Here is a 56,646-nt window from a genome sequence, read left to right on the forward strand (position 1 = left end):
CGACGTAATTTGCCAAAATTAAATATCGTGTCGTATAGTAGGGATAGATTCAGAGAATTACTGGAAATGCTCCCAATTACATAAGAAAAAATAAAAGCCCACACCTCACACTTTTTGAATGACTAGTTTGCCGACCGGCATTCAAAAAGTGCCCAAGAGTGAGAGCTTCTACTTTTATACGCATTTTATAGGGATATTATACTCTATCTGCGAAAAAAAGTGAAGAACCTACTCTCTCTTTCCTATTGCCTTTTTGAGGCGTGGCGCGAAACGAGGGAGTTTTTTTATGCTGCCTGCAATTGCTGTGCGCCCGGCCGCTGTCGGGACGCAAGAGGCATTTCGGCTGCTATTTGGCAATCAACTCACCGAGACACCCAAACGCTTCCCAACGGAAGCAACCGGCCGAGCGAAAACGCTAGGATGGGTATTTGTCAGCTCCGATTGCCGAAACATGAAAGCATGCCGAACCTATCAAACGCTTTTGGCCATGAGTGGCCAACATACATACTATACGCGCCGAATACTTTTTACCGGAATGATCGACGCGAGGAAAGCGACGCTCCGGTACTTAAATGCACTTGTCATTGATGTGGACGTAAAGGGAGCGGACAATCCCAATGCAGGGCTTTGTCTGTCCGATCTCCTGGAACGCATCTCAAGCGCCGGTTTGCCATGCCCAACGATGATTGTCCGTACTCCGTCGGGGGGGTATCATGTTTACTTTCTGCTTAATGCACCGCGTAAGGCATACACGAATGTGATCCAGACCTACCGGCGCATTCAGACGGCCATTGCAGCAGCCATCGGAGGGGATCGCAGGCGATTGGGGCCGAACGTTGGTTCCGTTTGCCAACTCCGGAAACGCTTGTTTATGCGTCCGAGCAACGCGTATCGTTCGCAGAGCTGTTGGATTGGGAGTGTATCAACCAGGACGCCATACAAGAGGCTAAACGCGGCTCTATTGTCCAGAAGGGGTTATTGGACCATCCGGCGTGAAAACGCTTCTAGCGGGCGTAGAAGTCGGGAAACGGGATAATACGTGCTATACTCTTGCCCTGGCTTTCAAGCGAGAAGGCTATAGTATGGAGGATGCCGAGGCAGAATTGCAGGAGTGGAACACGCGATTGGACGAGCCAATGCCGCAACGTATTGTATCGCGGAAAGTTAAGAGCGCCTACAAGGGGGATGCTCCGGCCGGGCCTACCGGGGAGTGGATCACCTACCTTTCCGGCGTACCATTTTCCTATGAAGTATGGGAGACGGCCAAGCCAAGAGGCGAACGAAAAACGAGTCATTATAGCGAGTGGGCCGAAGATGTGGAGCGTGTTTTGCAGCAGCTTCCGGATCGGTCTATTACGGATGCGCAGCGCAAGCTTGCGTCTTATTTCGGCATGTCGCTATCTACTTATCAGGCAGTTGTCGCCCTGATGGTTGAGTCCGGCAGAATTACCGTGGAGGTACATGGTAAAGGGCGCGGAGCATCAACTACGTTAAGACTGGTTTCAAGTCCCGAACCGGCTCCAGAAGTGCCAGTTATAATACCGGTTAAAAATGTACCCGATTCCAATACACTTACCCTAGTTGGGGTGGTGGGTGGGGTCCTGCCGCGCTCTTCGGGGCATCGTACTTGTGTGGGGCATCCTTTCTTGGTTCCGTCTTCGGGTCCGCCTGGTTGATCGATTCTCTTTCTTTTTGGTCGGGATACTGTATGGTTCTCGGGTTGGGGGACGTAGCCCAAGCGGAGGCGCGGGAGGCCGCTTTTTTCTGGGACTTCCGCTTTCTGTCAGTTCTTTCCTCCTAACCTGACTAGGAGATACTATCCATTTTCCCCCAATTTTATTCCATCCCGTGTACGATAGTGATATACTCCGCGTATATCCTCTCTGTTAACTCTCCTAGACCATGAGTGTATAACTAAGGCGTTAACTAGACTGTACATGGTGTATGGTTTTAGTTGTTATTCTTCTGATGAGACAACCTTGCTGTGGCTGCGTGCAGGCGTTCTGGTTCCCGCTCGACGGCATTTCCCGACCCCACCTCACAACGTCCGAGGCTGGGGTCGGGAAAACGAGCGGTACCAGAACGCAGATACTTTGGGTGAGGGGAGAAACTTTTTAAATGCAGGAGAGGATACAGGATATGTGAGGAAGGAGGGATTCGGGGGAGAAAGGGATTTAAGTTCAAAGTCGAAAGATAAGATCAAGATCAAAAGCAAAATCTTTGTGGGTAATTCAGAGAAGCAAAGTCAAAACCTTGAAAGCTGTTCGAGGAAGAACAACCTTGTGGGCAATTTCATGGATGCCAATCTTTGTGAGCTGTTCAGGGAAGATGGTTGGTATGCTATCGCATACCTTGATCAAAGTTTGAATGTCTAATCAATGATGCCGTGGGGAGCTGATCGGGGAAGTTTGCAGGCTGATTCAGGATGTATGTTGAAGGGAGATCAAATGAAGAATAGCGGCCTTCCGCTGACGATTTTTGTTGCGTAGTTAGTTGCAAGTCTAGTTGTACCTTGAGCAGCCGGTTTCCAGGAGGCGACACGGACGGATGTGAGCGGGCTTTGGAGCTTTGATATTGATAGCGGGGAGCGTGGTGTGACGCTAGAAACGGTAGCATGGAGGGAGTCGTTTCATGTTAACGAAATACTCGGATTTCAAGGAGAAAGACCTTGAGATTTTACGTTTTGTGTTGAAGCAGGGAATTGTTACGTCTCAACAAATTTTGCGGTACACCGGTGAAACTTCGCTACACAACGTATACAGGCGACTTCGGAAATTGGAAGCGGCAGGGCTTGTGTGGAAGAAAAAATTAACGCTGCGTCTGAATGTGTACTTTCCGAAACGTGAGGCGAGGGATTACTTGGACTATCCGGTTACGGTTGCGAACGATACGTCATTGTACACGGCCGAACACGACCTCATCATCAATGATCTTATCCTGCATCTGAAGGCGTCGGTGAAGGCTGAAGGTTTTGATTACAAGACCGAGCGGGAATACCGTTTTGAGCTGCTGGAAGATACCGAGGGCAAGCAGGAAATGCTTCAAAAATGGAACAAAATTCGGGATACGTTGCCGGATGTAGTGCTGCTGCTTCCGGGGTTTACGATTGCAGTCGAGGCCGAATTGCATACCAAATCGAACGGCCGTTTGCAAAAAAAGATGCATCGATATGCAGCCGAGCTGGTTGCAGGAAAGTATACCGATGTGTGGTATTTTGTCCCGAACCAAACGATAGGTAATGCCCTCAAACGAGCGATTGAGCATGTGGCGCAGGAATGGCGAGCTGTCGGACGCCCGGCGCAAACTCAATCCGGAAAAAACGTGTTTCAGCAGATTCAAGTACGGTCGCTGCCTGCGGAGGTTGTGGGAGAGTGAACCAATGGCTCGTCGGAGCGAGGAGGAATTATTGCTTCCCCAACAGCGGGAGAGTGAAGGTGCAACAACGGTTGGCTATATCGTCATAGCGGTACTGGCATTCGTCCTGCTTATTGTGGGGCTTCCAGCCGTGCTTACGGCGGCGGTACTTTATGGCCTGTTTGTGTTCGTAATAAAGAAACCTTGGATATTGTACGCGATCATGCCGGTGAGCTGCATCGGTCTATTTGTGCTACACGGCGCAGGGGAGTGGGCGTCGATCCTGGGCTTTTTGTCGATTCTGAACATACCCATTCTTACGGAAGCGGCTGAACAGTATTTACATGGGAACGAACCTTTCTCGATAACCGGTTTTAGCTATGCGTCCGCCTTCATTTTCGGCAATCTTTTGGCAGGGGCAGCGCACCCGTTTATTGACTATTACCGAAGCAAAATTGTGAAAACGAAATACGATGCGCTGCGGAAAAAACGCTCTTCGGGAAGCTATCGGTATTTCCGGGCCAAGCGGTTTAAATTGGTGCAGAAGGCGCAGCTCAAATTCCGGAAGTCGAACTCGAAAGAAAATTTTATAGGCTACGACGAGTTTCAAGAGCGCGTTGCGCTAGAGCCTCATGAGCCGAATCAGCATGTGTTTGCGGTAGCGACGACCGGAGGCGGGAAGACCGTCATTATCGGGACGATGGTTGAAAATGCTATACGCCAGGACAAGCCGGTTGTATTTATGGACGGCAAGGGCGAACGGGCATCGATGTTGGAGTTTAAGGAACTTTGCGAACGGTACGGCAAGCGCGTCCATATGTTTACGGATGTGGACGAGATTAGTTTTAACTTTCTGCGGCATGGTTCCGCGACGCAGCTCCGGGACAAAATTATGAATTTGTTTGAATGGTCCGAGCCGTACTACAAGCTCAATTGCTCCCGTTTTTTGCAGCTTGTTCTCAAAATGATGAAAGAATTTAATTTGACGATCGATCTAAAAAATTTGTATGACCTCACCTATCCATCTAAGGTTGCGGCTGTGCTGAACCGGCAATTAGAATTGGCCAAAACGGAAGTTTTCGTAACTGACGAAGGCAATGAAAAAGCCGTCCCCCATCACGACGAACCCAATTTCACATACGAAGATGAACACGAAGTAACAACAGCAGAAGCGACGGCGATTGAAGATGTACCGAATGCGAAGCCGATTTTGGAAGAGCATGAACAAGAGCCGAAAACAGCTTTGTCATTAGAGGAAATCGATGCTTTGCTACAAGGGCAGACCGTTGGGGAACCAGCCGTAGCGCCAACAAACGTGCCTGAATCGGCTGCCTCATTATTTGAGGGGTTAGAACCTGCACCTGTATCAGTCGCTCTTGATATGGAGCCGGAAGCGGAATATGTGCGTGAAGGAGATCCATTGGCGGAAGAACCGTTGCAGGAGGAGCCTGTTTCCGAATCGGAGGAAGAAGGGGAGCCGCCGCGCGATACCGTTCATGTGCAACCGGCCAAAGCAAGCGCTTTATTTACCGGTATGGAAGAAGAAACAGAACAGGAAGCACCTGCGGCCGCGCGTCGATTGGTTTGGGACGAGGCGCTGCGGGCCAGAGTGGAATATTACCGTGAGCGCTTTTTTGGGATAGATGATGAAGAGGAAAGCACCGGGATTCCATTCGACACGCTTATCAGTTTGCGCAATCAGCTTGCGGAACTGATGGAAAGCGATCTTGGGCCATTGTTCGAGGAAACCGGCGAAGGAATTGACTTGAAAGAAATTACGGACCGAAACGAGGTTGCTATTTTCTCGTTATCCGGGAACAAGTACCGGGACTATATCAAGACGCTTGGGCGGCTTGTTATATCCGAAGTGAACACGCTTGTCGATTACCGGCAGAAGGAAGGCAAAAAGTCGATCATGTCCGTCTACGACGAATTTTCGGCCTATGTCTCCCATGAGGTTGTAGACGTGATCAACAAGAGCCGGTCGGCTGGGTTTGAATGCCTTATATCGGTGCAGGGCTTATCTGACATCGACGCCGTTGATCCGGTGTTGACGCGGCAGATCATCAACAACTGCAATACGTATTTCGTCGGTCGCGTCAACGAAAGTGAGGATGCGTCCACGCTTGCCGCCACGCTCGGCACCTATGAGGACGGCGACATTACAAAGCAAGTCCAGAAAACAGCCGTCAAGCTTCGGATGGAATCGGAAATGGGGACGATTCGTAGCGTGCAGCGGTTCCGGGCGCATCCGGACGAAATCAAGACGCTGGCGACCGGCGAGGTATTTTTAGCACGGAAGACCATTGAGAAAAACGGGGAGCCGTATGTAGCCCGCGTTTACGTGCGAAATGCGCTGGATACAACCGGCATTCCTGCGAGAAAGGAGCAGCAGTATGCCTAAAAGTTTAGCCAAACTGAAAGCAGCGTCTGATGCGCCGCAGCGGGAAAAAGGAGCGATCCTTCGACAATTCAAAAGTTGGATGCGTAAGGAGAAGCCCGAGAAGCGGCGGGCTTACCGGCCGCGCGGTTATATGACGCGGAAAATTGGAGCTGCCGCATTTTGGCTCGCCTTTGCCTTTATGTTCCTGGTTGTGTTTTTCTCGGCCATTCAACGAACGATCCGGCAGACGCCCAAACGCGAAATGAAGGAGCCGAGTTGACGCTAAACCCGGCTACGACAACGACGGCCGTCCAATATGCCGAAAATTTTGCCAAGGAGTATTTTACGTGGAAGCCTGGCGACGAGGCGACTCAAGACCGGAAAAAGCGTCTGACTCCGTTTCTGGCGAAAGGGCTTGATGCGCAAGCTGGCCTGCAAACCTCCGGCCTGAAAACAACTTCGACCTTCCTGAAGGCCGAAATCAAGCACATTAAAGAAATGGGGCCGAACCGGGCGTATGTGACCTTGGAAGTGTTCTATAAGCTTGGTCTGCCGAAAGAAGTTGAGCAGCCCCCGGCGTCGCCACCGTCCGGAACGGATACTGCAAATGGGGATACGGCCCAAGCCGGACAAACTCCACCACCGGAAAACACGGCGCAGCCTCCAACGAAGACGATTCAATACGAGCCAAAAGAAGTCAGCAAATTTTTCGTTGTGCCGGTTGGTTACGACCAAAATTACGGCATCTACGACTTGCCGAAATTCACGTACATTGATCGGCAAACGACGATGGAGGCAGATGATCAGGCCAAGGGGTTGCGAGCTGCGGATGAACCGTATGAAGTCAAAGAAAATATCCGGAATTTCCTGGATACGTTTTTTAGCTCCTTTGCCGCCGATCCGAAGGACAAGCTAGGCTATTTGTTGTCCGATCCAGAGCATCAGAACGGGTTAAATGGAGCCTTACATTTTGTCAGTGTCACATCGTCCGAGATTTATCAATCGGCGAGAGTCAGACAAAACCGGCCGGTGCTGCTCCGAAGGAAGGGGAAGCGAACGGATCGCAGCAAGCCGGAACAGAGGCGTCCCCAGCGGCCGGGGAAGTGACTGGCGCAACGGCGGCAACGTCAACGCCGGTTACGCGAACGTATATCGTGTTGTGCAGCGTAACCTACGAAGACCCGGTTTCCAAAGATCGTTTTATGAGCAACTACCGGCTGACCGTAACCGAAAAGGAAGGCCGATATATCGTAACCAAAATGGATGAAAAATAGGAGGGATCGGCTATGGATTTCAAAAGCTTGTTGGATTGGGGTTCGGAACAAGGCGGGTATCTCATATTGTTCGCCGGGATTATATTCGTTCTTATCCTGGCGTTCCGTCGACATTTCATCGGGGCGATTGGTACATTTGTCATTTTGATCATCGGGTATGCGGTCGTCAAGAATCCGACGATACTTGGCAACATTTCCGAGTTCTTCACCGAGAAGATCGGCCTGAAAAAGTGAAGGAGGGCCAGCGATGGAACAACAGCGAAAAGAGCTGTGGGCCTTAAACGATTTTTTGAAGTTTGAACGCAGGCTGTATCAGTTCGCAGGATTGAAGTTTGGCCGAGAGATTAAAATTAAGGCCGTTTTATACTGGTTGTCGTTTTCCGCAATTGAGTTCGTGTGGTATTGGATTCCGATTCTGAATTTCCCCCTGCGGCTGCTTCCGGAATCGATCCTGTTTGCTTTACCGTTTGCAGCAACGTATCTGCTTATGGACGTCGGAACAGAAAACCGGCCACCTATCAAATTTCTAAAAAGCGCCGCGGCTTACCACTGGCGTAAAGGGAAACGCGTGACCTACTACAAAGGCAAGGAGCTGGAGCAATCCAAGACATACGGGTTCGGCGGCCAATTGGCCGCCAAGGACTTACCCGTCGCCAAGAAAAAGCCCAATCCGAGCTATCAATTTCGAGGTTACTTTACAGTAGACGATTGAAAGGTGGGTGAATGTGCATGAAGGTATTTACGGACTTTCCGGTGCGTCATATTGAAGGCAATTTGGCGTTTGGCAGGGACGGCAGCGTATGGGCCTATTATCAAGTGGAGGGGTTCGGCTACGATTTTCGAGATACCATGCAGAAGATCCATCCGTACAATCGGCAGCTCTCTTTCTACGTTGAAAATGTGCATGACCTGCATTTCCTGATGATACCGTCACTGACGGACGTTTCCGGGATCATTGACGAGACGATAGAGGAGATCAGCCGCAAGGACTATGCGCTAAAGGAGAACGGGATTCGTTATTTTCAAAGTTTGAAACGAACGCTCGCCGCGCAGCGTTCGTCCCGAGAGACAAATGAATACCATTCCTATATTGGGGTGCAGCTTGATCCGAGAAAAAACGAAATGCGCAAAATCGGCAATTTGGGTTTGGCAGCGGTGACAACGCTAAAAGACTTAGTTGCCGGATTTACTTCTCCCGTTTACCGAGCTGTGGGCCTGGAACCCAACGACATCCTCAAACGGGATATTGAGCAATGGAGGCGGCAGGCCGATGGCTTAAGGGAAACGCTCGGCCAATCGATGTCGTCGCTCGTGCGGGCGCTGACAAAGGAAGAAACGGTTTTTTTAATCGAACAGAACTTTAGCGTCACACATAACGATACCCGGCTGCGAAAGGGATATGAAACCGGCATGGACGTAACCGGGATCGAGGATAGCGGCCGGGTTCATGAGGCACGGCGCGGCAATTCCAAAGCGTTCTACGAGCTGCAAAATGCGGAAATCGAGGAATACGACCAAAAGACGCTCAAGCTCTATAAGATGGTTGGGGAAGAGATCGAAGAAAATTATGTGCAATACCTGGTTGCCGATAAAATCAGCCCGCGCAGCTTGCATCCGGGATCAGAATGGATGCTTCACTTGCAAAACAGGCTGCGCTTCCCGGTATCCGTGTCGATTAAAGCAAGCTTCATGCGCAACGATCAAATTATTAAGCAGCTCTCCGATGTGCGCTTGGCCTATGAAGATCAGCGAATAGAAGCAGCCAAGGGCGGCAGCGAAGTTGACCTGAAGGTATCCAAGTCGGAGAGCGGCGCAATTCAGATGGAGGCGCGGTTCCAAGAAACAGGCTATCCGGCGTATGTCTGCTCGTTCGTTTTCAAGGTGACGGCCAAAGACCCCGACGAGCTGCGCGTCCGGGTAGACGAATTGAAACGCGAGATGAACCAATTCGGCATGCACTTGCTGTCGCCATATGGGGAAATGATTTCGTATTTTATGGAGTTCATTCCAACTTCGCCGCGCTACAATGCTGACTATTTGCAATATGTTGAGCCGACGAAGCTCGCAGGAATGATGTTTGCGGCCACGACGAATATAGGCGACAACCGCGGATTTTATATCGGCCAAACGCTTAAACTCAACCGGCCAGTATTCATCAAGCCGGACTTGGCCGCAAAGGCATTTGAAGGCGTCCAGAACGTTGTCGATTCATTAGCCGTCATGATTGCCGGAATGACCGGCAAAGGCAAATCGTTCTTAATCAACCTGTTTGCATACTTGTCCGTCTTGAGCGGATCGCTTGCGCTGATTGTAGACCCGAAAGGCGACCGGAAACGTTGGGCCGAGGGGTTGCCGTTTATTCCTCCGGAATTTATATCGGTGTGGACACTAGGAGCCGACGAGCGCGATGCGGGTTGCCTTGATCCTTTCCGGACAAGCGTTTCGACTTCCGAGGCCAAAGATATTGCAATGGACATTCTCTCGTTCCTGTGCGACAAGCACCTGGGCGATGTTGGCTTTACGCAGCTCAGTGAGGCTATCGAGCATGAGGGGGAGCAAGACGACCCGTGCTTGGGCGGACTGCGGGATTACTTGAAAGCACGGTTGCCACAGGAGACGACGGATCGCCGCCGCGAATCGTGCATGGAGCTGATCGAGACGCTGGAGACGTTAGGCCGTTTGCAAATTTCGCGGCTGCTGTTTGGCGAGAAGGGGCAGCGCTATCGCGTCCTGGAAGTGAGCAAGCCGCTGCAAGTGTTAATGGTGCAAAACTTGCAGCTCCCGAAAAACGATAAGGACCGGGGCAAAATCCGGCCAATTGAAAAGATTTCCGAAGCGATCTTGATTTCGATTGCGGCCTTTACGAAGCAGTACATGTTCAATCAGGACCGGCACATTCATAAAATAGTGGTGCAGGATGAGGCGAAAACGGTAGAGCGATCCGCAGAGGGTAAATCCCAACTCGACTTTATTACGCGTATGGGACGGCACTATAATACAACGCTGATGAAAGGAACGCAGAACGCCAGTGATTACGACGAGGACGTGGCCAATATGGGGATGAAGTTCTCGTTTGCGCTCAAAAAGTACGATGAATCTTTGGAAATGTTGCGTTACTTCAATCTGCCGGACACTCCGGCCAATGCGGAATACCTGAACAGTTTAGATCGGGGAACGGCGCTGTTCCAGGACATTTACGGCCGGACGGCGGCGATTCGCATTCATCCGGTTTATAAGGAAATCGAGGAAGCGTTCGACAGCTCCACGGCGACCGAAGAGGAAAGGACCTACGAACGCCAAAGGCAGGAACGCATCCGGACGGGAGTGTGAGACAAATGCGAAAAGGACTATTTATAGGAATGCTGATCGGGGCGCTGCTGCTGTTGGCCGCATGCGGATCATCCAGCGGCGGCAAGCCATCGGCCGATGTAAAAGCAGCGGATGACCTAGCTTTACAATATGTTCAAGCGTCAGTCGATGGAGATGACGAGCTTTTCCGGAAAATTCTCTCTCCAGAAGAACCGCACTATCAGATTTTAGAGAAAGATAAGCATACATTTCCTGGAAGGTTTAAAGAGATTGGAGAACGTTACAGTATTTATCGGTTTGAAAAGGAACCAGGCGAAAAAGGAGTGTTACATTATGAAGTGATTTATTATTTACCAAACCATAATGGAAACGCTAAAGACTTCCTGGAAATGAAGAAAGAAAAGGGCGAGTGGAAAATACGTGAATTAAAAGCCGAGGAAGCAGAACAAAAAGTCGAGAACCCGAAGGATGGTGTTTACATTCACAAATATGTAAAAGAAGGTGAGGGCTGATGAAACGGCTGCGGCCCCTCTTGGTATTGATGGTACTGTTCCTCTTATTGCCGGTAACGGCGGCGGGTGCAGCAACCGGAAACACTGGTACGGGCATATCTGATAATTTGTTTGATACCAAACATGAGGTGACTAGCGACGGTTCCAAGGCATATTACCAAATCGATGTAACAAGCAAGCAACCGGGTGAAGACGACGACGGTGGAGGTTTTAAAAACCCATTCAAGACCATCGGAAGTTGGATTTCCGGCGATGCCATTAAGGATACGGTGCTGGCTCAGTTCTATGAGGGCATGAATTTCGTTGTTAACATTTTGTTCAAGGTCAATGTGTACATGACGAACATGATGCTCACGGTCCTGAACTACGCCTACCATTTCGATGTGATCAACCGAATCATCGAACAGATCGAAGGTGTCGTTCAAAAAATTACCGGTATCTCTAATTTTCATTTTGAACAATACGGTCTTTACGGTGATTTTCTTATCGCCATAGGTGTAAGCGTAGGCTTGGTGTTCGTCTATAAATATTTCTTTCGACAGGCGCAGCTTGAGGCAACCGGCAACGTCGCAAAAAGCGTTCTTATTTTAATGGCGGCACTGTTATTTTTTACGAACTATGGCACGGTTCTGAAAGGTGCGAACAATATTACAACCGAACTGACGGGTCATGTAATCGGTGCGTCTTCCGGTTTGTTTGAAGGGAAGGAAGGTGATTCGACCCGTGGCCTTGGCGAAAACATGTGGGATCTGTTCGTCCATCGGCCTTATCTCTATATGCAGTACGGCAATGATGACGAAAGCGCAGTCGGAAAGGATCGGGTCAATGCGCTGCTCAAGCTATCTCCAGGAGAGAATAGGCAAAAATATGTTGAGCGAACAGAGATAAACGAACGTTCTAACATGATGATGACCTATTCAATGGTTCCGGATAGGTTGGTGTTTACCGTCCTGTATACGATTGTCAACGGCATTACGTCGATACCAATTTTCGCTTTAGCATTGCTGCTCATTCTATTCCAATTTTGGTTTTTGACGATTGCGGTTGCTGCGCCGTTCTATATGGTGATTGCCGCGTTTCCGGGCGGGGGAGGCGTATTCCGCCGATATACCGAGGAACTGGCGTTGCCGCTGCTGTTGAAAATCGCGGTATCCGTCATTGCTTTAGTCGTCTTCACCATGTCGGCCATCGTATATGAAGTCAGCAATTCGGACAGCATCGGCTATTTCGCAACGGCGTTTGTAGAATTTATTGTACTGCTGCTTATCTTTGTACTGCGCAAGCGGTTCATGCGGATTTTGATGGAGGGTAACAGTCTAATCCGCAGCGTAGCTCATGAGGTATCGAACTTTGACCATCATGTGAGTAATACCGCCCGCGAAATGAAACGTAAAGCGACCAAGGCGGCTGCGCAAGCGGCGGGCGCAGCGGTGGCCGGTCCGGAAGGGGCGGCGGTGGCCGGTGCTGCCGCAGATGGAGCGATGGGCGACGATAACAAAAGCGAACCGCTTGAAAACGTATCGATGCACGATGATGAAGGTAAAGAAAAGGACGAAACGGTATACGCCGATGCAGAAATTGTTTCACCCGGATCGCAAGTCGTGCCGCATAGCAAGCAAGCGGATCGCGACCCCGATATTATCGATATGCCGCTCACTCGTTTATCTGACGCAGGGTCGTGGCATCCTGGCGGTCAGTCAGCGGCAGCAGAGGCGGCAGCGGCAAGCGAACTGCCGGGTACCGGAGAAGCTTTGCCGATGTTGATGACTTCGGCAGGGGCGGGAGGCAGCAGAAATCCTTCTCGCTATCGTCTATCTAAGGGCGGTACGGGCAGGGCGGCAATGACTGCGCGGCGCGGACAAGCCGTACCCGGTAGGAATTATGCTCACACCCGGACTGCGTCTAACACGCCGATAGCGCCGGATGGGATCACTACACCCGATTTGACAGCAAGTGAGGCGGTTCACCGAGAGCAGGGTCGTGCCGCCCTGCCTAATACAAGTCTTTCTTCAACCATGATGGACAAGCCAAGGGAGCAAGTGGCGACGCCGCCGCAACCCATGAATGCATCGGCGCCAGTTCATGAGACAATACAGCAACCGGCGCAGCAGGAGGGGAGAACCGTACCTTCGGCCGTTCCTGAATATGTCCAAGCTGTTCCACATGGAACGAGAACGGCAGCGCCAGAGGTCGTTTCATTAGACTCCCGACGTCAGGGAGGGGAGCGTAGAAGGCATGCCAAATCCGAGGCCCGTTCCGATTCGTTCCGGACGGCGCGAGGATCAGCCATATTGGAATCATTGGAGATGCCGTTCGTTTCGCATGAAGCAGCTCCGGTGACTTCACAGGATAACCTTATCCCCCGAACCGGGGCGACGGAACTGCCCTCGAAGAATGCCTCCTTAGAGGAGGACGAAGGGGAGCGTGAGAGCTAATGGCGCGTTCCCCACAGCTCCCGGATCGGGCTAAAACATGGTTCAGTATTATCATTGGTCTGCTACTGATCGCGCTTTTTATCGGATCATTTTTTTCCGGAAGACGCGCCGCGCAGCCGAAAGAAACCAAACCGGCTAAGGTCCATGAACAACAAGGAGACGTACACCAGTACGAGGCTCAGCCGGAGCCAGAGGAAACGACAAGCAAAACACCACCTATTACCGAGGAAGCAGTAAGTAGCGCACAGACCGTTCTTCCGGATTTCCTGAAAGCGTATGTGCCGTTCGATAGCAAACAGCCGGACGCTTACGTGGATCGCTCCAAACCGTATATTACCGATTCCTTTTACAAGCAGCTTTCATCGTTTCAGCGGCGGGGAACGCTCTCTCGCGCGAAGACCGATTATGTCACAGCCGAATGGACACCGGCCGAGCTGAAAGCAGACGAGCAATGGTACAACGTGGATGTAACGGTGACCCATACCGACATAAACGGTAAGAGTGAAGATGGCTTGCTGCTTTATGTGGTGTTGCTCAAACGGGTTGATGGGAAATGGAAGGTTGATGATGTCGGCATTCGTCCGGGATCGGGGGCGATTCCGGAATGAAAAAATGGGGATGGCTGATCGCAGCAATTCCGATCCTGCTCGTTGTGGCCTTATGCGGGATGTTTCTTTTTCCGCTGTTGTTCATGGGCGGGGGAAGTATCGGATACGGCTTTTTAGGAGGGTCAATCTCGCCGGTTGGGGAACGTGAAATACCGGCCGAATATATTCCAGTCTATAAAGAGGCGGAAGCCAGGTACGGAGTTCCTTGGAATTTGTTGGCCGCGCATCATCGCGTCGAGACGGTATTTTCTACGCTTCAGCCTATGATTTCGAGCGTCGGAGCAGAGGGACATATGCAGTTTATGCCGTGTACGTGGGTAGGTTGGTCGCATCCATCTTGCTACGGTGCCGGGCGGGGGAGTTTTACCGAAGAAGAAAAAACGAACTTGGCCATGATCGCCCGGTACGCCGGGTATGGTGTGGATGCAGACCGTGACGGCCGGGCGAGTATGTGGAGCCTGCAAGACTCCATCTTTTCCGCCGCGAACTATCTAGCCAAAAACGGCGCGTCGACCGGCAACCTGGAACGTGCCATTTTTGCCTACAATCACAGTCAGGATTATGTAGCGGAAGTGATGATGTATGCAAGACTCTACGTGACCGAAGGATTTATTCCGATTGAAGTGATTGAACCATCCGAAAGCGGCTTTGCACGGCCGGTTTCCGGTGAAGTCACATCCGGTTTCGGTATCCGGATCGATCCAGTGACCGGCAAGCCGGGCGCATCTCATGAGGGCATCGATTTTGCTTGTCAGGCCGGGCAACGTATTCCGGCGTCCAAAGCCGGAAAGGTTGTGTTTGCCGGTTGGCAGGACGCAAATGATCATAGTAAAGGCTACGGCTTATTTGTTTGGGTAGACCACGGCGGCGGCTTTAAGACTACGTATGCGCATATGTCACAGACGACCGTTCAGGTCGGGGATGTCATTCAGGCAGGGGATGTGGTCGGCGTGTGCGGTTCCACGGGCAAAAGCACCGGCTTGCATTTGCACTTTGAAATCTTTGTTAATGGTCGGCGCGTCGATCCGTCTCCATTTATCGGTTTGTAATGTTCGGGATTTTTAGTCGAATGGATCTCCTGCAGCCGACTTGAAGCGCGTGGATCTCGCTGGAAAAACGAACGATCGGAGCTGCTATGCCGGCCAAAAAATCGGTTAAAAACGAACAATCTGTTGGGGTATGAAAAGAGGAGCCGAGAGTAACGAAGGCAAGCGTTTATAAGAAGCAGCAAGGCGATAAATAAAACGAAGGCAGCTCCGGACATTTCTGCCCGGAGCTGCCTTCGACCGATGCTTTCGGATTATGGATTTAGTATACCCAAAATGAGGAGAACTGTCTATGTATTTATGAGAGGGGGCTCTTTCTTGTTTTATGGATATCGGTTTGACTTCCATATTCCTACAAACTGTAACATTATTCGCCCGTATGTTATTTTAGAAACAGAGTAGTTCTAAAAAAGAGGGTGAATGAATTGAGTGATATCGTAAAAAATCAGCATTATATACCACAGAGTGTATTGAAGCACTTTTCTTCTAATGAAAAGGTCTTTGAAGCCTTGGTCGATAAAAATAAAGAGCCGTATCAGACTCATTATCGTAATTCCATGTCGGAGCGTTTTGCGTATGAACATCCATACCTGGCTCGAAATCAATTAGAGAAATTTTTTCAGGAAGTCGAAGCCGATTATGGTCCTGCGATCATCGAGGCTTTGCGCTTAATTACGCTTTATGAAGAAAGCGGAGGCATGATCGATCCTATTAAAAAGCATGTACAAGCATATCTAAGTGCAATCATCATCTATTACTATAGGAGCGGTGCGTTACTGCATGAGTTCGCGCACGAAACCTCGAAAAAAGAAATCCGTGTCTCGCTGCTACTGGATAAATTAGTGAACACGAGTTATATCAATAATTTGGGTAACAGCATTAAGGAATTTTACGAATTTGCAATTATCAAAAGCGAGCAGAGCCACTTTTTGATTAGCGACCAGTATATTTCCACCGTAGCTTTACGGATTAAAAGTAGATTTGGCAATATCAGCAACAGGCACTTGGGTCTGAAGGATGTAATGATCTTAGTTCCGTTATCCAGTCAGTACTATATTGTTTTTTATCACGGGCGCAAACCTGGGTATATTCAGCCCCAAACGATGAACACGCTCACCGCAGAACAAGTGAAGGAGATAAATAGGATTATAATCAACAATTCGTATAAAAAATGCGTGGGAAACGAAAAATCCGCGTTACTAGAAGCGTTACCTCATTTTGAATGGAGTTCTCCTTCGGCCACTTACATAGGATATAATTCTGGCAGAGTAAGCGGATCAACGTTGAAAAAGGAAATATTCTTTTATGAACGGGATAAAAGGGCTTGGGAGTTATTTACCGGACCAACCCATTACAGAGATTATAACGAATTAGGACGAAATGATATTTGCGGCTGCGGCAGCGGGAAAAAATTTAAAGTCTGCTGTTATGACGATTATGAAGAAGTTAAGCGAATATGGCGGACAATCAGCGACAAGCACCTTGCAGAAAGAGTTAGTGTACATCCATCTGCTCAAGTTGAGCAAAGTATTTTTTCATTCTAAGCTTGTATGGTCGATATCAAAAAGCATGCTTTTTGATACATATTTTTTTGCTCTGTTTATATGTATCAAAATGTATTAAAATCACTTTAGAAACGCTCCGTTTCAAACAACTACATTTTGAGACGTAATTAGGGGAGAGTGGGGTACTTGAAGCTGGCTTATGGACGGGTATCGGCAAAAGACCAAAATCCGGAACGGCAGCTCGTCAAGTTCCGGGAGCTGGGCGTTGATGAAAGATACATATTTGTTGACAAGCAGAGCGGCAAGGATTTTGAGCGCCCGCGCTATCAGGCAATGCGTCTGATGATTAGAGAGGGCGACCTGGTTTACCTGGATGCGCTGGATCGGCTAGGCCGAGATTACGATGGCATAATTGCCGAATGGAAAGCGATTACGCGGGAGATCGGCGCGGACATCGTATGTCTGGATAACGAAACGCTGTTCGATTCCCGAAAGTTCAAACAAATGGGTGATTTCGGCAAAGTCATGGAGGACCAGTTTTTAAGCCTGCTGGCATATGTGGCCGAGCAGGAACGGAAAAAGAACCGGCAGCGGCAGGCGGAAGGGATTGAAGTTGCCCGAGCGGATGGCGTTACGTTCGGGAGGCCGAGGCAGGAAATTGACGATAAGTTTATCAGGACATACCGGGAATGGAAAGCAGGGCAAATCACGGCAACCGAGGCAATGCGAAGAATTGGTATGAAAAAACCGACGTTTTACCGGCGAGTCAGGGAGTATGAAGGAGCAAATGGACGGAACAAGCAATCGCCCGTTGCTTTAAAAGACGATGCAGAGAATGGGAAACAGGGGATGGTTTGAAGCCATCCCCTAGCCGTTATTCCGGTTTATTCCCTGCATTCGGGTCTGCAACAAAATTTGTCTTATAGTCCGTATATTTCAGCTCCGTTACCATGCCGGCAGAAGCATGATGCAGATCATGACAGTGGAACATCCAGTTGCCTTCATTATCTGCTTCGAATGCGACAACGTATTCTTCGCCCGGCTTCAAATTCAACGTATCCTTTATGATTGGGGATCCTTCAAGCGGTTTCCCGTTCTTGCTTAGCACTTGAAAGAAGTGACCGTGCAGGTGCATCGGATGGTCGTCAGTTTTCGAGTTATTGACGAGGTGAACCTTGACGGTCTCTCCTTTTTTGACGTTGATCGGTTCGGTTTCCGGAAACGTTTTTCCGTTTATGGTGTAGACCATTTCGCTGTTTTTCATTTCGGTATTCAAATTCATCGTGTATTCCAACGTATACTTCTGATCTAACGTAAAGTTAGTTTTGCCTGCTTGGCCGTAACGGCTCATATCGACAGCCGTCAGCTTCTCTGCTTCATTCGCTTTGTCGGAACCAGCGGGAGCTCCTTCATAAACAATCATGGCTTTCATCCCTTTAACAGCAGCTTTGTCGCCGTGGTCCTCGATCAACCATTGGCCCGGATTACTGGCGACAAATTCAATATCGTAACGCTCTCCTGGAGCGATACTTACGACATTATCTTTCAGGATACCTGGATTATTTATAGGTTGTCCGTCGGTAGCAATAACTTTGAATTCATGTCCGTGCAAATGAATTTGATGAGACAGATAGCCCGCATTGATCAAACGGATTCGAACTTTATCTCCTTCCTTAACAGTGAGCTGATCTACAAGCGAGCCGGATTTTCCATTTATGGTATACAGATCGTACATACTCATATCGTGTCCCATATTCACGGAACTATTGTCGGTCTTGGTCGACGCTTTGTTTTCGTTCCCCATATTCATCGTACTGTGATCCATGCCGGACATATTGCCAGACATGTTCATGCTGGATTTATTGTCATTCGAACTGCCCATATTCATTTTGCTATGATCCATTTCCGACATGTTGCCCCCGGACATATTCATGCCGGACATTTCCCCGGAGCTCATCCATTCATCGAGGACAAGTGTATAATCACGGTCAACGTCGGGACCTTCTTTCGGTTCAACAATGAATGCCCCATACAATCCGCGATCCAACTGATTTACACTATCCTGATGCGAATGGTACCAGTAGGTGCCAGGAACATCTGCTTTAAACTCGTACGTAAACGACTGGCTTGGTTGGACGGCGTTTTGCGTTACGCCTGGAATGCCATCCATTGCGTTCGGTACAGGAACGCCGTGCCAGTGAATGGTGACTGGCTCGGGCAACTGATTTTTAAGATTGACCTTTATCGTATCTCCTTGTTTAACCCGAATTTGCGGTCCAGGAACGGAATTGTTGAACGTCCAAACCGGCAACGTTTTTCCGGGGGCTAATTCCTGATTGCTCGGAGCGGCAATCAAATTAAATTCTTTTCCCGTTAATACAACAGACTTTTCCGTTTGAGCATTTGGCGTTTCCGGAGTTTCTGTCAACGCCGGAATTAATTTGACCCACTAGCGCCGGGATATTTTTGACCCACCTGTGCGCTTGGTGCCGAATAAATTCCGGTTTTTAGTTTTTCTTTAAGCCGGTAGCTGTTCCCACGGATGTTCACAACATGGGAATGGTGGAGGAGGCGATCGAGCACGGCCGTCGCTAGAACGGCGTCCCCCATGAGTTCACCCCATTCGCCAAAGCTTTTGTTGCTGGTAAGAATCATGCTGCTTTTCTCGTATCGAGCACAGACCAATTGGAAAAATAGGTTCGCAGCCAGCGGATCGAGGGGAAGGTAGCCCACTTCATCGACGATGAGGATTCGAGGGCGAAGATACACCCTCATTCGCTTGTCCAGTCGGTTTTCCTCATACGCCTTTCGTAAATCGCCAACCAATTGGGCCAGCGATACGAAATACACCGGTAAACCTTGTCCAATCGCTTCCATCGCAATTGCAACGGCCAAATGAGTTTTCCCGACGCCGGGAGGGCCGAGAAAGAGTACGTTCTCTTGCCTCCCGACAAACGTTAACGCGGCAAGCTCCCGAATCAGGCGCTCATCAATCCCAGGTTGAAACGTGAAATCGAATTCACTTAGCGTTCGTCGGTATGGTAGATGCGAAAGCTTCATCCGCACTTCGACGTTACGGCGCTGTCGTTCCAGAATTTCAGCTTCTAGCAGTTCATTCAGGAATGACAGGTACGTGCTTTGGGTTCGGCCTGCGGACTCTAGCTTTGCGTCGAGAGCCTCGGCAGCTTGGACTAAGCCGAGTTCCTCCAGACGGAGGCGAGCTTGTTCGAGTTCAATCATGCCCCCACCTCCATGAGGCGATCATAGACATCGAGTGAGCGCACCTCTACGTCGTGCTTGGGCACTTGTATTCCTTGGGGCCTTGGGTGGGCGTAGCCTTGTGAAGTGCTCAGGTTAGTGTACTGGTTTTGGCACATAACAAGCGCTCGTGATCGGTAGATCTTCTCGTGCTGTGCGATGAGCTGCTTCTCGTAGTAAATCTCGACATGGCCGTTCACTTCACGCACCTTCACCTCACGACCGCTGTACCTCCAAGGAACACCGTACCGCACGCCGTCATAGCTCACGAATCCGTCCCGGCTGACCTTCCGAGGCTCGAATCGGTACTTTGCCCAGCGCTCTGGAGTTGGTAGCTGCCCCAACGCTTCGTGGGCCAGACGGTCGATCGGTCTTTCGCCGGTTGTGCCGTGAATACGGCGATTTTGTTCGTCACACCATTGCCGGACCTGGCGGTTCAGATCGCCGAGATCCGTGAATTGTCTTCCCGGCATGAAGTTCTGCTCGATGAACTGAACGCTTCGTTCAACCTTGCCTTTGGTTTGCGGCCGTCGCACGCGACACACTTTAGGGATCATACCGATGGCTGCAGCGAAGTCTTCGAACAACGGATGCCAGCGCGGCTTACGATCATCGCCCATACCGAGTATGACGGTTTTCATCTGGTCGGTAAGCATGGTTTTCGGGACACCGCCAAAGTATTCTAGGGCATTCATCAAGCAACGTAGGAAGCTGTGGATGTCGCAGCGTTTCGAAAACTCCATGTACGTCATGCGGGAGTACCCCAAAACCATAGCAAAGACAGGGATTTTCCGCACTTCGCCATTTAGATCAACGTACTCGCAAATCTTCCAGTCCACCTGCGCTTGACGTCCAGGGGGCGTTTCGTAGCGTTGGACTGCCGGCGCCTGTTTTGGAGGCCGATTCGGCTTCACATAGTCCTTAATGATCGTGATTCCGCCGCTGTAACCTTGATCTTTTAAGAGGCGCAAAAGCACTTCGCAATTGAATATGCCTCTGCCCAAGTACTGATCCAACTGGGACTTGTATGGATCAAGTTTGGAAGCTCTTTTCTTGCGGGGATTGGGTTCAGGGATACCATCGGCTCTAAGATATTTACGAATCGTATTTCTTGAATGACCCGTCTCCCGCATGATCTCACGGATACTCTTGCCGCTAGCTTGAAGTTCATGTAATCTAATCACTGTCCCACTCCTTAGCATATTTCCTCCTCTCGAAATATCTTGGCCGATACTACAGAGGAGATATATTCTACAGGGGTGGGTCATTTTCATTCCGACGCTGGTGGGTCAATTATATCCCGGCGGTGACAGTTTCCTTGGTTCCTTCCATATTCATTTTTGAGTGATCCATTTCGCTCATTCCACCAATCGAACCTGAACAACCGGCCAATATAACAGATAAAGCTCCGATTGCTATTATACTTTTAAACCTCCAACCTAGCTTCATAGCTGATTCATTCCTTTCTGTAACTGAACTTCCCATAGATCAATCATAGCCGAAGCCTGTGTAGAACTTTTGAAGAACAGAAGGAGTTCGCAGAGACAGGTTTAGTTCTTTATACTTTTGTACACCGACTTGTGAAAGTAGGCATAAGCTGATAAAAAAATAAGCGAGGAGGATTCCTCATGCGCGACGTTGACGTACTTTGCCAGAAATTTGCCCATATTCTTGGCGGGCTTTCGAACGTAAAACATGGGTATGTATGGTCGAAAGAGATCGACCGCATATTAGCATAAACATATTGGGAAGGCCAAGCCATTCCGGACTTGCTCTTCATTCCATGTGGTCTTTTGAATCAATGGATTTACAAGGAAGGACCTTAAACTTGGGGGAGACGGCACTTCTTCAGGAAGAAGCTTATCCGTTTACTTGGCATTTGCAAAAAAATGGAGTCATGTTAACCGCCTTGCATAATCACTGGTTAATGGACAATCCTCATCTAGTTTATGCTCATTATACTTCTGTTGAAGAGCCGCTTTCTTTTGCAAAGAAGGTAGCGGAAGCCTACAAGGTGCTGAAATAATTCGATTTCTTTAAAGATACAAACCGGGTTCCTTTCCACAAAGGGGAGCCGGTTTTTTATATGCGGCCAACTCCAATTTTTCATTTACACAGGTCCTTCATAAACGTGGGTTATACTTAAAACAAAAGAATTTCACTGGGGTACCTATATGGACCGATTTATGCTGTTCTTAGAGCGCAAGCGCTCCTGGCTGTTTTAACGGCCCGGCTGCTTCCGTTCGTCCCGGCACCGGCCGTCAATGCAGCCGCGGCGATCAGCCAGATGAACTTCAGCAGTTTTCTTCCTCGCTACTGTGATCGGGAAAATCCCGGAGATGGTTATGTTTTCAGTCATGGGGGGCCAGTTGGTATTCACATATTTGTTTGGTGCGGCTTGAATATATGATTTGTGTTTGGAGGTTGATTATGAAAACCGTATTGGTCGTCGATGATGAATCGAAAATTCGGGATGTGGTTGTATCCTACTTGAAAAAAGACGGTTTTCAGACCGTTGAAGCCGAAACGGGCAGCGAGGCCATTCGGCACGTGCAAAACGAATCGATTGATTTCGTCATCCTGGATCTTATGCTTCCGGATATGGAGGGCGAGCAGGTTTGCCAAGCGATTCGTCAAATCCATTCTGTTCCGATTTTGATGCTTACGGCGAAGGTTTCCGAGAACAATCGGATTAAGGGGTTATCCATGGGGGCCGACGATTACTTGGTCAAGCCCTTTGACCCACGCGAAGTAGTGGCTCGGGTTCGGGCAATCCTGCGGCGTACGGACGAGTATCATTTGCTTGCGGATCGCCTGGCCTTTAATCAAGGGGAACTTATCATTGATTCATTAAAGCAGCAAGTATTCCGTGACGGCCAACCGGTGAGCCTGACCCCGAATGAATATAAGCTGCTGCTTGTCCTGGCCAAGCATCCACAGCGTCACTTTTCACGAGACGAGCTTGTGGAACGCGTGCTTGGCTATGATTTTGACGGTGATAGCCGAACGATCGATCAGCATGTAAAAAATATCCGGCAAAAAATAGAGGGTGACCCCAAGTCCCCCAAATATATTGTGACGGTGTATGGAACCGGCTATCGGTTTGCAGGAGGAACAACATGAATAAGCGTCTGCATACCCGTTTGGCTCTGATTATTATCGGGATTGCTGCTGGCATTGTCCTGATTTCAACCATTAGCGTCATTTTGACGACACACTATCATTTCTCCTTGTATCAAGCGCAAGCCGGTATGACGCACGAATTACCCGAACTGAATTATCATTTGGAGCAAGCGATGATGCAAACGATCATCTGGACGTGTTTAGTTGCGATTGTACTTGCCGTATTTCTCGGTTTTTATGTGGCCAAACGGATTTCGGCTCCTCTCGTTCATATGACACGAGTCGCGGAACGCATGACGGACGGGGAATGGAGTACGAGAGTGGACATTAAAGGGAAAGATGAGCTTGCAGACTTGGGCGCATCGCTAAATACGCTGGCGGAGCAGTTGCAGCAGCATGAGCAATTGCGCGTCACGATGACCGAAGACATCGCGCATGAGCTGCGAACCCCTTTGGCTACGCTCAAAAGCCATATGCGCGCACTGGAAGATGGGATTTGGGAGCCTACGCCGGAGCGTATCCATTCCTGCTACGAAGAAATCGAACGATTGACGCAACTTGTGGCCGAATTGGATGATCTGACCCATGTGGAGTCGCCCGGTTTTCAATTGTTGCGAAAAGACGAATCATTGGCGGCCATCATCGAGAGAGGCGAAGAACTGGTTGCTGCTGCCTATCGTGAAAAAAATGTTCATCTACGGTGCTCCGTAAGTCCTGATATTCAAGTGTTTGTCGATCATGATCGCATGATTCAGGTGCTTGTGAATCTGCTTAGCAACGCGCTGAAATTTACTCCTGAACACGGAGAAGTGCGAATTGAGGGGAGTGAAGACAGCGGGCATGTTTGGATCCGAGTTCAAGACACGGGAACGGGAATCCCGCAGGAGGACTTGCCTTATGTGTTCGAGCGATTTTACCGGGCGGACAAGTCCCGCAATCGGAAGACCGGCGGCAGCGGCCTGGGGTTAACCATCGTCAAGGAGTTGGTTGCAGCCCACGGAGGGGAAATTTCGGTCGAGAACCGGGAAGGTGCCACCTTTACAATTCGGCTTCCCAAAAGACAGTAGAGCGCTTTACATCGAATCTTCAAAAGTATCGATTACACTGTATATGACTTGCAATTTAACGAATGGTTTGGACACAACACACATGGGGACACTGGATTCAGGTCTCTTTTTTAAGATATGGGGGTAATTTTTTTGAAAAAGATGACGATGCTTGCACTAGCGGCAGTACTCTTGATTGGGACCACGGCATGCTCGAAAAAGGCAGAGCAAGGGCAGAATTCTATTGCGAATACCAGTTTTATGCACCTACATGGCCTTGGTTACTCCGCAGACGGAAAACGACTTTTCATTCCCGTTCACAACGGACTACAGGTATATGCAGACGGTTCATGGAGTGAAGGTCCAGGGGAGAAGCACGATTATATGGGGTTCACCGCCGTAGATGACGGATTTTATAGCAGCGGTCATCCAGCACCGGGTTCGAAGTATAAAAATCCATTAGGTCTTGTGAAAAGCACGAATGACGGGAAAACCGTCTCGGTTCTTGCTCTTGAGGGAGAGGTCGATCTACACGGAATGACAGCCGGGTATCGTTCACATACGCTATACGTGGTGAACCCGGAACCTAACTCCAAAATGAAGCAGGCAGGGCTCTTTTATAGCAAGGATGAAGGGAAAACCTGGACAAACAGTCCTGCAACCGGCCTTCAAGGGCAGATGACGGCAATCGCAGCTCACCCTTCTGATGCATCGATTGCTACTGTCGGCACGACAACAGGCGTCTATCTATCGAGGGATTACGGTCAGACGTTTACCCCATTGTTTCCGGAACAACCGGTTACAGCCCTGACCTTCACGGATTCCGGTAACGTGCTGGTAGCAACCTCTGGTCCCGATGCTTCACTGCTTGAAATCAATATAGAGAGCAAGCAACCATTGACGATCCAGACGCCAAGCAAAGATACGATCACCTATGTTGTTCAGAATCCGGCAAATCCGAATGAGCTGGCCATTGCAACGGAACCAAAGAATGTCTATCTCTCTACAGATCGAGGTACTACATGGATACAGATTGCAGATATAGGCAAAACTATCAACCGAAAATAGGAGGTCTTTGAAGCATGAAAAAAAGCTTAAAAGTTGGCATCATTTCAGCGGCTATAGTATTAGCCCTAACCGGATGCTTTAACAAATCCAATTCTTCCACTCCACACGATATGAACAACATGGGACAGCCAACCGGTTCGGCACAAAGCCCAGCCAGTACGGTATCGGTGCCGTGGATTGCCTCAAAAAACACGACGCGCATCAACACAAGTGACCCGACGGAAGCTGCGGTGCTTGTTTCGAAAACGCTGTGGATGGCAACCAGTGATGCGAACCGTCCTGGAGGCGTCATTCTAGCGAACCCGAAAGATTGGCAAACGGCCCTTGTCGGTGCAGATTTGATTCATCACCCGAATAACGGTCCAGTACTGTTTGTGAATAAAGACAGTGTACCGGATCTAACGCTTAACGAATTGAAAAGGCTAAAACCAATGGGTACGGACGCGAATAAAGGAACCCAAGTTATATTGGTCGGGGATCTTGATCCCAAGGTAGAGGAACAGGTAAAAGCGCTTGGCTATAAGACGGACAAGATTGCAGGGGGCAACCCGGCGGCCGTAGCCAAAGCCGTGGATGCTTATTATACCGCTGTCGCGAAGGAAAATCCGCCTTCGGTCATCATTGGTTCTATGGACAGCGAAGAATATACGATGCCAGCGGTGAATTGGATTGCTCATATGCCGGAGCCGCTGCTTTATGTTAAAAAGGACGAGGTTCCGCAAGAAACCGTGGATGCTTTAAAGACACGGGGCGGAAAAGCCAATATTTATTTGCTCGGGCCAGAATCGGTTATTTCGGCTAAAGTTCAAGAACAATTAGGTCAGTACGGGAACGTGGTTCGTATTGCGGGCAATGACCCATATGCGAATGCCGTTGCCTTCGCGAAGTATAAAGATTCGGCAACCGGTTTTGGCTGGGGAATCACAACACCGGGCCATAACTTTTCGTTCGTCAACAAAGATTCCGCAGCCTTGGCACTCGCGGCGGCTCCATTCTCGCATTTAGGCAAACATGCAGCGCTCCTCTGGACGGACAAAGGCAAGCTGCCGGATACGGTGATGTCCTATGTCATGTCGGTTCAACCGAAATATAAAAAGGAACCAACGGAAGGGCCATACAACCATGCTTGGTTAACGGGTAGTGAGGATTCGTTGACAGCCGCGGCACAAGAGGAGATCGATTCCATGCTGGAGATCGTATCGGAGACCGGAGAAGGTCACGGCGGACATGGCGGCGGCAATACGAAGACGGAACCATCACCTAAACCAAGTGAAGGTAGGGGTCCATCCAACATTTTGACGAAAATATACTCTAAGGATTTTTCTATATAAAAAAGCCAACGTTTCTTATACTTAAGGAATCACCGACTATTTGAGGTTGATCTTATTTCCGATTCTTTTCTCTTTTATATTCTTGGTAATCCCCCTAGCCCTTGCAAAGTAGGGAGGGTTTGCTTCTTTTGGATGGAATCATTTGGATAGATTGAGGCTAATAAATTTCAAGGTTTCTTAGCGTACGCTTTCCGCGTTTTGTTGGCAATACCCCGGTTGACTGTCCAGGGCAAGGGGAGCGAAAACCCGTCCTCCTGCATATATCAAACATAGGGTAGCTACACCTCCTTTGTCATGGACCTTACCTTGTCTTGCCGAGAGCGAGACAAGGTCTTTTTTTGCCCATTTTCTGTGTATTTGATAGATGGACAAAAATTTATAGGTAGATTCGCCGTTTCCGAGTTAATAGCAGGCAAATATACTAAAGGGTAGTCAACTACCCCCATCAAAGGAGAGGATAGAAGTAATGACAAAGGAATTTAGAAAAAGAAAAACAACCTGCAAAAAAAAATCTTCCCAGCAAACAGCGTGTAGCTGTCATCGTAAAAAACACAAACACCGCAAGCCGCCTGTCAAAGTGACGATTTCCTTAGCCAAGGCGATCGACAAGGCGATTGCCAAAAGCCTTGCTAAAAACCTTGCTAAAAACCTTGCTAAAAACCAAGCTCATGCCATTAGTAATGCCACAAGCACAAATGATAACGACAGCGGATCCACCATTAACGATCAACTTACAAGCGAAAGTGGCGCTAAAAATCATTCGGAAAGCGACAGCGACTCGAAAATTTTCGAAAAAGTCGATAACCAAAGTACGGCAACGAACGCCACTAATACCGATAGTGACTCTACCATTAACGAAACGGTTAATTCCACCAGTGGTGCAACCAACACCAGTGATAACGATAGTTCGGCTACTGTCAATGACACATTAACAAGCACAAGCGGCTCGAACAATACCTCTAATACCGATAGTGACTCTACCATTAACGAAACGGTTAATTCCACCAGTGGTGCAACCAACACCAGTGATAATGATAGTTCGGCTACTGTCAATGACACATTAACAAGCACAAGCGGCTCGAACAATACCTCTAATACCGATAGTGACTCTACCATTAACGAAACGGTTAATTCCACCAGTGGTGCAACCAACAACAGTGATAATGATAGTTCGGCTACTGTCAATGACACATTAACAAGCACAAGCGGCTCGAACAATACCTCTAATACCGATAGTGACTCTACCATTAACGAAACGGTTAATTCCACCAGTGGTGCAACCAACAACAGTGATAATGATAGTTCGGCTACCGTGACCGATACATTAACCTCAACTAGCGGCTCGAACAACGCATCAGACGCCACCAGCACTTCGTCATCGGGTGATAGTACCTCCACCAATGGAGATAATACCTCCACCACAAGTAGTGGTCCTGCGGCCAACTCATCGGATACGGACGCCACCAGCAGCTCAGGTGATAGCACATCAACGAATGGTGATAATACGTCAACCACAACAAGTGGTCCTGCAACAAACTCATCGGATACAGATGCTACATCGAGTGCAGGTGACAGTTCCTCAACCACTGGCGATAATTCATCCACAACCAGTGCCACTGCCACCACAGGTGATAACACCTCTACGCCTACAGCAACAGCGTCGACAGGCGATAATACTACCACCAATACCTCCAATGCTGACAACTCTTCAACGAACGACAACGCAAGCACCGCCAACAGCACGTTAAACTCCACCAGCTGCGCCACCAACGAATCCACGAATACCAGTGAATCCAACAACACCTTTGACTACAACAGCGCCTTAGTGAGCACGGCAAACGGGTTAGCGAGCTCGGCAAACAACTCGGCAAACACCGTCTCCAATGGCAACAACTTCACCGTTGGCAATCAAATTCAAATTAGCGACAATTCCGTGCTTTTAGCCTTATTGCTTTTGTTTTGCAAATGCCGTACCTGCTGTAACTGTCAGCCTTCTAGCGGATCAACAAGCGGCTGTACCTGCGGCACGTCGGGGACGACGAATTTGGAAGGGATTATTTCCAAACTGCTCGATGATGAAAAAAATAAACAACAGCGCATTTTTGATATGTTAAACCAAAATAATTCAATCGCTTAAGGAGGCGTTTACCCATGCTTGAAAACAGTTCAAAAACCACGTTCACGATGTCTCGCAAAAACGGAGAAACCACACTTTCGGTGGCGATCAACAATGGCAGCGACGAAGAAAAAAATATTAACATGGTCGTCAAAGACAGTGCAAACGGCAATGTATTGCCAAGTGTGATCGATGGCACAGCCATCGACAACGGGGTGACGCTGGAACCTAAAGCAATCAAAAACATGGTGATTGATACCACAAACGCCATCGGGCAAATTCTCGTGGAAATGGCAGGTGCAGGGAGGATGACAATGCGTCAAAAAAGTTCGTCATCCGGTGGCAAAACAAGCAACATCATCGAATTGATATTAAAATAAAAAATATGCTTCGTGAAGTATCGCGCAGAAACGATTCCTATAGCGCGATTCGTTGCCGATTCATTTGCTGCACGAGTGTTTCCTCGGTTGCGCAAATCGTCTCTACGAACCATCATGAAGGAATGATCTCCTAATATTAAATGACCGCTAATTAAGATTAGCGGTCATTTGGTGTTTTCAAAGCATACACTTGATGTCCGCTAATGTTTCGGTTAAAATAAGAATATCATGTCCGCTAATGTAAGACAAGATTTGGAGGCTTTGCTAATGAGAGAAACACCGGGGATTTCGGAACAGGGCGATCAGACGATTCAGGACTTCATTCACGCTCTCACCACCCACGAAGATTTGAATCCCAAAACACTAAAAGAGTATGCAAGCGACCTAAAACATTTCATCGGCTGGTTTGAGACCGCCTACCACCAAGAGGAAGAGATTATATTTCGAATTGAAGATGTGGCTACTCCAACATTAACGCGATATAGGGAAGCAGCACAAAAAATAATGGAATTGAAACCGGCGACCATTAACCGGCGGCTTATTACCCTGAAACGTTTTTTTGAATGGGCCGTGTCAGAATCCAGGATTCGCCGCGACCCTTCGAAGCCGGTTAAATTGGTTCCGGAAGAAAAGGTAAGCCCCAGACAGATGACAGACAAAGAAGAAGCTGCTTTGGTTGCTGCGGCCGAGCATGGCGGTTCTCTTCGGGATCAGACGATTCTAATCGTGATGTTTCACACGGGCTTACGAAGCATGGAAGTGTGTGACTTGGCTCCCGGAGATATTCAAATCGGTAAACGTAGTGGTCAGCTTACGGTCCGATCCGGAAAACGAAATAAACAGAGGGAAGTTCCTTTGAACGCCACGTGTAGAGTTGCTTTAGAAAAATATCTGGCAGAACTCCCTCCGCACAGTCCTTTTCTGTTTCCATCTGAAAAGACCGGCGATCGATTAACCGAACGTGCTTTACGTCATTTAATTCAAAAATATATGAAAGCAGCCCGGCTCGAAGGATTGAGCGCCCACGATCTACGGCACCGGTTCGGCTATGTGATGGCAGAAAACACGCCGTTGCACCGCTTGGCGCAAATTATGGGACACGATAGTCTGGACACAACGATGATTTACGTCAAGGCAACCCGTGCGGATCTGCAAGCGGAAGTCGAAAAAATAGCTTGGCAATAGGGGGATGAAGTACGATGTACGCGAGAGTAAGGGAACTGCTAACTCCGGAGGAACGGCTGCATTATTTGCAGATACCGCCTGATCTTGGCGAATGGGAATTGGGCACTTATTTCACATTTACACAGCATGACCTTGAAATCATACAGCAGCGGCGAAGAGATTATAATCGACTCGGCTTTGCCGTGCAGCTGTGCGTACTTCGTTATCTCGGCTGGACACTTTCTGATACAAAAGAAGTGCCGGTTCAAATTCTTCGTCATATTGCAAAGCAAATCAATGCCGATGTGGAGTCTTTTGCATCTTACGGCGACCGAGAAGCAACGAAGTACGAGCATCTGGATGAGATCCGGAAAGAATATGGCTACCAGACATTCACCTTGAGCGAATATCGTTCTTTGTGCAAGCATCTATTTAGCCATGCAATGGCAAACGGCAATCCCTTACACCTGATTCAACTCGCACTCGAAGATTTACGTAAGCGTAAAATCATTCTCCCTTCAATGGCTACAATTGAAAGAGCCGTTTGGGAAACGCGCAAACGAACAGAAGAAAAAATATTCAAGCTGCTCAGCAGTTCACTGACAGAATTACAAATTGCTAAGCTGGATCGCGTCTTAACCACCATGCCGGAAAGTAGCAAAACCTACTTAGCATGGTTAAGGGAAATTCCAGGTACTAGCTCTCCGGATTCTTTTTTGAAGGTGATTGAAAAACTCGAATACTTACGCGACTTGCAGCTGCAAGTCGATACGAAAGGCATCCATCCGAACCGTCTACGTCAACTTTCTAAAATCGGTTCGCGTTACGAACCTCATTCTTTCAGACGTTTTAATGATCCGAAAAAGTACGCGATTTTAGTAGCGTACCTATTGGAACTAATTCAGGATTTGACAGACCTGGCTTTCGAGATTCATGACCGGCAGATTATGATACTGCTTTCCAAAGGGAGAAAGGCCCAAGAGGAACTTCAAAAGCAAAACGGTAAATCGATCAACGAAAAGGTTGTTCACTTTGCCGATCTTGGAGCCGCTCTTATTAAGGCCCGAAGCGAAGGCATTGATCCGTTTGTTGCTCTTGATGCCGTCATGCCGTGGGATCAGGTCGTCGCATCCGTGGAGGAAGCTAAACGGCTGGCGCGACCAGTTGATTACGACTACTTGGACTTGTTAGAAAAGAAATTCTATGCGCTCCGAAAATACACGCCAACGCTGCTAAAATCGTTGGAATTTCGGTCAACTAAGTCCGCAGAGCCGCTAATGAAGGCGGTCGATATCATCCGGGATATGAATGAAACCGGGAAGCGGAAGGTTCCGGAAGGCGCGCCGCTGAACTTCGTTTCGAACCGCTGGCAAAAGCACGTTTACGACGATGACGGAACGATCAACCGGCATTACTACGAAATGGCTGTCCTGACAGAGTTGCGGAATTACGTTCGTTCCGGGGACGTGTCCATAGTCGGAAGCCGTCAGCATAAGGATTTCGAGGAATACCTTGTTCCGAAAGCCGATTGGAATGGCATTGATCCTAACGCTACAAAGCTTGCCGTCAGTTTGTCCGCAAAGGAATATCTTGAAGAACGGATTGAAGCACTTCTTCAAAGATTAAATTGGGTTTCGGATCACATCGATGAGCTGGACGGAGTAAATTTGGAGAACGGGAAATTGCACATTGAGCGATTGGAGAAAGATGTTCCCGATGAATCCCGAAATTTCAGTCTTTCCCTCTATGAGCTGCTACCACGAATTAAGCTTACGGATCTGCTCATGGAAGTAGCCAACTGGACGAATTTTCATGAGCAGTTTATTCACGCTTCCAGTAACCGCGCTCCGAACGAGGAAGAAACAACAATCCTTATGGCTACCCTTATGGCAATGGGAACGAACATCGGGCTTACGAAGATGGCTGAAGCCACGCCGAGCATTTCATATCGGCAAATGGCCAATACAGCTCAATGGCGGCTGTACGAAGACGCGATGAATAAAGCGCAAGCTGTTCTTGTCAATTTTCATCATAAGCTGGCGCTGCCTTCATATTGGGGGAATGGCACTACCTCCTCATCTGATGGAATGCGCGTCCAGATCGGTGTATCGTCTCTTCACGCAGATGCGAATCCTCACTACGGGACCGGAAAAGGAGCAACGATATATCGCTTCGTGAGCGACCAGTTTTCCACGTTCTATACGAAAGTCATCAATACGAACGCTCGGGATGCCGTACACGTCATCGACGGTTTGCTCCACCACGAAACGGACTTGTCCATTGAGGAGCATTATACGGATACGGCCGGTTACACCGATCAAGTCTTTGGTTTAACGCATTTGCTTGGATTTCGCTTTGCGCCGCGCTTACGCGACTTGGCTGATTCCAAGCTCTACGCTATCGGAAAACCGTCCATTTTCCCTAAATTGGAGAAGCTGCTTCGCGGACAGATTAATACAAAGATCATTCAAGAGAACTACGACGATGTACTCCGGCTGGCTCACTCCATCCGGGAAGGAACCGTTTCAGCATCACTCATTATGGGGAAAATCGGTTCCTATGCAAGACAAAACAGCTTGGCTACCGCGCTGAGAGAAATGGGGCGTATCGAGAAAACGATCTTCATTCTGGATTACCTTTCGAGCGAGGCGCTGCGGAGAAAAATCCATCGGGGGTTGAACAAAGGAGAAGCCATGAACGCATTGGCCAGAGCGATCTTCTTCGGCAAACATGGCGAACTGCGGGAACGTGCGCTACAAGATCAGCTCCAACGGGCAAGTGCGTTGAACATTATCATCAATGCAATTAGCGTTTGGAATACCGTCTATCTCCAGCAGGCAACTGAACACCGCAAAAAGCAAGGTAAGCTTCAGGAAGAACTGCTAAATCACATTTCCCCCCTTGGATGGGAGCACATCAATTTTCTAGGTGAATACAAATTCAACTTCAAGCAGAATACGTCTCTCAACTCATTACGACCGCTGAAACAACAGGAAGGTGAGTGATCGGTAGTCCGGGCGGTGTAGCCCGGACTATTGGGCTTAGAGTAAGAAAAAACGCTAAGCCAGGTACATCCGAAGGCTTAGCGTATATTATCGTTAAAATGTTGGCGGTACCCCAGGTACAACCGAGGGCGGCAATATGACGAATATGCCGGGCATGAAGCATTGATGATGCGGACGAACGTAAATTCCTAAAAGAAAGCGGGTGTCTGCCGATGATGGGGAACTATGGATGGCCATGGGTTATGATACTGTTTTGTCCGTTGTTCATGGCCGTCATCATAGGTGTTTCCGTTTATATAGCGGTAAGACTGGCTTTAAGAAAAATCCGTTTGTAGTGTATCAAATCAGCTCGTTTGGGTAAAACATAACAGATACACTATTTGAAATGGAGGTTAACACCCATGTCACATGAGCAATTTCAACATTGCATTGATGAGTGCATAAAGTGTATGCTTGCATGCAATCACTGTTACGACGCTTGCCTGAATGAAGATCACCTTGCGATGATGAAAGAATGTATCCGGCTAGACCGGGAGTGCGCCGACATTTGTGCTTTTGCTGCGCAAGCGATGTCTCAAAGTAGTTCCTATGCGAAGGAGCTTTGCCGGATTTGTGCCGACGTTTGCGAAGCCTGCGGGAATGAGTGCAAAAAGTATGAAGAAGAGCACTGTCAGCGTTGTGCCGATGCCTGTTTTTCTTGTGCAAAAGCTTGTCGGGCTATGGCGAGTTAGCTACAACGACAGCCTATTCCGGAGAGTTCTGGGAGATAGGCTGTTTTTATTGATGGGTAGGCTTCGGCTGTTGGAGACAGCAGGAGCCTACTTTTGATGAATGGAGGAGGAGCGCGGCTGTATCCCAGTGCTTTTCTATGCAGTTGGACGGTTGTATCAAGCAAATAAAGAAAGGTGTTCACAATGATGGATAGCATGATGTTGGATCGTTCAATGATGGTCATGATGTGCATTATGATGTACATCGGGGCGATCATCTTTATACTGATTGTTGGAGCAACCGTTTATGTTGTTGCTCGATTACTGATGATGAAGAGCCGTGTTGTAGATCGTCCCTTGATGATGCTGAAAGAACGATACGTCAGAGGCGAAATTAATGATGATGAGTATTTACGAATGAGAAAAGTCATCAATGATGTGAAATAAGGAGTACCTACCTTTTCGTGGATGAAATGTTGTATCTAATCGTGTCCTTATCGTTTGGGTTTGCTGGATCATTTGTGCTATGGAGATATTTCAAAACGACCTTGTCCCGCATGATTCAGAAACAAAATGAACAGAAAATCCGCGAATAGGTGCCCTTTAGCGCATCTCGATCAGAGGCGCTTTTACTGTTGTTTTGTAACTTTTATAGTAACGGCTGCTCCATTTAAGCAGTAGGGGTAGTATCATCGAAGCTGAACCACCCCCAAAATAGATGAGAATAATTATATTTCTTCCACTTTTCGTTCGTTCAAACTTCGTAAATACGCGGTAACGTTGCCCAAGCAACAGGTCCCTTGAGGGTTGTTTACTTCGCAGCCACAGCGATTCGACTGGACGTGCTCTTTAATATGTTCGATAGGCTGCAGATTATCGCTATATGCTTGAAAAAGGCGATCTCTGGTCCAATTAAAGCAATAGCAAACTGGCACATGCATGCTGGAGTTTTTTTGGAAGACTGGTACTTTCAGGGCGTCCTCTTCAAATGTTTGCAAATGAGTACCACTGAAATAAACGGTATTACATGAAGAGTTTGGACAGAAAAAATAAGTGTTATCTGGCTCGATGGTTTCCAAAGAAGAAGCTATAAGCAAAGACTTTAGTGTAATGATAGATAAACCTTTACCCTTCTCACCGCAGGAAGGACATCTGCCGGTTTTGGCTGTTTCCCTGTTGTTGGATGATGCGCAACAATCCATGTAAAATGCACTCCTTAGCCGGTTTTTTGGACTTGACCAAAAAAAACGATCCTTTTCAATTCTTTCATGCTTTGGTCATTTTACCCGGATTTCCCTTTGACTTTTAAAAGACGAAGACTATTTAACGTAACGATAAGTGTCGCTCCCATATCTGCGAAAATGGCCAACCATAGCGTCAACCATCCAGGGACAATTAAAGCCAAGGCTACAAGTTTAATCCCGAGAGAGAACGTAATGTTTTGCTTTATTATCGCAAGGGTTTTACGGCTTAACCGAATTGTATACGGAAGTTTACCTAAATCGTCAGCCATAAGCGCAATGTCCGCCGTTTCAAGGGCCGTATCCGTACCAGCGCCGCCCATAGCGATACCAACCGTTGAGGCTGCAAGCGCGGGTGCGTCGTTTACACCGTCGCCAATCATGGCGACATTACCGTAAACCTTGCGAAGTTGCTTGATGTAGTCTAATTTATCCTGTGGCATTAGGTCGGCTTTAACGTCAGTAACATTTAGTCGCCGCCCGATCGCTTCGGCGGTTGCTTGATTATCACCCGTAAGCATAATCGTTTTCTTGATGCCAATTTCATGCAATTGCTTAATAACGTCTTTACTGGAATCGCGCACTTCATCGGCCACGGCTACTAAGGCAAGAACTTGTTGTTCCGATCCCAAGACCATAACCGTTTTCCCTTGTTTTTGTAGAGCTTCAATACGTTGATTCGTATCAACATTCATATCGGAGTGAAGTTCTGCAAAGAGTTTCGGACTACCGACGTAATACAATTCCCCGTTTACCTTGGCTTTAACGCCTTTCCCGGTTATAGATTGGAAATCCTCAACGGCTAGGGATAAGTCAGCTCCGAGGTTTTCTGCTTTACGAACAATCGCGGAAGCAAGCGGGTGTTGCGAACCTTTTTCGATAACTGCCGCGATAGCAAGCAATTCTTTTTCGTCTTTTGTTCCGAAAGTATCGACATTTGTTACTTCCGGGAATCCCTTCGTCAGCGTACCTGTTTTATCGAATGCGATTGCTGCAAGGCGACCGGCTTCTTCAAGGTGAATGCCACCTTTGATAAGAACACCATTTTTCGCGGCGTTACCGATAGCTGTAACAATCGAAACAGGAGTCGAAATAACTAACGCACAAGGGCAACCTACAACGAGAAGTGCTAGTCCTCTATAAATCCAATCGCCCCAATCAGCGCCGACGAACAGGGGGGGGACAACGGCTATTCCTAATGCCAAAATCATAATTGCAGGCGTATAATATTTCGCAAATCGGTCAACAAACGCTTGTGAAGGTGCACGTTCTGCTTGTGCTTCCTCAACAAGGTGAATAATTTTGGAAATCGTTGTATCCTCGACGTGCTTCGTTACTTTGACTTCAAGCAGCCCTTCTTCGTTTAATGTGCCTGCGAACACTTCATCGTCAATTGTTTTCGCTACGGGAACCGATTCGCCAGTAATCGCGGCTTGGTTAATCGTTGATGTTCCTTTAATAACCACGCCATCCATTGCGAGTTTTTGACCTGGCTTTACAATCATGACGTCGCCCACCTGTATATCATCGACGCTTACCGTCATTTCTTGGGAACCACGTCGAATCAGTGCTTCTTTCGGCGCAATATCCATAAGGGAACGAATGGATTGACGCGCTTTTTCCATGGAGTAACGTTCCAAAACTTCACTAATCGCAAACAAGATAACAACAGTCGCGCCTTCTCCCCATTCCCCGATCGCCGCGGCACCGATGATGGCGACCGTCATTAGGGTATTCATATCGAATTGAAGCCGGAAAAGATTCTTGATTCCTTTTTTGAATAATTCGTAACCGCCGATGAGAATAGAAGCCACGTAAGTAACAGCAGACAAGACGCTTTCCTCACCGTACTGCTCACTCAAAAAGTAACCCGCGGCAAGCAAGATGGCCGAAAGCAGAACATTCCAATGTTCTTGCCAGAAAGGCTTTTTCTTTTCAACAGTCCGTTGCTTTTCAGGTGTAACTTTCAGGCTTTCAAACGCTCCGGCCTTTTCCAAATCCTTCACTGTGGTACTTCCATAAACGGTAATCTTGGATGCTCCAAAATTAACTTGTGCATCTTTAACGCCGGGCAAACTTTTTACATTTTTCTCGAAAATACCTGCACAATTCGTACAAGTAAAACCTTGGACTCTGAAGACGTTTTTATCTTCGGTTTTTTCAACGCTATTTTCCATTGGTGATCAACTCCCGCGAATGAGTAGAAGCTAGTTGTACAAGTTGACGAACATGGTCGTCCTCCAGAGAGTAAAAAACTAATTTACCTTCCTTGCGGTATTTCGCCAAGCCGAGCTGTTTTAAAGTTCGAAGATGATGAGAAGCTGTTGCCATCGAAGAACCGATGATGTTGGCCACGTCACAAACACATAGTTCGTCTTCTTCGCACAAGGCGAAAGCAATTTTCATTCTTGTTTCATCAGCCAGTACCTTGAACAGCTTTACCATGCCTTGAATATTTTGTCCTTCAATTGCAAGTTGTACCTTTTGGACTTTAGGTTCGTCATAACAAAAAATTTCACAGGAGTCCTTTTCTTGCTCGCTCATGTCTTCACCTCAACAATCAAATTGTCATTTGATTATTATCATACAACAAACCTTTTCATTATTCAAATGCACATTTGATTATTATTTATCGAACGCGTATTAAATATTCGAAGTCCGCAAATTTTTGTATCGGAACGCGGCTGTCACCAGTTCCCCGATGGTTGCCTTTTTCTTTTTCCAACGTTAATACTGCGATAACATTCGACATGTAAGATCAAACTATAAATAAGCAAATAATTATATGGCTATTTACAACGGATAAGGGAGTGTGGGAGAATGAAAAAGGATGTCAAACGGATTTATTTCCTTTGCGGGCAAAATCGGTGCCGAAGTCAGATGGCCGAAGCTTTTGCCAAGTTTTATGGCAGGGATCATGTCGTGGTGGAGAGTGCTGGATTAAATCCATCTGAAGAAGTGCATCCTTACACCATTGAAGCTATGCGTGAAGTAGGCATCGATCTTTCCCAGCATGTTTGCAAAAAAATTGATATGAAGGTTTTTCTAGCGTCAAATGCGATCGTCAAGCTGTGCGAACAAATTGTGGAGCGCTGTCCCATCGTGCCGTTTAAGATCATGAACGTCGAGTGGAACATCCCTGACCCGTTAGCCGTAGACGGCGGCAGCCTGGAAGACGTGAAGAGAGCACGTGACGAGATTCGGGAGAAAGTGATCGGGTTGTTAAAAGGGATGGACATTCCCGTCGCTTAAAAGGAGTGAAGCAGTTGAGCAAACTAGAAGAAGTAGCGGATGCCTTGAAGCTATTGGGGGACCGGAACAGACTCACTATCGTAGCCTTGTTGCAGGTGAAGGAGCTGTGCGTGTGCGAGATCGTGGACATTTTGAAAACGAGCCAGCCCAATATCAGTCAGCATATGCGCAAGCTGCGGGACGGGGGCCTGGTCAAAGAGTCGCGCAGGGGACAGTGGGTTTATTATTCGCTCTGTTTGGAGGACAAGCCTTATATTTTGGATATTCTAAAAGAAATTCCTTCGCAAGTGGCGCTGATTGAGCCTGCCGTTTGCGAAACCAATGATTGCTGTACGTAGTTCAGGAGGAAGCATATGGTTTATGTAGCGATTTTCATTTTCTTGGTAACGTTGCTTTTTGTCATTTGGCAACCGAAAGGATTAAATATCGGCTGGTCGGCAAGTGCCGGAGCTATCCTTGCTCTGCTATTTGGCGTGGTCAGCTTCGCGGACGTCGGCACCGTAACCGGCATCGTGTGGAACGCCACCTTGGCGTTTGTGGCCATTATTTTAATCTCACTGGTGCTGGATGAAATCGGATTTTTTGAATGGGCTGCATTGCATATGGCGCGGCTGGCACGCGGAAACGGCCTGCTCATGTTTGTTTTTATCATCCTGCTGGGATCGGCGGTTGCCGCCTTGTTTGCCAATGATGGCGGGGCCTTGATTATTACCCCGATTGTACTCGCCATGGTCCGGGCACTTAAGTTTGATGAAAAGATGATCCTGCCGTTTATTATGGCCAGTGGGTTTATTGCGGATACGGCATCTTTACCGCTTGTTGTCAGCAACTTGGTGAATATTGTATCCGCCGATTATTTCAACATCGGTTTTGCGGAATACGCGAGCCGCATGATTGTTCCGAATTTCTTTTCCGTCATTGCGAGTCTCATTGTGCTGTATCTGTATTTCCGGAAAAGCATCCCGAACCGATACAATCTCACGCAACTGAAAAGGCCGAAGGAAGCCATCAAGGATATGCGGCTGTTTAAGTTATCTTGGGTCATTTTAGCCGCGCTGCTTGTTGCGTATTTTATCAGCGAATTTTTCTCGATTCCTGTATCCATTATTGCGGGGGTTGCCGCGATTGCCTTTTTGTTCGCGGCGAGAAAAAGCCCTGCGATTCATACCTGGAAACTGGTAAAAGGCGCTCCCTGGGCTGTCGTGATCTTCTCTATCGGCATGTATGTGGTCGTTTATGGCTTGCGCAATGCCGGACTTACGGATGCACTAGGCAGCGTCATTCAAGCGGTCGCAGACCAAGGGTTGTTTGTGGCTACCGTAGGTATGGGCTTTATTGCAGCCATCCTGTCGTCCATTATGAACAACATGCCCACGGTCATGATCGATGCGCTGGCCATCCAAGGTACGCAAACCGATGGGTTCATTCGTGAGGCGCTGATCTATGCGAATGTGATCGGTTCGGACTTAGGACCGAAAATTACGCCAATCGGCTCCCTGGCGACGCTGCTTTGGCTGCATGTCCTATCCACGAAAAACGTGAAAATCGGATGGGGCTATTATTTTAAAGTCGGCATCCTGTTAACCATTCCCACGTTGTTCATTACGCTCACCGGTCTTTATGTATGGCTTTATGTTCTCCAGACGCTACAGGTGAATGTATGGTTATGTATCGCGGTGATCGTGGTCGTCCTAGTGGTAGTTGCAATGATCATGAAGACTTTTATGAGAAGTAAACAAGCGAAAAGAGTTCATCAAGGCGATTAACGAATTGAAATCAAAGGAGATTGTTCACTATGGAGAAAAAACCGTTAATTTATTTTTTGTGCACCGGAAATTCTTGCAGAAGCCAAATCGCGGACGGGTTTTTAAACGCGCTAGGCGGCGAAAAATATGAAGTCAAAAGCGCAGGTCTTGAAGCACACGGACTGAATCCGCGTTCGGTGCAAGTCATGCAAGAAGCTGGCGTAGATATTAGCAAAAACACCTCCGATGTGATCGATCCGGACATTTTGAATCGCGCCGATTATGTCATTACCTTATGCGGCCACGCCGACGAGCATTGCCCTGTAATCTCCAACAAGAACGTAACGAAATGGCACTGGGGTTTTGATGATCCGGCAAAAGCAACCGGAACGGAAGACGAAATCATGAACCAGTTCCGCACCGTTCGCGATTCGATTAAGAACCGGATTGAACAATTCGTCAAAGAAGGGAAATGAGGTGGCGACGATGATCAAACGAATGCATGTTGCTTTAAACTGTACGGAGCTGAACAAGTCTTTGGAGTTCTATCGCGCTTTTTTTGGGGCCGAACCGAGTAAGGTTAAAGATAATTACGCCAAATTCGAGTTAGAAGAACCGGCGCTGCATTTTTCGCTTAATGTACGCCCCTTCGAACAAAAGGGTGTACTGAACCACTTGGGATTCCAAGTGAATAATACGGAAGAAGTGCTGGCCATGGGGGAGAGGCTTCGTCAAAGTGGACTGCTGCTGATTGACGAAATGAATACCACATGCTGCTATGCGGTGCAGGATAAAGTTTGGGTGTATGATCCGGACGGCAACGCTTGGGAGATTTTCTACACAAAAGAAGATTCCGAATTCGAATCTGCTGGTGAAGCCAGGGATTTGTCCCTGTGCTGCGCACCGCCAGCGGCCCCGGTTCCGATTGAGTTTGGATCGTTTAAAAAAGGAGTATAGTCCATGGCATCTGAAAAAACCTACCATGCTTTGATTCCGGATAAAATTTTCATGGGCGCGGCAACGGATGTGGAATCGATGGTGAAAAATGAAGGGATCGACGTGATCGTGGATCTTCGCGGCGAAGCGACGGAATGCGCCTTTCCAGCGGCGAATACGAAATGGATTCAAATTCCGTTAGCGGATCATGCGACTATGCCGCAAGAAAAAGCCTTCGAGCAAGCGATCCAGGCCGTCACCGAAGCTTATCACCAAAACAAGAAAGTTGCTTTTCATTGTGGCGGAGGAAAGGGACGGACCGGTACGGTAGCCGCTGGCACCTTGCTTGCCTTGGGATTAAGCGATACGCTTGACGAAGCCGAGGCCAAGGCAAAGAGCATTCGCAACATCATTGATATTAAGCCATCACAGAGAGAATCTTTGCACCAATTATATCCCGGTAAATAAGCAAGCAGAGACCACTCAGCCGAGTGGTTTTTCTTTTTTTTGATTTACACATTTGCAATTTGCAAATAAATATTGTATAACTAAGTCATGAGGTGAACCACAGTGGAAAATGTTCGCGAACTATTTCAAATCATGACACGCCGTTTTGGGTTTCTCAATAAAAATTGCTGCTCCGCCGGTGGCTGCGATATATCTTTAGTGCAAAGCCATATTCTTTACGAGATCGATCGTCAGCATAAACCGTCCATTCAGCAGGTAGCCGATGCGTTAGGGACTGATATTACGACCTTTAGCCGACAAATCCAATCGTTAATTAAAATGAATTTGGTCAAAAAATCGCCCGATCCGGACGACCGTAGGGTGTATGTGCTTTCGCTCACGACAGAAGGTAAGTACGTGGCCACAATGATTGACCAGCAATGTAACGCTTATTTAGCTGAAATTTTCTCTCATATGAACGATTTTGAAAAAGAAACGGTCATTCGCTCCATTAAGCTTTTGAATGAAGCGATGTCAAAATCCAGCCTATGCTGTTCCACCCCCATCGGGTGATTTCTTTTCTTTTATACTTGTAAATTGCAAATAAATCGGAGGGTAATGGGTATGAATGAGGCATTGGATACGATTGTCATTGGAGGGGGGCAGGCGGGTCTTGCATCCGGCTATCATCTTCAGAAGAAAGGACTTCGATTTCTGATTTTGGACGCGAGTGACGAGGCGGGCGGTTCGTGGCCGCGTTATTACGATAGTCTCAAGCTGTTCTCTCCGGCACGCTTTTCGTCGATGCCGGGCATGACGTTCCCCGGCGATCCGAATGGTTACCCCAAGCGTGATGAAGTCATTCGTTATTTACAGGATTACCGGGCAAAGTTTCAATTGCCGGTTCGGACCAATCAGCGAGTAGTATCGGTCGAAAAGAATGGAGAAGGGTTTACGGTCCGTACGATGGCAGGGGATACGTTTTGGGCGCGCACCATCATTAATGCGACCGGATCGTTTCACAATCCCTATACGCCAGTTTTGCCCGGGCAGGAGGTGTTTCAAGGCCGCACGCTTCATTCCTCTGAATACCGAATCCGGAGCCATACATCCATCAACGCGTGGTAGTGGTCGGGCGCGGCAATTCTGCCGTACAGATCGGCGTTGAGCTGGCCGAGGTGAGCAAGGCGTCTTTAGCGGTACTCCGGCCGGTTCAGTTCATGAAACAAAAGGTATGGGGCCAAGATGTGCATTTTTGGGTGAAACTGATTGGGTTTGACACCTTTCCATTTTGGCGGTTCGGGAAAACCGCGCCGAGTTCAAGTGCGGTGAACGATTCGGGCGGGTACAAAGAAAAAGTAGCGGCAGGGAAACCGGATCAACAACCGATGTTTACATCCTTCTATGAGGATGGCGTCATTTGGCCGAACGGGACAAAAGAGCCAGTGGATACGGTGATCTTTGCGACAGGCTACCAGCCGCATCTTCCCTACCTTCAAGCGATTGGCGCGCTGGATGCAGAAGGAAGGCCGTTACATCAAGCAGGCATAAGCGACGTTCCGGGGCTTTATTATGTGGGGCTGGAAGGACAGCGTTCCTTTGCTTCTGCTACCTTAAGGGGGGTGGGGCCGGACGCGCAGTTTGTTGTGAAAAAGCTTTTGCATCATCTTAAACACTGAATGCTTACATTTTTTGATAAAAGGATGGATCCGACTTGAACCTCAATTGGTTTGCTGCGGAAATGCTCATGAAACAACGCCAAAGGGAAATCGAACGATCTGCTAGAGAAGCCTGGAAATGGTCAGACGCTATGCAAAAGCAATCGGTCCGATTCTTTAAGCGACGGCCAATCATTCGTGCAACACCAACTGCTTGTTGCGCTGCGAGCTGCTGTTGATTGTATAAAAAACTAAGGAGTGATCTTTCATGAATCAAGTGAGTAATGATCAAATTCGTCAAAACGTTCGGAATCGGTATAAAGAAATCGCCTTGCAGGACGTAGGGGCAGGGTCCTGTTGTACGCCAGCGCCAGCTAATGCTTGCTGCGAGTCGCCCGTGGACGTTTCCGCTAAAATGGGCTACTCGTCAGAAGAACTGACAGCCGTTCCGGATGGGGCGAACCTGGGCCTCGGCTGCGGCAATCCGCAAGCCATTGCCGCTTTGCAACCGGGAGAAGTTGTGCTGGACCTGGGCAGCGGCGGCGGGTTTGATTGCTTTCTAGCCTCCCGTCAGGTGGGCGCTTCCGGCCGCGTCATTGGTGTAGATATGACACCGGAAATGGTCAGCCGCGCCCGCGAAAATGCCAGTAAAAGCGGATTTACCAATACGGAATTTCGGTTGGGCGAGATCGAGCATCTGCCGGTTCAGGACCAATCGGTTGACGTGATTATTTCAAACTGTGTCATTAATCTGTCCCCTTCGAAGCAGCAGGTATTTGATGAGGCGTTCCGTGTGCTGCGTGACGGCGGCAGACTGGCCATATCGGATGTCGTGGCAACAGCCGATTTTCCGGAAGAAATCAAGCAGGATATCGACCGTATCTATTCAGGGTGCATTTCAGGAGCTTCCTCCATCGGCGAACTGGAGGCCATGCTTGCGCAAAGCGGTTTTACTGATATTGAAATCGAACCTAAAGACGAATCCCGTACGTTCATCAAGGATTGGATTCCCGGCGCAAATGTCGAACAATACCTGGTATCCGCCGCGATACGTGCCATCAAGCCTTGAGCCATGACGGGCCGAGCTGTTGGAAGCTCGTGTTGAGCTGAACATGTTACGGCATTAAATAATAAGGCGCTGCCGGTTAGCTGGCAGCGCCTTCGCCTCTGCGCGTATAGCCGCGCCTTGCGGTTTTGTACCCTATTTTATTTCGCGTCCTGCTTAAAAGAAAGAATGCGAAGTGTTGGTTGTCCATCAATATGCTTGGTTCCGTACAGCGGCGGTGTTTTGCCTTCCTCCAGAATCGTGCGCGGACACCACGTTTTAAATTCGGTTTCTTCTCGCCTGGATATGCCAAGGTGTACGATGGCGTTATCAAAACCGCCGTATATAAGTAATTCTGCCCCTAATTTATGAAATTTAATCATGGCTGTGTCGGATGTGAGGATGCGGGGAATGGCGAGAAAATAAATCCATTTTCCTTTCAGGCTGTTAAAGTTCGGTTTGCCTGCGCGGGACCGCATATGTTCCCGGTCAATCGTGCCGTTTTTGATGTTGTCCCAGCCTTCCGGCCCCCGGTATAATTTCAAATCTTGAGACCGTATTTTGCCCGTGACCATTTTTTCTAGCCCCAGCAGATGACAGAAGTTGTCCTTTTCAAAGTGCAGCTTAACAGGGTCATGGTTCTCCAGTTCATATGTAAACGTGTAAGGGAGAAGATACTGCTCATATAACTGTTGAAGCACTTGAAGGCTAATATCCGCAATCAAGGGTTTCGTCGTTCGGGCAACTAATTGTTCGAGTGTTAGCGTCATAGAATCATGTCTCCTTGCACAAAAAAAGCTCTGATGTGTCCACATCAGAGCCGCCTTGTTAAGCTGATGGGTAGCAAAAACAGTCGGTAAACACGGAGATTATGGTCCCCCCGGCGGGGAACACCACGCTACCCGGTGGTGCGGATCGTTGGCGATCCCTATATATAAGTGTTTCCTAATTGCTGAAAATCCATATCATTCGGCAACACAAACGGTCGGTAAACACGGAAATTATGGTCCCCCCGGCAGGGAACACCACGTTGCCCATGGTGCGAGCTTACGCTCCGATTTATTTATCTTGCCTGTATATTATACAACGGAAACCCGGATTGTGCAACGGACAGTTGGGATGGAGCGAAATCGTACCGATCTATTGGAGTAGCGAGGGAGTGAAGTCAGTAGGGGATTGTTCTTAGCAACCGGGGGGCGAAGCCATGTCCGAAATCGAACAGGGCAGCTTCCCTTAGTGTTTCAACATTTCACGCAAAACCCGGAAGGCTCGTTCCTGATCCTGCACGTTCTGCTCTTTGAGGAGCATCACGGATTGCCATATCCATTCATCCTGTTTTAGATGCTCAAACGGATCGCGTTCACTGAACAAGGCATATACGTTTATATGTAGCGCATCGGCTATTTTTTCCAAAGTTTGAAGCTGTATGTTTTGTTCGCCGCGTTCGACGCGGCCGATATAGGTTCCTTGCGATTCTAACACTTCCGCCAATTGCTCTTGGGTCCAACCCCTCAATGTGCGGTAGTGCCGTATCTGCTCTCCTATCGTTTTGGCTAGATGACTCACGTTGGTCGTTCACCTCTTTCTACTAAGAAGTGTAGACCAACGACATGATGCACTTGGAGAGTGTCGAAAGTTCAAATAATTAAAATGTAATTGAACTCTTAGGTTCTTTTAGTGTATACTTTCCACATCTTGGGATTTCGAACGCAGCCTCATTTCCTCATTGGGTCCGGAACATTTCTCGTGCGATATTCAGTACCTTTTTACGATCCAATGGGTCACGGCTCATTAAGAGAGCCAACATTTCGACAATCGTTTCATCTTCCGGTCCATCGAGCTGTAGCATCCGGAACAAGTCGGTTCGACAAGCTTGCGCGATTCGATCTAGGGTTTGAATGGTTACGTTGCGCTGTCCGCGTTCCAGGGAACTGATATAGGTATAGCTGGTTCCGATCAACTCGGCCAATTCCTCCTGTGTCAAGTCCTGGCTTAATCGGGTGTGCCGGACGGCATTGCCCACCCGTTGCAATGTTGTATACGCCACGGTTGTTACACTCCTTCCTATCCATTTGAGTGTAAGCAACTTGAGCGTAACTATGCAGATTACTAAAAGATAATTTTTTTGTTGTAAACTTATCTTATGAGATAAAATGTACTATAAAAGTTTCGTTTTTTCTTAGGATATGTAACTTAAAAGATAATCGGGGGGGAGATCATGTGGAATATCCTGGTTCCAAACTTGATGAAACCGGCAGACATGCTCTTGCTGGTGTTGACGATCCTGCTATTTTTCGCGATTTGGCAGGAGGGGGAAGCAAAGGCGACGCGGCAAAAAGATGGGAAGTGAAGGCGTCCGATGACGAAGACCGCTCACACTCGAATGTTTGGTACTTCTACCGGACTTTGCCCCGGCCGCGATCGGTTTGGATAGAGGTAGAAGAGGAACCAATCGCTTGGTACTGGAAGCTGTGGGGTTATGGCGGTATGGCTATCGCTTATTCCGGCTTTGTTGGTTATATCGTGCTTACCTTATGGGCCATGATCTACTACGCTTATCAATTCGTTTCATTTGCACTTTAGGAGGGACAGGCAATGTTTTCCGAACTATTATTCAACATGTCTCCTGCCGGAAGAGCTGCCATTTTTGTCTTCGGTGTCATCTGTTTTAGCTTGTTGGTTGTCCTGGACCGGCAGGCAGTCAAACGTCGGAAGCAAGAGGGGCGAGATTCTTCTAAATCAGACTAATCCGGATGGTCCGGACACGGCCGTTCAATGCTTCGACGAATAGATCGTGCGCCAACGGATCGCAGCTCGCTCCGGAAGGCCGGTGACTTGAAGTAGACGCATAGGGTTGCTAACGGCCACCGGCATACCGTTATGGGAGGCTTTGCGTCCAATGCCGCACCAAGGGGGCGGTTTTGTCATTTCCGGCTGTTCTACCCTTTTTTGAGCTTCGGCCTTGCGCTGTGGCTCTTTTTTTTGTTCCGCAGCTTTATGCGGTTCACGTTTGGTATGAACCGGATCGTTCGGCTTTTTTTGCGGAATGGATCTTCTGCAGCCGGAAAGAGCTGCGTGGATCTCAGCGGAAAGCCGAACGTTTTCTTGTGGCCATTGGATCCAAAATCATCAAAATCCGAATGAAGGAAACCGGTTCCCCCGGTTCAACCGGCCCTAAATCCCAAGCGACCCGGAAAGACGCCGGGTTCCATTGGGATTTTTAACGGGCCTCGCAGGGAAGCAAAAGCGTTTCTCTGGGTAACGCTCGATCCATCATGGGCGCTCTCGCTTACGCTGCCGCGCCCATCATGGCTCTACGGGGCAGGGCGGCACCATGATTCCATTTCGCTGACGCTCCATTTCATCATCGTGCCTAAAGCGATTCGGGCAGGTCGGGGAAGCCAAAAGCTTTGCAAGCGGGTTCCAGGAAGCAAAAACGGCCTGGCAGCGCAGGGGTACTTTCGCGCGCGGGCCTTGCTCCTTCCGTTTTTCAAGGCCCACATCCTGTACACCGCAGCCGATCTGTCGCATGGGAGCATACCCGAACCGTGGCTGGCAAGGGTAGCCAAATTTTTTTGAGTAGAGCGCTCAAAAAAATTTGACTATCCCTGACGGGCAGACCCTTGCCAGCCAGAACCGGATATGCTCTAAAATCTGCGACGGCTGCGGTATACAGGATGTACCTGTTCCTTGAAAACTCCATACGCAAGACCAGGAAGCACGAAGGAAGCCCCTACGCTCCAAACCTTGAAAGAAGACGCTCCGCGCTGGCTCGACCGGCAAGCGGGACCAGGATGGGGGTTTCAGGGCCAAAAAGTCAAGTCAAAGAAGGAAAAAACGGGATGGACTAGCAAAGGATGCGGGTAGCATCCGCCGCGATTTTAGCCGGATATTGGCGGCGTGAAAGGAGGTGAGAGCATGCGGGGAGTAAACGAGCTGCGCGAAAAAATCGAAGCGGTGCGCGCGGAATTGAACACGCTTGCGAAGCAGGTAGGCGCGATGGCGAAAGAAGTGCTTTTGAAGTCGCAAGAATTGGACGAGCTGCTAAACGAATACAACCGAGCTTTGAAAAAGGGAGAGTGAGCAGGTATGAGGATTCATGTTTTCCGAGGGTTATTTCCGCTTGGGCAGGTGTACACCACGCCGGGCGCGCTAGAAGTTGTCAGCGAGGATGAACGCATATCCGCGCTGACCCGGCATATTGGCGGCGATTGGGGCGACGTCTGTGATGACGACCGGGCCGCTAATGACGAGGCGCTGCAAATGGGGGAACGGCTGCTGTCGGTTTATCACACGGCGGCAGGCGTCAAATTCTGGATTATAACGGAACGCGACCGCAGCGCGACCACGTTTTTATTACCTTCCGAATATTAAAAGGCCCGTTTGCTTTAGGGAGCAATCGGACCGGGGCGAAGAAATTTTGCGAACCCCTTCGCCCCTCTATTTTACCACATGTAAAGGAGAGGGCAAATCATGAGCCAAAAAATTTATGAAATGGTGACGGAACGTATTGTCAAGCTGCTCGAAAGCGGTGTCGTGCCGTGGCGTAGGCCATGGAGAAGCGGCGCGGCGGTGAACTGGCTGACTCAAAAGCCGTATCGGGGCATTAACGCGCTGCTGCTTGACGCTGGGGAGTATGCCACATTCAAGCGGATCACCGAGGCGGGCGGCACCGTCAAGAAGGGCGTAAAAGGCGAGATCGTGGTTTTCTGGAAGTGGCTGGAGAAGAAGGACGAGGAAACCGGCGAGACGGAGAAAATACCGCTTTTGCGCTATTACAAGGTGTTCAATATTGCAACCCAATGCGAAGGACTGGAAAGCAAACGGAACAGCGAACCGGCGTATGAGCATGACCCTATTGAGGAAGCCGAACGGCTTGTAACCGGCTATGCGGACCGGCCGCCTATTCATTTCGCGCCGGGCCGGGCGTTCTACCGGCCGGGGGATGACATGATCAGCGTTCCGCCGATGGCGGATTACAAGCAGCCCGAGGAATATTACTGCACGCTGTTTCATGAACTGGTGCATTCGACCGGCCATACCAAGCGGCTGAACCGGTCCGGCATTACGGAGCTGGCCGCATTCGGTGACGAGAATTACAGCAAAGAAGAATTGATAGCCGAGATCGGCGCGGCCATGATGTGCGGCGTCTGCGGCATCGACAATACGACCATTGAAAACAGCGCGTCCTATATTAACGGCTGGCTGCGGGCGCTCAAAGACGATCAACGCATGATTGTACTGGCCGCAGGTAAGGCGCAGCGCGCCGCGGACTACATGCAGGGCATCAGCTTTACGGACGGCGAGGAATAGCAGCCAAGGCAACCGGCAATCGGGGGCCTTGGCCCCCATATCCAAATAGGAAGGGAATGGGTAGCGATGCAAACGGTGACGTATCCGGATTACGTGTTTTTTTGCAAGGCGTTTCAGGAATGGAATTTGTTCGATTTCGAGGAAAACGACATCAAGCAGGAGCCGGGGGAAACGCCGTCCTATACGTACGACGCTACGTTTCGGGACGAGAGCAATTATAAAACGAATGTGGTCATTTCCTTTGACGGCGCGGCCATTACATGGGCGATTGCGGACGGTTGGGAAGATGCGCACGAAGAGATTAGTACGCTCTATGATTCCATGATGCAATTAAAAGCCAGCGGCCGGCAGCTCGTTTTGTAAAGCACGTCCGGGGGGCTAACAGCCCCCCCGGACCCCCCATACGAAAGGAAGGAAAACCGATGCACTATGAAAGCTCTACCGAGACGGCAAAAAAAATCCGGGTGGCGCTGCGGCGCGCCTTTCCGGGGCAACCCTTTTCCGTGCGCTCGTCGGCCGATAGCGTTTCAGTGAGTTGGGAGGACGGGCCGTTTGTGCCGGACGTGGAAGACGTGCTGCATGCCTTTCAGAGCTACGAGACACGGCGCAGCAGCGGCGAGGATCGCCGCGAGGCGGTCGGCTATGGTTGGGAGGGGCGGCGCATTGTCGGGGCGCAGTATTTGCGCACAAGCCGCCGCTTGAGCGCTGCGAGGCGCGCCCGCGTAGCCGAGCGTTTGGCCGAACAGGGCGTATCGATGCAGGATGCCACCAAGCCCCTTTTATTGGCCGCTGAACGGGAGATCATCCAACAGCAGACGCATTCCGTCCTTGAACAAATGGAGGCTTGGGAAGCCGCCTGGAGCGAGTACATGCACCGGCTGCGGCGGCTTGAGGACTTGGAGGCCCAAGGGCGCTACGGCTATCAGCTCCGCATGCCGCGCGCTGCCCTTGGCCGGGCCATCCAGCGGCTGCGGGCGCTCGACCCGGATTTTTGCCGCCGCCTGCATATTTAGACGCCCACATGATCGCCGCTATTGGCGCGGCCGGGGGGCTTTCCGCCCCCCGGACCCCCCGGCCTGCTCCCAAACCCCGGCGACCGCGCATTCTGCGCCGTCGCCGCTTACCTCAACGGATCAGCCGAAGTCCGGTTTAAGTAGTGTAAACATTGTAAACGTTGTAAACATACTATGTTTGCAGGGTTTAAATGTTTGCAAGCCGGAAAAGATAGAATCAAAAGTGTTTACCTTGTAATCTATGTAAACATACTGAAAAATGAGGATTCAAACGTTTACAGAATATCAGGAATTGAACAAGAGGGGTTTCGGGTTTTTGGGAGAAAAGAGGGAGTGCGGCCGAGGTGGTTCGTATTCTTTCCTTTCATTCGTTAAAATTATGTTGTAAACAGTGTAAACAGTGTAAACATAGTAAACATTATGTGGTATAATAAAGAAAAGTAAACAAGGGAGCGTGAAGCGCATGTCCATGAATGAACCAACAAAAGGGCCAACCGTCACGAAATCGATCCGGGTACGTCCTGAAATCAAACAAAAGGTTGAGGAATTGTTTGCGGAAAGCGGTTTGCCCACAGAAGGCGAGTTTTTGGAATACATGGCGCAGCTCGTCGAGATGCAGCAGCTCAAAGAAGGCGTTGCTGCGGGCTATCGCAAGCTGCTCGAAGAACGTGAATACCACAAGCGCCGCGACGAAGAAATTTTTATGATGATGATTCAGTCAGAGGCGGCAGCGCGATTGGAGCTTACACAGGGGCATGAGGCGGTATTGGCCGAGCGAAATGCGGCATTTTTGGCGCAGGAGCAAACCATTGCCGATATGACGATTGAAATGAAGCAGCTCAAGGATGAAGGCGGGCGCTTGAGTAAAGAAAACAGCGACCAAGCGAAGCAGATTGCGCAATACGAGGATAACACCAAAAAGTCTAATTTGCTCCTGGAGCAGTACGAGGAGAAGAACAAGGCTTTGAGCGCGCAGCTCACCGATTTTCAAGAGACGATGGACGAAAATAAGGAACTGCACCGGCAAGTGGACGAGCTGTCGAGGCAAGCGGAGAAACAAACCGACCAAATCGCATCGCTCGAACGGGAACAACAGCGGATCGAACAGCAGCATGCGGAGCGGATCGCGCAACTGGAGGCGCGTCATGCGGAAGAACTGGAACGTCTCAAAGAAAAGCTCGATGTACAGCGGGAGCGCGAGTTGGTTCAGGCGCGGAGTGAGTACCAAGAGAAGTTAGAGAAAGTTAACGCGGAAGCGACGGCGAAGCAGCAGGAGTCAACGGCGCTAATCACGAAATTATATGAGCAGATTAATGAGCTTCGGGAGCAATTACAAACGCAAGGGCGTTCCGCTGCATCGAAAGGTCGGGGCGGGGATAAGCAGCAACAATAAAGGAGGCCGGATCGGCGCGAGCTGAAGGCGAGAAATCGCTTGAAATGCCGAACGATTATTCCGTTTTGGAAGATCCACTGTTCGGCATTTGAGAGTTTAGTAGAGTGGTCGGAACGGACATGCTATAATTGACTCTATGGACTTTGAATAGTGGTGGATGTTTTCGGACCACGGCGCAGCTTCCCGAAAGGGGGTGACGCCGATGGTCGCACTTGTGGCGTTTTATGATGTGCTGCGTTGGATCGTAACGATACTAAGCCTTGTGTTTGGTATCCGGAAGCTCTATCGCTGGGCGCGTCGTAAGTTTCGTAACAAGCGAAAAACCACCGCTAAGTAGGTTGGAGAGCCTAAACGGTGGTTTTCGCTTGAACTAGCTATTTAGTTTCACGCGCGCCGTGGTGATCCACAGCCTTTCGGGTCCTAAGAGTCTTTACCGTTCGCAGCGGTGAAGGCTCTTCTTAGTATACGGATCAACATGTTACCCGTATACCTCGTACTTGGCTGGCCGCCTACGGTGAGATTCGTTCTAATGTCTTTATACCCGTTATTTTATCACGTCATACCATGTCATGCAACGTATAAAGGCTTTTGTGGGGCCTTTCGCCGTAGCCGCGTATGAAGCAGGCAGAGAGCCGTCCAGGGCGCGTCGGCGGCGTTAGCGAACCCTTGACGAGCGGTTCCGACCGCCGACGCTAACCGATGCCATGCAACCCCTTGCATGGCCCGCCCCCTTTAGGGCGGGGGGAGGGTGTGCAGAGGGCGTAAGCCCTTTGCGTTCCCCCGTTCCGGGGGCGGAGGGGGAGCTTTTCTGCATGACTAGGCTATGCTATGATTGAATCATTACACTGATACGTAAAACTGAACAGTAAAATTGTTGTATAAAACTATTCCGTGAAAGAAGGGTGATGGTATGGCAGTTGTTTACGCAGTTTCCGCCAATAAGGGCGGCGTTGGGAAGACCAGTTTTGTAAGCAATATTGCGACGGCTATTGTTCAAAAGCAGCCAAAGGCCCGCGTGCTTATTATTGATACGGACCCCCAGGGCAATGCTTCCATGGCTTTTGGGAAAGTTCCCGCCCAATATGAGCGCACGATTTACGATGTTCTAGTAGAAGGTCTATCGATGAATGACGTAAAGGTGCCTTTGATGGATCGACTTGATATTGTACCGGCGAATAAGGAAATGGCGACTCTTGTATTTGATGTGTTGGCCGATGTGGAGACGTACCGGCGACCACTTTACTTGTTGAAAGCCCCATTGGATGCGGTACGGGATCAATACGATTATATTTTTATCGATACACCGCCGGACATGGGATTGATTGCCGGGAATGTATTCGCCGCCGCGGATCGCGTCATTATACCGTTTGAGCCGGAAACGTTCGCTGTCGCCGGTATTATCCAAGTCATTGAAGTGGTTGAAGACTTTCAACAAAAGCATCGCCCTGAACTGGTCATTGATGGAATCGTAGCGATGAAGGTTGATTCTCGGACCACGCTGCATTCCGAAATGCTGCCAAAAGCTCGGAAATATTGCATTGAACATGGTTTACATATGTACGAAACCGTCATATCTAAATCGATTCGGTTTGCGAATGCTACTGCCTACGAAGGACAGCCCGCCGTTCTGGCCGACCCTGGCAACCATCTCGTAAAATCCTATTATGATATTTTGGAGGAGGTGTTGGCGCATGGCAAAGCCCAAGCGCAGATCGTTAGCTGATTTCGATGTATTTTCAACGAAAAAAACTGAACAGTTAACAGGAACAGATTCACAGAGCAATGAAACTGAACAGTTACATGGAGCAGATCAACAGAACAATAATGCTGAACAGTTACATGGAGCAAATCAACAGAACAATGATGCTAAACAGTTACATGGAGCAAATCAACAGAACAATGATGCTGAACAGTTACATGGAGCAGATCAACAGAACAATAATACTGAACAGTTACATGGAGCAGATCAACAGAACAATAATGCTGAACAGTTACATGGAGCAGATCAACAGAACAATAATGCTGAACAGTTACATGGAGCGGATCAACGAAACAATAATGCCGAACAGTTACATGGAGCAGATCAACAGAACAATAATGCTGAACAGTTACATGGAGCAGATCAACGAAACAATAATGCTGAACAGTTATATGTAGCAGATCAACAGAACAATAATGATGAACAGTTACATGGAGTAGATAAACGGAATAATAATACTGAACAGTTAAATGAAGCAGATCAACGGAACAATAATACTGAACAGTTACATGGAGCAGATCAACAGAACAATAATGCTGAACAGTTGCATGGAACAGATCAACAGAACAATAATGCTGAACAGTTGCATGGAACAGATCAACAGAACAATAATACTGAACAGTTACATGGAGCAGATCAACGGAACAATAATGCTGAACAGTTACATGGAGCAAATCAACGGAACAATAAAACTGAACAGTTTAGTGTAACAAGAGGGGCGGAACCGCAGAATTTTTTGAGCGTATACGCCGAAGAAAGAAAACCGCCGCGTGTTGAGGACACCCATACACGTGACACGTATTTAATTCGCAATGACTTGCTCGAACGCTTCAACAAGCTAGCAGCAGGGCAGAAAAAGGGCTTTAAGATGCGCTTTATCAATTACGTACTTGAGAAAGAGCTGAACAACATTGAGAACTCCGGAGGGCGGTGACACCATGGAGATGGACGCCCTGCGCGAAGTCGATATGCAGCTCAATGAAATGGCCCATGAGTTTATCGGAAAGACTCAACGCCATGCCGACCCCTTGAAAGCTGCGAGTATTCATCAAGAAATGATCGAACAACTAAGCGCGGCACTTGTACAGCGCGTATCCGTCAAAGCCTTATTTATGTATGCGAATCAATGGGGGGAAACGTTAAAGTCACAGCAGTTGGAAGGCGGAAACGACCGGTTACTGTTAAAGGCGAAAAATGATATTCTCGAACGGGCGCTCCGCGTCAAATCGGTAGATTATTTGCGCGAAGTTGTCCCGTTTAATACGAATATTGCCCAACACGCCCTATTCTCGGCCAATCCGAACGGAGGGAACGGACAAGCCCCGACAACTGTTCATGGTGTCCGAAATGTGTATATCAAGCAAACAACTGGGGAAGTGCTAACGACATATGAGGCTCGCGTGATGGGGGCCATTCAATCTCTTTGGTTTAAGAAAAACGTAAACGGACAACCCACAATTGAGTTAAAATATGCAGATATCTTGGCCGAATTGGGCTTGACGGATGGTGCAGCCAATTACAAGCGCGTTCAAGAAGCGCTTACGCGCTTGTGGAACATCGAAGTGACGCTTACCCAGTATCAGCGCTCCAAGAACGCCGAATACGAGGAGATCGCCTTGACGCGCTTGATTGACCAAATTGTATTCCGGCGTAAGGTGGGAACACCAAGCCATTATCAGTACAAGTTTGAAATCAAGCTTCCGGAATGGTTGGTCGAGGCGAACAGAGAAGGGAACCTGTTTGATGTATCGCTCATTCTCATGAACGATCTGAAGTCCTATCTGGCGCAGGGGTTATATTGGCTCGTATCCTCCTACCCGGATGAACCGGCTGTGACGCTAGAGCTGTCAACGTTAGCCGGACATTTTCACTTTCTGGATGATGATCGCGAACCGATTATGCCGGTTTATAAAATCGTGGAGCGCATCAAACAGGCTTGCGAGGAATTGCAAACTGTAGGCTTCATCGACCACTTTGAATTTTCCGGAAAGAAACAAGGGCTGTTGGGACGCTTTTTGACCGTGACGAAAAATCCGGTGTTCTTAAACGCTCCGGTCCGTTCGGTCCGGGAACTGAACGAGCCGGTTCAATTGGATCTCTTTAATGCATAACGAAATCGAACGATCGATCCATAGACAGCAATTAAATGTTCGGACTTGAAGGTTGAATGCCTCCTGCAGCTCGCCCCGATCTGACTTGGCCGGGGCGAGCTACGACAAAAAAAGCGAATAATACCGAAACAAAAAGCCACGCTTCCTTATCAGGAATGCGCGGCTTTTTGTTTCGGTCATGTATTTGCCTTTTTGGAAGGATACGGCTTTTTCTGATCTGTGCGGCCGAGAAGGTAGTCCGTACTGGTCTGGTACAAGTCGGCCAATTTGATTATTGAAGCGGATGGTAAATCCAGTTCTCCCGTTTCGTATCGAGAATACGTGGTCTGATTGACCTTAAGAACCTTGGCTACATATTGCTGTGTCCAGTCGTTATCTTCTCGCAGCTCTTTAATTCTTGCGTACATTTCCATCACCCAAGCTCATAGTAAGCTATGCGAAAACCGCATATTGACATTTATGCGGTTTTCGCATAAAGTTTCCGTACAGAGCGAAGGGAAGGGACGGGAAACATGATGAAAACCTTGTTGCGGAAGCTGTATAACGGAGAGCTATGCCCGATTGAGCAGATCGTATCGAAAGAGACGGCATACCGGCCCGTCAACCGGCAGATTACGGAAGCGATGGGCGTTTGGCGGAAGCGATTGGACGAATCGGAGTATAAGGAGTTGGAGGATTTGCTGAACCTTCGCGCTCAAGCCGGAGAAATGGACCTGGCTGCATCGTTTGAGTACGGCTTTCAGCTCGGCGTTTCCCTTATGGTGGAAGCGTTAGCTGGTCGGAAAGATATGTTGAAGGAGGGAAAATGAGAGGCGCGGAAGCCTGGGCGAGAAAATTTTTTTGGGGCAGGAGCGGCAAAACATCCGTTTAACTACGGAAAATCAGCAAATCATCCGTTTTACTACGGAAAAAAAATCAAAACATCCGTTTTACTACGGAAAATGAGCAAAAAAAAATAAAAAATCGTGATTTTGATGAAAACACTTTGTCGAATACGGGCGAAAAAGGCCGAAACATCCGTTTTACTACGGAAATTGAATTAAAATCATCCGTTTTACTACGGAAATGAGATTCAAATCATCCGTTTTACTACGGAAAAATGAAAA

The 56,646-nt window shown here is 48.7% G+C and carries 60 protein-coding genes and 1 pseudogene; 50 read left to right on the forward strand and 11 right to left on the reverse strand.

Annotation, left to right across the window (positions count from 1 at the left end):
* The first annotated feature begins 286 nt into the window (after positions 1 to 286).
* The 17 genes from B9D94_RS01150 to B9D94_RS01220 all read left to right on the forward strand — a co-directional run bounded on the left by B9D94_RS01150 (position 287) and on the right by B9D94_RS01220 (position 17,284).
* Positions 287 to 1,036, forward strand: coding sequence for a bifunctional DNA primase/polymerase (locus tag B9D94_RS01150; protein ID WP_148246222.1), 750 nt, complete (start codon positions 287 to 289; stop codon positions 1,034 to 1,036).
* Positions 993 to 1,676 (forward strand): primase C-terminal domain-containing protein, encoded by a 684-nt coding sequence (locus B9D94_RS01155; RefSeq protein WP_172963877.1) that lies wholly within the window; start codon positions 993 to 995, stop codon positions 1,674 to 1,676. Before B9D94_RS01150 ends, B9D94_RS01155 begins: the two co-directional genes overlap by 44 nt.
* A 303-nt stretch (positions 1,677 to 1,979) precedes the next feature.
* Positions 1,980 to 2,375, forward strand: a complete 396-nt coding sequence (locus B9D94_RS01160) for a hypothetical protein (RefSeq protein WP_172963878.1) — start codon at positions 1,980 to 1,982, stop codon at positions 2,373 to 2,375.
* A 256-nt stretch (positions 2,376 to 2,631) separates the two neighbouring features.
* Positions 2,632 to 3,375, forward strand: coding sequence for a hypothetical protein (locus tag B9D94_RS30820; protein WP_172963879.1), 744 nt, complete (start codon positions 2,632 to 2,634; stop codon positions 3,373 to 3,375).
* 4 nt (positions 3,376 to 3,379) lie between these two features.
* Positions 3,380 to 5,758 carry a TraM recognition domain-containing protein gene (locus B9D94_RS01165; RefSeq protein WP_172963880.1) on the forward strand — a complete coding sequence of 793 codons (2,379 nt, stop codon included), beginning with the start codon at positions 3,380 to 3,382 and terminating at the stop codon, positions 5,756 to 5,758.
* On the forward strand, positions 5,751 to 6,017 hold the full coding sequence (locus B9D94_RS01170) for a hypothetical protein (RefSeq protein WP_148246230.1): 267 nt from the start codon (positions 5,751 to 5,753) through the stop codon (positions 6,015 to 6,017). Before B9D94_RS01165 ends, B9D94_RS01170 begins: the two co-directional genes overlap by 8 nt.
* Entirely contained in the window at positions 6,014 to 6,844 is an 831-nt protein-coding gene (locus B9D94_RS01175; protein WP_172963881.1) for a conjugal transfer protein, read from the forward strand. Before B9D94_RS01170 ends, B9D94_RS01175 begins: the two co-directional genes overlap by 4 nt.
* Positions 6,841 to 7,011: a hypothetical protein gene (locus tag B9D94_RS30825; protein WP_172963882.1), complete on the forward strand. Its 171-nt coding sequence runs from the start codon at positions 6,841 to 6,843 to the stop codon at positions 7,009 to 7,011. The genes B9D94_RS01175 and B9D94_RS30825 overlap by 4 nt, the downstream gene beginning before the upstream one ends.
* A gap of 12 nt (positions 7,012 to 7,023) precedes the next feature.
* The gene (locus B9D94_RS01180; protein ID WP_148246233.1) at positions 7,024 to 7,245 is read left to right on the forward strand and encodes a hypothetical protein; all 222 of its coding nucleotides are present in this window, start codon (positions 7,024 to 7,026) and stop codon (positions 7,243 to 7,245) included.
* 13 nt (positions 7,246 to 7,258) lie between these two features.
* Complete coding sequence (locus B9D94_RS01185; protein WP_148246235.1) at positions 7,259 to 7,723, forward strand: hypothetical protein; 465 nt, start codon at positions 7,259 to 7,261, stop codon at positions 7,721 to 7,723.
* A gap of 17 nt (positions 7,724 to 7,740) precedes the next feature.
* Complete coding sequence (locus tag B9D94_RS01190; RefSeq protein ID WP_148246238.1) at positions 7,741 to 10,341, forward strand: ATP-binding protein; 2,601 nt, start codon at positions 7,741 to 7,743, stop codon at positions 10,339 to 10,341.
* Between the two features lie 5 nt (positions 10,342 to 10,346).
* Positions 10,347 to 10,832 (forward strand): hypothetical protein, encoded by a 486-nt coding sequence (locus B9D94_RS01195; protein WP_148246240.1) that lies wholly within the window; start codon positions 10,347 to 10,349, stop codon positions 10,830 to 10,832.
* On the forward strand, positions 10,832 to 13,267 hold the full coding sequence (locus tag B9D94_RS01200) for a CD3337/EF1877 family mobilome membrane protein (protein WP_148246242.1): 2,436 nt from the start codon (positions 10,832 to 10,834) through the stop codon (positions 13,265 to 13,267). The genes B9D94_RS01195 and B9D94_RS01200 overlap by 1 nt, the downstream gene beginning before the upstream one ends.
* The gene (locus tag B9D94_RS01205; RefSeq protein WP_148246244.1) at positions 13,267 to 13,875 is read left to right on the forward strand and encodes a YqhG/Tai3 family protein; all 609 of its coding nucleotides are present in this window, start codon (positions 13,267 to 13,269) and stop codon (positions 13,873 to 13,875) included. The genes B9D94_RS01200 and B9D94_RS01205 overlap by 1 nt, the downstream gene beginning before the upstream one ends.
* The gene (locus B9D94_RS31860; protein ID WP_148246246.1) at positions 13,872 to 14,924 is read left to right on the forward strand and encodes a peptidoglycan DD-metalloendopeptidase family protein; all 1,053 of its coding nucleotides are present in this window, start codon (positions 13,872 to 13,874) and stop codon (positions 14,922 to 14,924) included. Before B9D94_RS01205 ends, B9D94_RS31860 begins: the two co-directional genes overlap by 4 nt.
* A gap of 422 nt (positions 14,925 to 15,346) precedes the next feature.
* Positions 15,347 to 16,465 (forward strand): DUF4238 domain-containing protein, encoded by a 1,119-nt coding sequence (locus B9D94_RS01215; protein WP_172963883.1) that lies wholly within the window; start codon positions 15,347 to 15,349, stop codon positions 16,463 to 16,465.
* A 147-nt stretch (positions 16,466 to 16,612) separates the two neighbouring features.
* The gene (locus B9D94_RS01220) at positions 16,613 to 17,284 is read left to right on the forward strand and encodes a recombinase family protein (RefSeq protein WP_148246250.1); all 672 of its coding nucleotides are present in this window, start codon (positions 16,613 to 16,615) and stop codon (positions 17,282 to 17,284) included.
* Positions 17,285 to 17,300: 16 nt separating this feature from the next.
* On the opposite strand, the gene B9D94_RS01225 is transcribed toward B9D94_RS01220, so the two are convergent.
* The 3 genes from B9D94_RS01225 to istA form a co-directional block, all read right to left on the reverse strand.
* Complete coding sequence (locus tag B9D94_RS01225; RefSeq protein ID WP_253805982.1) at positions 17,301 to 18,782, reverse strand: multicopper oxidase family protein; 1,482 nt, start codon at positions 18,780 to 18,782, stop codon at positions 17,301 to 17,303.
* An 80-nt stretch (positions 18,783 to 18,862) separates the two neighbouring features.
* On the reverse strand, positions 18,863 to 19,666 hold the full coding sequence (istB, locus tag B9D94_RS01230) for an IS21-like element helper ATPase IstB (RefSeq protein WP_148246254.1): 804 nt from the start codon (positions 19,664 to 19,666) through the stop codon (positions 18,863 to 18,865).
* Positions 19,663 to 20,886 carry an IS21 family transposase gene (gene istA / locus B9D94_RS01235; protein ID WP_148246256.1) on the reverse strand — a complete coding sequence of 408 codons (1,224 nt, stop codon included), beginning with the start codon at positions 20,884 to 20,886 and terminating at the stop codon, positions 19,663 to 19,665. The genes istB and istA overlap by 4 nt, the downstream gene beginning before the upstream one ends.
* Before the next feature lie 503 nt (positions 20,887 to 21,389).
* Here istA and B9D94_RS01240 point away from each other — a divergent pair.
* Complete coding sequence (locus B9D94_RS01240; protein ID WP_367613774.1) at positions 21,390 to 21,710, forward strand: DUF1259 domain-containing protein; 321 nt, start codon at positions 21,390 to 21,392, stop codon at positions 21,708 to 21,710.
* Positions 21,711 to 21,905: 195 nt separating this feature from the next.
* Here B9D94_RS01240 and B9D94_RS30830 read toward each other — a convergent pair whose 3' ends face one another.
* Entirely contained in the window at positions 21,906 to 22,043 is a 138-nt protein-coding gene (locus B9D94_RS30830; protein WP_172963884.1) for a hypothetical protein, read from the reverse strand.
* Positions 22,044 to 22,114: 71 nt separating this feature from the next.
* Between B9D94_RS30830 and B9D94_RS01245 the strand changes: the two genes are divergently transcribed.
* The 10 genes from B9D94_RS01245 to B9D94_RS01290 all read left to right on the forward strand — a co-directional run bounded on the left by B9D94_RS01245 (position 22,115) and on the right by B9D94_RS01290 (position 34,074).
* Positions 22,115 to 22,807 carry a response regulator transcription factor gene (locus B9D94_RS01245; RefSeq protein ID WP_148246257.1) on the forward strand — a complete coding sequence of 231 codons (693 nt, stop codon included), beginning with the start codon at positions 22,115 to 22,117 and terminating at the stop codon, positions 22,805 to 22,807.
* Positions 22,804 to 23,874 (forward strand): sensor histidine kinase, encoded by a 1,071-nt coding sequence (locus tag B9D94_RS01250; RefSeq protein WP_148246259.1) that lies wholly within the window; start codon positions 22,804 to 22,806, stop codon positions 23,872 to 23,874. Before B9D94_RS01245 ends, B9D94_RS01250 begins: the two co-directional genes overlap by 4 nt.
* Before the next feature lie 141 nt (positions 23,875 to 24,015).
* Positions 24,016 to 24,921, forward strand: coding sequence for a F510_1955 family glycosylhydrolase (locus tag B9D94_RS01255; RefSeq protein WP_367613775.1), 906 nt, complete (start codon positions 24,016 to 24,018; stop codon positions 24,919 to 24,921).
* Between the two features lie 14 nt (positions 24,922 to 24,935).
* Positions 24,936 to 26,252 carry a cell wall-binding repeat-containing protein gene (locus B9D94_RS01260; protein ID WP_253805983.1) on the forward strand — a complete coding sequence of 439 codons (1,317 nt, stop codon included), beginning with the start codon at positions 24,936 to 24,938 and terminating at the stop codon, positions 26,250 to 26,252.
* Between the two features lie 466 nt (positions 26,253 to 26,718).
* Complete coding sequence (locus tag B9D94_RS01265) at positions 26,719 to 28,389, forward strand: serine-rich family protein (RefSeq protein WP_139787294.1); 1,671 nt, start codon at positions 26,719 to 26,721, stop codon at positions 28,387 to 28,389.
* A 14-nt stretch (positions 28,390 to 28,403) separates the two neighbouring features.
* Complete coding sequence (locus B9D94_RS01270; RefSeq protein WP_006211803.1) at positions 28,404 to 28,748, forward strand: hypothetical protein; 345 nt, start codon at positions 28,404 to 28,406, stop codon at positions 28,746 to 28,748.
* Positions 28,749 to 29,015: 267 nt separating this feature from the next.
* On the forward strand, positions 29,016 to 29,933 hold the full coding sequence (locus B9D94_RS01275; RefSeq protein ID WP_006211804.1) for a tyrosine-type recombinase/integrase: 918 nt from the start codon (positions 29,016 to 29,018) through the stop codon (positions 29,931 to 29,933).
* A 14-nt stretch (positions 29,934 to 29,947) separates the two neighbouring features.
* Positions 29,948 to 32,917 (forward strand): Tn3 family transposase, encoded by a 2,970-nt coding sequence (locus B9D94_RS01280; RefSeq protein WP_028598545.1) that lies wholly within the window; start codon positions 29,948 to 29,950, stop codon positions 32,915 to 32,917.
* Between the two features lie 401 nt (positions 32,918 to 33,318).
* Positions 33,319 to 33,648 (forward strand): four-helix bundle copper-binding protein, encoded by a 330-nt coding sequence (locus B9D94_RS01285; protein ID WP_148246262.1) that lies wholly within the window; start codon positions 33,319 to 33,321, stop codon positions 33,646 to 33,648.
* Between the two features lie 183 nt (positions 33,649 to 33,831).
* Positions 33,832 to 34,074, forward strand: coding sequence for an SHOCT domain-containing protein (locus B9D94_RS01290; RefSeq protein WP_148246264.1), 243 nt, complete (start codon positions 33,832 to 33,834; stop codon positions 34,072 to 34,074).
* A gap of 281 nt (positions 34,075 to 34,355) precedes the next feature.
* Here the strand turns inward: B9D94_RS01290 and B9D94_RS01295 are convergent, their stop codons facing one another.
* The 3 genes from B9D94_RS01295 to B9D94_RS01305 all read right to left on the reverse strand — a co-directional run bounded on the left by B9D94_RS01295 (position 34,356) and on the right by B9D94_RS01305 (position 37,412).
* Positions 34,356 to 34,829, reverse strand: coding sequence for a putative iron-sulfur cluster-binding metallochaperone (locus tag B9D94_RS01295; RefSeq protein WP_148246266.1), 474 nt, complete (start codon positions 34,827 to 34,829; stop codon positions 34,356 to 34,358).
* Positions 34,830 to 34,909: 80 nt separating this feature from the next.
* Positions 34,910 to 37,045, reverse strand: a complete 2,136-nt coding sequence (locus B9D94_RS01300) for a heavy metal translocating P-type ATPase (RefSeq protein ID WP_148246268.1) — start codon at positions 37,043 to 37,045, stop codon at positions 34,910 to 34,912.
* On the reverse strand, positions 37,035 to 37,412 hold the full coding sequence (locus tag B9D94_RS01305) for an ArsR/SmtB family transcription factor (protein ID WP_148246270.1): 378 nt from the start codon (positions 37,410 to 37,412) through the stop codon (positions 37,035 to 37,037). Before B9D94_RS01305 ends, B9D94_RS01300 begins: the two co-directional genes overlap by 11 nt.
* Positions 37,413 to 37,688: 276 nt before the next feature.
* Here B9D94_RS01305 and B9D94_RS01310 point away from each other — a divergent pair, with 276 nt between their 5' ends.
* From B9D94_RS01310 to B9D94_RS01350, 9 genes and pseudogenes are all read left to right on the forward strand, one after another.
* Positions 37,689 to 38,120, forward strand: coding sequence for an arsenate reductase ArsC (locus tag B9D94_RS01310; RefSeq protein WP_148246272.1), 432 nt, complete (start codon positions 37,689 to 37,691; stop codon positions 38,118 to 38,120).
* Between the two features lie 14 nt (positions 38,121 to 38,134).
* Positions 38,135 to 38,458: an ArsR/SmtB family transcription factor gene (locus B9D94_RS01315; protein ID WP_148246274.1), complete on the forward strand. Its 324-nt coding sequence runs from the start codon at positions 38,135 to 38,137 to the stop codon at positions 38,456 to 38,458.
* Positions 38,459 to 38,473: 15 nt separating this feature from the next.
* Positions 38,474 to 39,886: an arsenic transporter gene (locus B9D94_RS01320; protein ID WP_148246276.1), complete on the forward strand. Its 1,413-nt coding sequence runs from the start codon at positions 38,474 to 38,476 to the stop codon at positions 39,884 to 39,886.
* 29 nt (positions 39,887 to 39,915) lie between these two features.
* Positions 39,916 to 40,341, forward strand: a complete 426-nt coding sequence (arsC, locus tag B9D94_RS01325; RefSeq protein WP_148246278.1) for an arsenate reductase (thioredoxin) — start codon at positions 39,916 to 39,918, stop codon at positions 40,339 to 40,341.
* Between the two features lie 10 nt (positions 40,342 to 40,351).
* Complete coding sequence (locus tag B9D94_RS01330) at positions 40,352 to 40,822, forward strand: ArsI/CadI family heavy metal resistance metalloenzyme (RefSeq protein WP_049869721.1); 471 nt, start codon at positions 40,352 to 40,354, stop codon at positions 40,820 to 40,822.
* Between the two features lie 3 nt (positions 40,823 to 40,825).
* Positions 40,826 to 41,269: a protein-tyrosine phosphatase family protein gene (locus tag B9D94_RS01335; RefSeq protein WP_148246280.1), complete on the forward strand. Its 444-nt coding sequence runs from the start codon at positions 40,826 to 40,828 to the stop codon at positions 41,267 to 41,269.
* Positions 41,270 to 41,371: 102 nt separating this feature from the next.
* Entirely contained in the window at positions 41,372 to 41,821 is a 450-nt protein-coding gene (locus tag B9D94_RS01340; RefSeq protein WP_148246282.1) for a MarR family winged helix-turn-helix transcriptional regulator, read from the forward strand.
* Between the two features lie 51 nt (positions 41,822 to 41,872).
* Positions 41,873 to 42,927: pseudogene (locus B9D94_RS01345) on the forward strand (flavin-containing monooxygenase).
* Between the two features lie 247 nt (positions 42,928 to 43,174).
* Entirely contained in the window at positions 43,175 to 43,975 is an 801-nt protein-coding gene (locus B9D94_RS01350; protein WP_148246284.1) for an arsenite methyltransferase, read from the forward strand.
* Between the two features lie 137 nt (positions 43,976 to 44,112).
* On the opposite strand, the gene B9D94_RS01355 is transcribed toward B9D94_RS01350, so the two are convergent.
* From B9D94_RS01355 to B9D94_RS01365, 3 genes are all read right to left on the reverse strand, one after another.
* Complete coding sequence (locus tag B9D94_RS01355) at positions 44,113 to 44,721, reverse strand: PBECR4 domain-containing protein (RefSeq protein WP_148246286.1); 609 nt, start codon at positions 44,719 to 44,721, stop codon at positions 44,113 to 44,115.
* A 463-nt stretch (positions 44,722 to 45,184) separates the two neighbouring features.
* Positions 45,185 to 45,517, reverse strand: coding sequence for a helix-turn-helix domain-containing protein (locus B9D94_RS01360; RefSeq protein WP_021624032.1), 333 nt, complete (start codon positions 45,515 to 45,517; stop codon positions 45,185 to 45,187).
* A gap of 157 nt (positions 45,518 to 45,674) precedes the next feature.
* The gene (locus B9D94_RS01365) at positions 45,675 to 45,998 is read right to left on the reverse strand and encodes a helix-turn-helix domain-containing protein (RefSeq protein ID WP_172963886.1); all 324 of its coding nucleotides are present in this window, start codon (positions 45,996 to 45,998) and stop codon (positions 45,675 to 45,677) included.
* 173 nt (positions 45,999 to 46,171) lie between these two features.
* Between B9D94_RS01365 and B9D94_RS01370 the strand changes: the two genes are divergently transcribed.
* From B9D94_RS01370 to B9D94_RS01420, 12 genes are all read left to right on the forward strand, one after another.
* Positions 46,172 to 46,534: a hypothetical protein gene (locus B9D94_RS01370; protein ID WP_148246289.1), complete on the forward strand. Its 363-nt coding sequence runs from the start codon at positions 46,172 to 46,174 to the stop codon at positions 46,532 to 46,534.
* Between the two features lie 12 nt (positions 46,535 to 46,546).
* Positions 46,547 to 46,699 (forward strand): hypothetical protein, encoded by a 153-nt coding sequence (locus B9D94_RS30835; RefSeq protein WP_172963887.1) that lies wholly within the window; start codon positions 46,547 to 46,549, stop codon positions 46,697 to 46,699.
* Between the two features lie 173 nt (positions 46,700 to 46,872).
* A complete protein-coding gene (locus B9D94_RS01375) occupies positions 46,873 to 47,175 on the forward strand; it encodes a hypothetical protein (protein ID WP_148246291.1) in 303 nt (100 codons plus the stop codon).
* Positions 47,176 to 47,869: 694 nt separating this feature from the next.
* On the forward strand, positions 47,870 to 48,034 hold the full coding sequence (locus tag B9D94_RS01380) for an aspartyl-phosphate phosphatase Spo0E family protein (protein ID WP_094050823.1): 165 nt from the start codon (positions 47,870 to 47,872) through the stop codon (positions 48,032 to 48,034).
* 6 nt (positions 48,035 to 48,040) lie between these two features.
* Positions 48,041 to 48,325 (forward strand): hypothetical protein, encoded by a 285-nt coding sequence (locus B9D94_RS01385; RefSeq protein WP_148246293.1) that lies wholly within the window; start codon positions 48,041 to 48,043, stop codon positions 48,323 to 48,325.
* 99 nt (positions 48,326 to 48,424) lie between these two features.
* A complete protein-coding gene (locus B9D94_RS01390; protein ID WP_148246295.1) occupies positions 48,425 to 49,264 on the forward strand; it encodes an ArdC family protein in 840 nt (279 codons plus the stop codon).
* 66 nt (positions 49,265 to 49,330) lie between these two features.
* Positions 49,331 to 49,627, forward strand: a complete 297-nt coding sequence (locus B9D94_RS01395) for a hypothetical protein (protein WP_148246297.1) — start codon at positions 49,331 to 49,333, stop codon at positions 49,625 to 49,627.
* Positions 49,628 to 49,686: 59 nt separating this feature from the next.
* Positions 49,687 to 50,277, forward strand: a complete 591-nt coding sequence (locus B9D94_RS01400; protein ID WP_148246299.1) for an LPD29 domain-containing protein — start codon at positions 49,687 to 49,689, stop codon at positions 50,275 to 50,277.
* Positions 50,278 to 50,740: 463 nt separating this feature from the next.
* A complete protein-coding gene (locus B9D94_RS01405; RefSeq protein ID WP_148246302.1) occupies positions 50,741 to 51,670 on the forward strand; it encodes a coiled-coil domain-containing protein in 930 nt (309 codons plus the stop codon).
* A 910-nt stretch (positions 51,671 to 52,580) separates the two neighbouring features.
* Positions 52,581 to 53,393 (forward strand): ParA family protein, encoded by an 813-nt coding sequence (locus tag B9D94_RS01410; RefSeq protein WP_148246304.1) that lies wholly within the window; start codon positions 52,581 to 52,583, stop codon positions 53,391 to 53,393.
* Positions 53,362 to 54,363 carry a hypothetical protein gene (locus B9D94_RS01415; RefSeq protein ID WP_148246306.1) on the forward strand — a complete coding sequence of 334 codons (1,002 nt, stop codon included), beginning with the start codon at positions 53,362 to 53,364 and terminating at the stop codon, positions 54,361 to 54,363. Before B9D94_RS01410 ends, B9D94_RS01415 begins: the two co-directional genes overlap by 32 nt.
* Complete coding sequence (locus tag B9D94_RS01420) at positions 54,341 to 55,540, forward strand: replication initiator protein A (RefSeq protein WP_253805981.1); 1,200 nt, start codon at positions 54,341 to 54,343, stop codon at positions 55,538 to 55,540. The genes B9D94_RS01415 and B9D94_RS01420 overlap by 23 nt, the downstream gene beginning before the upstream one ends.
* Positions 55,541 to 55,716: 176 nt before the next feature.
* Here B9D94_RS01420 and B9D94_RS01425 read toward each other — a convergent pair whose 3' ends face one another.
* Positions 55,717 to 55,947: a helix-turn-helix domain-containing protein gene (locus B9D94_RS01425; protein ID WP_087572341.1), complete on the reverse strand. Its 231-nt coding sequence runs from the start codon at positions 55,945 to 55,947 to the stop codon at positions 55,717 to 55,719.
* A gap of 105 nt (positions 55,948 to 56,052) precedes the next feature.
* On the opposite strand from B9D94_RS01425, the gene B9D94_RS01430 reads away from it, so the two are divergent.
* Positions 56,053 to 56,349 (forward strand): DUF6809 family protein, encoded by a 297-nt coding sequence (locus B9D94_RS01430; RefSeq protein ID WP_148246308.1) that lies wholly within the window; start codon positions 56,053 to 56,055, stop codon positions 56,347 to 56,349.
* The last annotated feature ends 297 nt before the right edge of the window (positions 56,350 to 56,646 follow it).

The sequence above is a fragment of the Paenibacillus sp. Cedars genome (genome assembly GCF_003184205.1).
Lineage (GTDB): Bacteria > Bacillota > Bacilli > Paenibacillales > Paenibacillaceae > Paenibacillus_AQ > Paenibacillus_AQ glucanolyticus.

Bases quoted from the DNA above. Each gene is read 5' to 3' on its own strand.
- B9D94_RS01245 (WP_148246257.1), top strand. From the start codon at position 22,115: ATGAAAACCGTATTGGTCGTCGATGATGAATCGAAAATTCGGGATGTG.
- B9D94_RS01200 (WP_148246242.1), top strand. From the start codon at position 10,832: ATGAAACGGCTGCGGCCCCTCTTGGTATTGATGGTACTGTTCCTCTTA.
- B9D94_RS01150 (WP_148246222.1), top strand. From the start codon at position 287: ATGCTGCCTGCAATTGCTGTGCGCCCGGCCGCTGTCGGGACGCAAGAG.
- B9D94_RS01255 (WP_367613775.1), top strand. From the start codon at position 24,016: ATGACGATGCTTGCACTAGCGGCAGTACTCTTGATTGGGACCACGGCA.
- B9D94_RS01425 (WP_087572341.1), bottom strand. From the start codon at position 55,947: ATGTACGCAAGAATTAAAGAGCTGCGAGAAGATAACGACTGGACACAG.
- B9D94_RS01170 (WP_148246230.1), top strand. From the start codon at position 5,751: ATGCCTAAAAGTTTAGCCAAACTGAAAGCAGCGTCTGATGCGCCGCAG.
- B9D94_RS01190 (WP_148246238.1), top strand. From the start codon at position 7,741: ATGAAGGTATTTACGGACTTTCCGGTGCGTCATATTGAAGGCAATTTG.
- B9D94_RS01185 (WP_148246235.1), top strand. From the start codon at position 7,259: ATGGAACAACAGCGAAAAGAGCTGTGGGCCTTAAACGATTTTTTGAAG.
- B9D94_RS01430 (WP_148246308.1), top strand. From the start codon at position 56,053: ATGATGAAAACCTTGTTGCGGAAGCTGTATAACGGAGAGCTATGCCCG.
- B9D94_RS01165 (WP_172963880.1), top strand. From the start codon at position 3,380: ATGGCTCGTCGGAGCGAGGAGGAATTATTGCTTCCCCAACAGCGGGAG.
- B9D94_RS01270 (WP_006211803.1), top strand. From the start codon at position 28,404: ATGCTTGAAAACAGTTCAAAAACCACGTTCACGATGTCTCGCAAAAAC.
- B9D94_RS01265 (WP_139787294.1), top strand. From the start codon at position 26,719: ATGACAAAGGAATTTAGAAAAAGAAAAACAACCTGCAAAAAAAAATCT.
- B9D94_RS01320 (WP_148246276.1), top strand. From the start codon at position 38,474: ATGGTTTATGTAGCGATTTTCATTTTCTTGGTAACGTTGCTTTTTGTC.
- B9D94_RS01335 (WP_148246280.1), top strand. From the start codon at position 40,826: ATGGCATCTGAAAAAACCTACCATGCTTTGATTCCGGATAAAATTTTC.
- istB (WP_148246254.1), bottom strand. From the start codon at position 19,666: ATGATTGAACTCGAACAAGCTCGCCTCCGTCTGGAGGAACTCGGCTTA.
- B9D94_RS01350 (WP_148246284.1), top strand. From the start codon at position 43,175: ATGAATCAAGTGAGTAATGATCAAATTCGTCAAAACGTTCGGAATCGG.
- B9D94_RS01275 (WP_006211804.1), top strand. From the start codon at position 29,016: ATGAGAGAAACACCGGGGATTTCGGAACAGGGCGATCAGACGATTCAG.
- B9D94_RS01330 (WP_049869721.1), top strand. From the start codon at position 40,352: ATGATCAAACGAATGCATGTTGCTTTAAACTGTACGGAGCTGAACAAG.
- B9D94_RS01295 (WP_148246266.1), bottom strand. From the start codon at position 34,829: ATGGATTGTTGCGCATCATCCAACAACAGGGAAACAGCCAAAACCGGC.
- B9D94_RS01395 (WP_148246297.1), top strand. From the start codon at position 49,331: ATGCAAACGGTGACGTATCCGGATTACGTGTTTTTTTGCAAGGCGTTT.
- B9D94_RS01355 (WP_148246286.1), bottom strand. From the start codon at position 44,721: ATGACGCTAACACTCGAACAATTAGTTGCCCGAACGACGAAACCCTTG.
- B9D94_RS01285 (WP_148246262.1), top strand. From the start codon at position 33,319: ATGTCACATGAGCAATTTCAACATTGCATTGATGAGTGCATAAAGTGT.
- B9D94_RS01385 (WP_148246293.1), top strand. From the start codon at position 48,041: ATGAGGATTCATGTTTTCCGAGGGTTATTTCCGCTTGGGCAGGTGTAC.
- B9D94_RS01180 (WP_148246233.1), top strand. From the start codon at position 7,024: ATGGATTTCAAAAGCTTGTTGGATTGGGGTTCGGAACAAGGCGGGTAT.
- B9D94_RS01195 (WP_148246240.1), top strand. From the start codon at position 10,347: ATGCGAAAAGGACTATTTATAGGAATGCTGATCGGGGCGCTGCTGCTG.
- istA (WP_148246256.1), bottom strand. From the start codon at position 20,886: ATGCTAAGGAGTGGGACAGTGATTAGATTACATGAACTTCAAGCTAGC.
- arsC (WP_148246278.1), top strand. From the start codon at position 39,916: ATGGAGAAAAAACCGTTAATTTATTTTTTGTGCACCGGAAATTCTTGC.
- B9D94_RS01280 (WP_028598545.1), top strand. From the start codon at position 29,948: ATGTACGCGAGAGTAAGGGAACTGCTAACTCCGGAGGAACGGCTGCAT.
- B9D94_RS01205 (WP_148246244.1), top strand. From the start codon at position 13,267: ATGGCGCGTTCCCCACAGCTCCCGGATCGGGCTAAAACATGGTTCAGT.
- B9D94_RS30835 (WP_172963887.1), top strand. From the start codon at position 46,547: ATGTTTTCCGAACTATTATTCAACATGTCTCCTGCCGGAAGAGCTGCC.
- B9D94_RS01380 (WP_094050823.1), top strand. From the start codon at position 47,870: ATGCGGGGAGTAAACGAGCTGCGCGAAAAAATCGAAGCGGTGCGCGCG.
- B9D94_RS01300 (WP_148246268.1), bottom strand. From the start codon at position 37,045: ATGGAAAATAGCGTTGAAAAAACCGAAGATAAAAACGTCTTCAGAGTC.
- B9D94_RS30830 (WP_172963884.1), bottom strand. From the start codon at position 22,043: ATGACTGAAAACATAACCATCTCCGGGATTTTCCCGATCACAGTAGCG.
- B9D94_RS01260 (WP_253805983.1), top strand. From the start codon at position 24,936: ATGAAAAAAAGCTTAAAAGTTGGCATCATTTCAGCGGCTATAGTATTA.
- B9D94_RS31860 (WP_148246246.1), top strand. From the start codon at position 13,872: ATGAAAAAATGGGGATGGCTGATCGCAGCAATTCCGATCCTGCTCGTT.
- B9D94_RS01240 (WP_367613774.1), top strand. From the start codon at position 21,390: ATGGTCGAAAGAGATCGACCGCATATTAGCATAAACATATTGGGAAGG.
- B9D94_RS01305 (WP_148246270.1), bottom strand. From the start codon at position 37,412: ATGAGCGAGCAAGAAAAGGACTCCTGTGAAATTTTTTGTTATGACGAA.
- B9D94_RS01410 (WP_148246304.1), top strand. From the start codon at position 52,581: ATGGCAGTTGTTTACGCAGTTTCCGCCAATAAGGGCGGCGTTGGGAAG.
- B9D94_RS01405 (WP_148246302.1), top strand. From the start codon at position 50,741: ATGTCCATGAATGAACCAACAAAAGGGCCAACCGTCACGAAATCGATC.
- B9D94_RS01310 (WP_148246272.1), top strand. From the start codon at position 37,689: ATGAAAAAGGATGTCAAACGGATTTATTTCCTTTGCGGGCAAAATCGG.
- B9D94_RS01415 (WP_148246306.1), top strand. From the start codon at position 53,362: ATGGCAAAGCCCAAGCGCAGATCGTTAGCTGATTTCGATGTATTTTCA.
- B9D94_RS30820 (WP_172963879.1), top strand. From the start codon at position 2,632: ATGTTAACGAAATACTCGGATTTCAAGGAGAAAGACCTTGAGATTTTA.
- B9D94_RS01250 (WP_148246259.1), top strand. From the start codon at position 22,804: ATGAATAAGCGTCTGCATACCCGTTTGGCTCTGATTATTATCGGGATT.
- B9D94_RS01390 (WP_148246295.1), top strand. From the start codon at position 48,425: ATGAGCCAAAAAATTTATGAAATGGTGACGGAACGTATTGTCAAGCTG.
- B9D94_RS01290 (WP_148246264.1), top strand. From the start codon at position 33,832: ATGATGGATAGCATGATGTTGGATCGTTCAATGATGGTCATGATGTGC.
- B9D94_RS01400 (WP_148246299.1), top strand. From the start codon at position 49,687: ATGCACTATGAAAGCTCTACCGAGACGGCAAAAAAAATCCGGGTGGCG.